Source organism: Pseudomonas sp. UBA3153, assembly GCF_002364635.1.
Classification (GTDB): domain Bacteria; phylum Pseudomonadota; class Gammaproteobacteria; order Pseudomonadales; family Pseudomonadaceae; genus Pseudomonas_O; species Pseudomonas_O kuykendallii.
This window is the reverse complement of the sequence record NZ_DEYR01000003.1, coordinates 1-55397: the sequence shown is the minus strand read 5'-3', so window position 1 is coordinate 55397 and position 55397 is coordinate 1. Positions and strand designations below refer to the sequence as shown.

Genomic DNA, 55397 nt, shown 5'->3' with positions numbered 1-55397 from the left:
CTCAGATCGGGTTGGGGCAATCGATGAACAGGTGTTCGAGGGCGAATCGGCGCGCCAGATAATCGCCGAGCGCCTGCACGCCGTAGCGCTCCGTGGCGTGGTGGCCGGCGGCGATGAAGCTAACGCCATTCTCCCGCGCGCTGTGGAAGGTCTGCTCCGACGCCTCGCCGGTGAGGTACAGGTCGACGCCGGCGGCGATCGCCTGATCGATGTAGCCCTGCGCCCCGCCCGTGCACCAGGCGACCCGCTGGATCGGCGTATCGCCCTCGATCAGCAGCGGTTCGCGCAGCAGAACGTTCTGCACGCGCCGGGCGAAATCCCGCGCCGCCATGGGTTCGGCGAGCGACCCCACCAGCGCCACGTTGCGCGGATTGTCCGGCTCCAGCGGGCCCTCGACGATCAGGTCGAGCTGGCGCGCCAGCTGCACGTTGTTGCCGACCTCGGCATGCACGTCCAGCGGCAGGTGATAGGCCAGCAGGCTCATGTCGTGGGCCAGCAGGGTCTTCAGGCGGCGGCGCTTCATGCCGACCACGCAGGGATCTTCGCTCTTCCAGAAGTAACCGTGATGGACCAGCACCACGTCCGCCTCGACCTCGGCCGCGGCGTCCAGCAGGGCCTGGCTCGCGGTCACGCCGCTGACGATCCGCTGCACCTGCGGTCGCCCTTCGACCTGCAGGCCATTGGGGCAGTAATCCTGGATGCGTGCGGCATTCAGGTAACGGTCGGCCTCTTCGACCAGGGCACTCAGGGCGACGGCCATGGGCTTCTCCACTCAAGGGGTCGGGACCAGAAGCCGGCCCGGAGGCAGACTTCGGCAAGGGCTGTCCATACTACGGAAAAGCGCGGCAGCAGGTGAAACCGCTGCCCCTCGTTTTTACCAGGACAGCCCTTATAATGCCGCCACTTCGGGCGCCGCGCGGGGACCGATCCGCGCCGCACCGCTGCCAGTACGACCCGCGACGCCGATACGGCGCGCTCCATTTCCCGACGAGACTTTCCTGCGATGCTCAAGGCTCTGCGCTTCTTCGCCTGGCCCCTGGTGGTGGGTTTGCTGCTGGCGATGCTGATCATTCAGCGCTATCCCGAATGGGTCGGCATGCCCAGCCACGAGGTCAACCTGCAGCAGGCGCCGATCTCGATCCTGCCGCAGCGGCAGGGCCCGGTGTCCTACGCCAGCGCGGTGGTCGCCGCGGCGCCGGCGGTGGCCAACCTGTACACCACCAAGGTGATCAACAAGGCCAGCAACCCATTGCTCGATGACCCGCTGTTCCGCCGTTTCTTCGGTGACAACATGCCCCGCCAGCGGCGCATGGAATCGAGCCTCGGCTCCGCGGTGATCATGAGCCACGAAGGCTACCTGCTGACCAACAACCACGTTACCGCCGGCGCCGACCAGATCATCGTGGCCCTCAAGGACGGCCGCGACGCCCTCGCCCGGGTGGTCGGCAGCGACCCGGAAACCGATCTCGCGGTACTCAAGATCGACCTGCCGAAGCTGCCCGCGATCACCCTCGGCCGCTCCGACGACATCGCCGTCGGCGACGTCGTACTGGCCATCGGCAACCCCTTCGGCGTCGGCCAGACGGTGACCATGGGCATCATCAGCGCCACCGGCCGCTACCAGGACCAGAAGCTGAACACCTACGCCGACTTCATCCAGACCGACGCCGCGATCAACCCCGGCAACTCCGGCGGGGCGCTAGTCGACGTGCAGGGCAATCTGATCGGCATCAACACCGCGATCTTCTCCAACAGCACCAGCGGCGGCTCGCTGGGCATCGGCTTCGCCATCCCGGTGAAGCTGGCTCAGGAAGTGATGGAGGCGATCATCGAGCACGGCCAGGTGATCCGCGGCTGGCTGGGGATCGAGGTGCAGCAGTTGACGCCCGAACTGGCGACCTCGTTCAAGCTGGACAGCGGCGTGCTGGTGGCTGGCGTCTATAACGGAGGCCCCGCGCAGAAGGCCGGCCTGCAACCCGGCGACGTAATCGTCAGCATCGACGGCGTGACCGCGCGGGACGGTCGCGCGGCGATGAACCAGGTCGCCCGCGTGCACCCCGGCGAGAACGTCACCATCGACGTGCTGCGCAACGGCAAGCCGCTGAGTTTCAAGGCTCCGGTCGGCGTGCGCCCGCCCCCGGCGCCCCCTGCCCCGGCCGCGACGCCGAACAAGAAGTAGGCCCGCCGCAACGAAAAAGGCCGGGACGCACGACGCGCCCCGGCCTTTTCTTACCCGTGCTTCGCTCAGGCCTGCGGCAGGCCCAGCCCGGACAGCGCCTCGATCAACGCCGCGTTCTGCTCCGGCGTACCGATGCTGATGCGCAGGAACTGGGCGATGCGCGGCGCCGTGAAGTGTCGCACGATGACGCCCTGCTCGCGCACCCCGGCCGCCAGCTGCGCCGCATCGCGCTGCGGATGCCGGGCGAAGACGAAGTTCGCCGCCGACGGCAACACCTCGAACCCCAGCCCCTTCAGCTCGCCCACCAGCTTCTCGCGGCTGTCGATCACCGCCGCGCAGGTCTGCTCGAAATACGCCCGGTCCTCGAACGCCGCCGCCGCGCCGGCGATGGCGATGCGATCCAGCGGGTAGGAGTTGAAGCTGTTCTTGACGCGTTCCAGCGCTTCGATCAGCTGCGGGTGACCGATCGCCAGGCCGACGCGCAACCCGGCCAGCGAGCGCGACTTCGACAAGGTCTGGCAGACCAGCAGGTTCGGGTAGCGATCCACCAGGCTCACCGCGCTGACACCGCCGAAGTCGATGTACGCCTCGTCGACCAGCACCACCGAGTCGGGGTTGGCGCCGAGCAGTCGCTCGATGGCGTCGAGACCGAGCAGGCAGCCGGTCGGCGCGTTCGGGTTGGGGAAGACGATGCCGCCGTTGGGTTGCGCGTAATCCTCGATGCGGATCTGGAAGGCGTCATCCAGCGGTACGGTGCGGTAATCGATGCCGTAGAGGCCGCAATAGACCGGATAGAAGCTGTAGCTGATGTCCGGGAACAGCAGCGGCTGGTCGTGCTGGAACAGCCCGTAGAACGCGTGGGCCAGGACCTCGTCGGAACCGTTGCCGACGAAGACCTGCTCCGCGCGCACGCCATGGAACGCGGCAACCGCCTGCTTGAGGCGCTCGCCGTTCGGGTCCGGGTACAGGCGCAGGGCGTCGCCCAGCTCGGCCTGCATGGCGGCGATCGCTTTCGGCGACGGGCCATAGGGGTTCTCGTTGGTGTTCAGCTTGACCAGTTTGGTCAGCTTCGGCTGCTCGCCCGGCACGTAGGGCACCAGGTTCTTGACGAAGGGGCTCCAGAATTTGCTCATCTGCCCTTCTCTCCTCGAATACGTTGCATTAGGGGTGACGGGTATCGCTTCGCTCGATGCACGAAGCTACGATCCCATAGGGTGCGCCGTGCGCACCGGAACACTCACAAGGTGCGCACGGCGCACCCTACTCACTTGATCCGGTACTCGGCACTACGCGCGTGAGCGGTCAGAGACTCGCCGCGAGCGAGCACAGAGGCCACCTTGCCCAGCTCGGAGGCACCGGCGGCCGAGCAGTGGATGATCGACGAGCGCTTCTGGAAGTCGTACACGCCCAGCGGCGAGGAGAACCGCGCGGTGCCGGAGGTCGGCAGCACGTGGTTCGGCCCGGCGCAGTAGTCGCCCAGCGCTTCGGCGGTGTAACGCCCCATGAAGATCGCTCCGGCGTGGCGGATCTGCGGCAGCCACTGCTCCGGCTCGGCCACCGACAGCTCGAGGTGCTCGGGCGCGATACGGTTGGCGACTTCAATGGCCTGGGCCGTGTCGGCGACGTGGATCAGTGCGCCGCGGCCTTCGATGGAGGCGCGGATGATCGCCTCGCGCTCCATCGTCGGCAGCAGCCGGGCGATGCTTTCGGCGACGCGATCGAGGAAGGCGGCGTCCGCGCTGACCAGGATCGACTGCGCGTCCTCGTCGTGCTCGGCCTGGGAGAATAGGTCCATGGCGATCCAGTCCGGATCGGTCTTGCCGTCGCAGACGACGAGGATTTCCGAGGGACCGGCGATCATGTCGATGCCGACCTTGCCGAACACGTGGCGCTTGGCGGTGGCGACGTAGATGTTGCCCGGCCCGACGATCTTGTCCACTGGCGGCACGCTCTGCGTGCCGTAGGCCAGCGCGGCGACGGCCTGGGCGCCGCCGATGGTGAACACCCGGTCGACACCGGAAATGGCGGCGGCGGCGAGGACGATCTCGTTGATCTCGCCGCGTGGCGTCGGCACCACCATCACCACCTCCGGCACCCCGGCCACCTTGGCGGGAATCGCATTCATCAGCACCGACGACGGATACGAGGCCTTGCCGCCCGGCACGTAGAGCCCGGCGCGGTCCAGCGGCGTGACCTTCTGCCCGAGCACCGTGCCGTCGGCCTCGGTGTACGTCCAGGAGTCCTGTTTCTGTTTCTCGTGGTAGCTGCGCACCCGCTCCGCGGCCTTCTCCAGCGCCTCGCGCTGTGCCGGGGTGATGCGCTGCAGCGCCAGCTCCAGGCGCTCGCGGGGCAGGATCAGGTCGGCCATGCTGGCGACGTCGAGGCCGTCGAACTGGCGGGTGTAGTCGACCAGCGCCGCGTCGCCGCGCTCGCGCACGGCGCGGATGATGTCCAGCACGCGCTGGTTGACGCCCTCGTCGGACACGCTCTCCCAGCTCAGCAGATGATCCAGATGCGTGGCGAAATCCGGATCGGTGGCGTCGAGTCGGCGGATGGCGATGGGAGCGGTCATGGCGAGCCTCTTGATTGGCGATTCGATGAGCTGTCGGGATCATCGCGCACGCAGAGGAGGCGGGGCAAAAGCGGCACGGAGCGGTTCATGAAGCCACCCCGGATACGCTTTCGACACGGCCCGATCGGCGCGGCGGATCGTGGACAGGTCTCAGGCGCCGCTAGACTACCAAGCCGTCCGCGCGGGCACCTGAGAATATGGCTATGACGCGGATAGGCGGATGCGGCCGGGCCGCACGGTGGTCAGTGATGGTGTCGTTCGACGGCCGCGCGCAGGGTGTCGATCAGCGCCTGGATGCGCGCATGCTGCATCTTCATCGAAGCCTTGTTGACGATCAGCCGGGAGCTGATGGTGGCGATCAGCTCCTGCGCTTCGAGGCCGTTGGCCTTCAGAGTGTTGCCGGTGTCGACCACGTCGATGATCTTGTCGGCCAGGCCCACCAGCGGCGCCAGCTCCATCGAACCGTAGAGCTTGATGATGTCGACCTGGCGACCCTGCTCGGCGTAGTAGCGCTTGGCGACGTTGACGAACTTGGTCGCCACGCGCAGCCGGCCCTTGGGCATCGGCGCGCCGATGGCGCCGGCGGTCATCAGCTTGCACTTGGCGATGCGCAGATCGAGCGGCTCGTAGAGGCCCTGCCCGCCGTACTCCATCAGCACGTCCTTGCCGGCTACGCCGAGGTCGGCGGCACCGTGCTCGACGTAGGTCGGCACGTCGGTGGCGCGAACGATCAGCAGGCGCACGTCATCCTGAGTGGTGGGGATGATCAGCTTGCGGCTCTTGTCCGGATTCTCGGTCGGCACGATGCCGGCCTCGGCCAGCAGCGGCAGGGTGTCGTCGAGAATGCGTCCCTTGGACAGCGCGATGGTGAGCATTGCGGTTCCTTACTAGCCCGGCACGCGACGGATCTTCGCGCCCAGCAACTGCAGTTTTTCCTCGATGCACTCGTAGCCACGGTCGATGTGGTAGATGCGGTCGATCAGCGTGTCGCCCTCGGCCACCAGGCCGGCGATCACCAGACTGGCGGAGGCGCGCAGGTCGGTGGCCATGACGGGAGCGCCCTTAAGCTTCGGCACGCCGGTGACGATGGCGGTGTTGCCTTCGACGAGGATTTGCGCGCCCATGCGGTTCATCTCGTAGACGTGCATGAAGCGGTTCTCGAACACCGTCTCGATCACCGCGCCAGTGCCTTCGGCGATGGCGTTGAGGGAGATGAACTGCGCCTGCATGTCGGTCGGGAACGCCGGGTACGGCGCGGTACGGATGTTCACTGCCTTCGGCCGATTGCCCTTCATGTCGAGGGCGATCCAGTTGTCGCCGGTATCGATCGAAGCGCCGGCTTCCTGGAGTTTGAGCAGCACGGCTTCGAGGATGGTCGGATCGGTGTCCTTGAGCTTCACCCGGCCACCGGTGGCGGCGGCAGCGGCGAGGTAGGTGCCGGTCTCGATGCGGTCGGGCATCACGCTGTAGCGTCCGCCGCCGAGGCGCTTGACGCCGTCGATGACGATGGTGTCGGTGCCGGCACCGCTGATCTGCGCGCCCATGGCGATCAGGAAGTTGGCCAGGTCAACCACTTCGGGCTCGCGCGCGGCGTTTTCCAGCACGCTGCGGCCGTTGGCCAGGGCCGCGGCCATCATGATGTTCTCGGTGCCGGTCACGCTGACCGTATCGAAGAAGAACTTGGCGCCGCGCAGGCCGCCCGCCGGCGCGCGAGCCTTGATGTAGCCGCCTTCGACATCGATCTGCGCGCCCATCGCCTCGAGACCGCGAATGTGCAGGTCGACCGGACGCGAACCGATCGCGCAACCGCCAGGCAGCGCCACTTCGGCCTCGCCGAAACGGGCGACCATCGGGCCGAGCACGAGGATCGAGGCACGCATGGTCTTGACCAGCTCGTAGGGCGCGACCAGCGTCTTGATGCTGCTGGCATCGACTTCGACGCTGAGCTTCTCGTCGATCACCGGCTCCACGCCCATGCGGCCGAACAGCTCGATCATGGTGGTGATGTCGTGCAGGTGCGGCAGGTTGCACACGGTGACCGGGGTGTCGGCCAGCAGGGTCGCGGCGAGGATCGGCAGCGCCGAGTTCTTCGCCCCGGAGATGCGGATTTCACCCTTCAGGGGAATGCCGCCGGTAATGATCAGTTTGTCCATGGGAATCTCGTCGCCAGCAGGCTCGCGGGCCGCGTTGGATGAATCGGGCGCCGCGGCGAAGGGGTGCGCGGCTGCCTGGTGAATGGGGTGTCGAGGTGAACGGCGCGCCTCAGCCGCGCTCAGCCCAAGCGCTCTGGCTGTAGAACTTCATGGTCACCGCATGGATGCTGCCGTCGGCGATCCAGGGATTGAGATGGCTGTAGACCTGCTGCTGGCGCTTGACCGGGCCGAGCGCGGCCAACTCGTCGCTGATCAGGTTCAACTGGAAATTGCAGCCTTCGCCTTCGACTTCCACCACGGCTCCCGGCAGTTTCTCTTCCAGGAATTGTTTCACTTGTGTGGCCTGCATGTTGAACCTCGATCGACGCACGAATACTTGACGGCAGAGCCTGGGCTCGCGGGCCGGCAATGATACAAAAAAAGCCTTGCGCCTGCGAATCCGCAGATCGGACGCGGTCAGGCTTCCAGCGGCAGAACCTCGAGCACCTCGCTCACCTGCGCGATCTGCCGCATGTCGCAGGGCAGATTGCGCACCACCAGCGACTTGCCGGCCTGCCTGGCATCGCGCATGAACGACAGCAGCAGGGAAACGCCGACGCTGCTGGATTTCTCCACGTCGGCGCAGTCGATGACCAGACGATTGACGCTGCTCGCCGCGATCAGCTCGCGACCGGCTTCGCGCAAGGCCGGCCCCGAGCCGTAGTCGATCACGCCGACCAGGGCCAGTTCACCCGGCGCATCCTCGCGAATGCTGGCAAGGCTGACGTCGCTCATTGCGCGGCCGCCGCCTTCTTGCCGGCGTCGGTTTCCTTGGCCTTCTCGACCACCTGGGCCCAGCCGTCGATGGTCTTGTCCAGGTCGTTGCCGTTCTTCTGCATGGCGTCGGCGAACTGGTCGCGGAACAGCTTGCCGATGTTGATGCCGTTGATGATCACGTTGCGCAGCATCCACTGATCGTTCAGCTTCACCAGGGTGTAGGAAATCGGGTAGACGGTGCCCTTGCTGTCGGTGACGTTCATGCCGACCGTAGCGCGCTCGCCGTCTTCCTTGGCGGACTGCACCCTGATGTCCTGGTTGTCGTACTCGAGCAGCGCGTTGCCGTAGAACTGCATCAGGCTGCGCTTGAAGTTTTCCTCGAAGCGGCTGATCTGCTCGGGCGACGCTTTGCGCGAGTACTTCACGGTCATGATGCTGCGCGAAATGCCCTGGGAGTCGACCACCGGCCCAAGGATGTCGTTGAGCGCCTTGTAGAAGGCTTCGCGGTCGGTGCTGTACTGCTGCTTGTTGGCCTGCAGGTCGGAAAGCAGCTCGTCCACGGTCTTTTGCACGACCTGCTGCGCAGAGGGCGCGGCGTTGGCGAAGAGCGGCAGAGCGGCAAGCAGGATCAGCAGGCCGTGGCGCAAGGCAGTCATCATGGTGCACATCCTCATTTGGCTTCTTTATTCACCGAATTCATCAGGAACTTGCCGATGAGGTCTTCCAGCACCAGCGACGATTGCGTGTCGCGAATGGTACCGCCCTCCTTCAGCACTTCCTCCTCGCCGCCGACGCTGATGCCGATGTATTTCTCGCCCAGCAGGCCAGCCGTGAGGATCGACGCGGTCGAATCGGTCGGCAGGTTGTTCACCGACTCGTCTATCGCCATGGTCACGCGACCGGTGTAGGTATCGCGGTCCAGGTCGATAGCGGTGATCTTGCCGATGTTGACACCGGCCATGGTCACCTTCGCCCTTACGGTAAGACCCGCAATGTTGTCGAAGTGCGCATACAGCGTGTAGGTATTGGTATCCGCCGTCGGCGACAGACCGCTGACGCGCAGGGCGAGCAGCAGCAGTGCCAGCAGCCCGGCCAGAAGAAACAGGCCGACACCAATTTCGAGGGTGCGGATTTGCATCAGAAATCTCCAAACATCAAAGCGGTCAGAATAAAGTCCAGCCCGAGCACGGCCAGAGAGGCGTAGACCACGGTTCGGGTCGTCGCGCGGCCGATTCCTTCGGAGGTCGGCTCGCAGTCGTAGCCCTGGAACACGGCGATCCAGGTCACCACGAAGGCGAAAACGACGCTCTTGATCACCCCGTTGAGCACGTCCGAGGTGAAGGTGACGCTGCCCTGCATGTTCGACCAGAAGGAGCCTTCGTAGACTCCCAACCAGTCCACGGCGACCATCGCCCCGCCCCAGATGCCGACCACGCTGAAGATCATCGCCAGCAGCGGCATGGAAATGAAACCGGCCCACAGGCGCGGCGCGATGATGTACTTGAGCGGATCGACACCGATCATTTCCAGGCTGGAAAGCTGCTCGGTGGACTTCATGTTGCCGATCTCGGCCGTCAGGGCCGACCCGGCGCGGCCGGCGAACAGCAATGCGGTGACCACCGGGCCGAGCTCGCGCAGCAGGGTCAGCGCGACCATCTGGCCGACCGCCTGGTCCGAGCCGTACTTGCTGAGGATGTTGTAGCCCTGCAGCGCCAGAACCATGCCGATGAACATGCCGGAGACCACGATGATCGCCAGCGACATCACGCCGACCGAATACAGCTGGCGAACCAGAAGCTGCATGCCGCCGCCCAGCTCGCTACGCCCAAAAAGGGCACGCGACAGGAACAGCGTGGAACGCCCCAATGCGGCGAGCGTGTCGATGCCGGCCTTGCCGAGCAGACGCACCCGTTCGAGGAAAGACTTCTTGCGCATCAGCGCCCCCCCAGGAGTTCGTCGCGGAAGTCCGCCGCCGGGTAGTGGAACGGCACCGGACCGTCCGGAGTGCCTTTCATGAACTGGCGGATGCGCGGGTTATCCGACTCGCGCAGGGACTGCGGCGTACCGTGGCCAAGGACCTGGGAATCGCCCACCACATAGATATAGTCGGCGATGCTGGCGGTTTCGGCGAGGTCATGGGAAACCACGATGCTGGTGATGCCGAGGGCATCGTTGAGCAGCCGGATCAGGCGCACCAGGACGCCCATGGCGATCGGATCCTGGCCTACGAAGGGCTCGTCGTACATGAGGATCTGCGGGTCCAGCGCGATGGCCCGGGCCAGCGCGACGCGGCGCTTCATGCCGCCGGAGAGTTCGTCGGGCATCAGCTCGACGGCACCGCGCAGGCCGACCGCCTGCAGCTTCATCAGGACGATGTCACGGATCATTTCTTCGGGCAGCTTGGTGTGAACGCGCAGCGGAAACGCGACGTTCTCGAACACGTCGAGGTCGGTGAACAGCGCGCCGCTCTGGAACAGGACGCCCATCTGCTTGCGCATGTCGAACAGTTCGTGGCGCGACAGGCACGGCAGGTTGTACCCGTTGACCCACACCTCGCCACTGGAAGGCTTCAGCTGGGCGGCGATGAGCCGAAGAAGGGTGGTCTTGCCACTGCCAGACGGACCCATGATCCCGGTGACCTTGCCACGCGGGATGCGGATGTCGACATTGTTCATGATGCTACGCGTGCCGCGCATGAAGGTGACGCCCTTCAGCTCGACCGCATAACCGTTATCGCCGCTCATTGATACTCCTTGCCACACAGCCTATGCAGCAGACGCCGTGCGCTCTAGGGAGGGCACAGGCGTTTTGCGGCCAGCCGGTTTGGGCGCGCACTATAGCACCGCCGCGACAGCGCCCAAAGGCGGCGACGCATGCGGTTGCATGTTTTGCCTGCGTGCCACGGGCGAAGGCAGGTGAGCGTCAACGGCCTTTGCCGGTATAATCGTTCCCTTTTGATCGAACCGTCGCCGCCCATGACTCCATCGAACGACCTGATCCAATCGGCCCAACGCACGATCCGCCTGGAAATCGAAGCGATCGAGGGCCTGCTGCCCCGCCTAGACGGCGAGTTCACCCGAGCCTGCGAGTTGATCCTCGCCAGCAAGGGTCGCGTGGTGGTGCTCGGCATGGGCAAGTCCGGCCACATTGGCCGCAAGATCGCCGCCACCCTGGCGAGCACCGGCACCACATCGTTCTTCGTCCACCCCGCCGAGGCCAGCCATGGCGACATGGGAATGATCACCGGCGATGACGTGGTGCTGGCGCTGTCGAACTCCGGCACCGCCGCCGAAATCGTCACCTTGCTGCCGCTGATCAAGCGCCTCGGGATCAAGCTGATCGGTATGACCGGCAATCCGCAATCGCTGCTCGCGCTCGCCTCCGACGTGCACCTGGACGCCGGCGTCGACAAGGAAGCCTGCCCGCTGAGCCTGGCGCCAACCTCCTCCACCACCGCCGCGCTGGTCCTCGGCGATGCGCTGGCAATCGCCTTGATGGAAGCGCGCGGCTTCACCGCCGAACAATTCGCCTTCTCCCATCCCGGCGGCGCGCTGGGCCGGCGACTGCTGCTCAAGGTCGAGAACGTGATGCACAGCGGCGCGGCGCTGCCGCAGGTGGCCAAGGGCACGTCGCTGCGCCAGGCGCTGCTGGAAATGAGCCAGAAGGGACTGGGCATGACGGCGGTGACCGATACGGAGGGTCACCTCGCCGGAATCTTCACCGACGGCGACCTGCGCCGCGCGCTGGACCGTGACCTGGACATTCGCCAGGCGCTGATCGACGAGGTCATGACCGTGCATGGCAAGACCGCGCGCCCCGACATGCTCGCCGCCGAGGCGCTTAAGATCATGGAAGACAACAAGATCAGCGCGCTGGTGGTGGTCGACGAGGCCGACAAGCCGATTGGCGCGTTCAACCTGGGCGATCTGCTGCGCGCGGGGGTGATGTGATGGGCGATGCCGACCTGCTGCAACGCGCCCGAGCGATCAAGCTGGCGATCTTCGATGTCGATGGCGTGCTCACCGACGGCAAGCTGTACTTCCTCACCGATGGCAGCGAATTCAAGACGTTCAACACGCTGGACGGCCACGGCATCAAGATGCTGATCGGCTCCGGCGTGAGTACCGCAATCATCAGCGGACGCAAGACGCCGGTGGTCGAGCGCCGCGCGCAGAACCTGGGCATCCAGCACCTTTATCAGGGTCGCGAAGACAAACTGGTGGTGCTCGACGAACTGCTCGGCCAACTCGGCCTGGACTACGCGCAGGTTGCCTACCTAGGTGACGACCTCCCCGACCTGCCGGTGATTCGCCGGGTGGGTCTGGGCATGGCGGTGGCCAGCGCCGACAGCTTCGTTCGCCAGCATGCCCACGGCGTCACCCGCGCCCGCGGTGGCGAAGGGGCGGCGCGCGAATTCTGCGAGTTCATCATGGCCGCCCAGGGCACGCTCGACGCCGCCCAGTCGGCCTACCTCTGAGGTCCTGCGATGCTCCGTAAACTGCGCACCTTCGGCCCCCTGGCCCTATTCGCCGCACTGCTCGTGGCGCTCGGCTACTGGAACATCCGCCCGGAGACCTTCCTCGACCGGCCAGGTGCCAAGGTCGACGAGGCCGAGATCGATTTCTACGCGGACAACGCCCGCACCCTGCAGTACCAGCCCGACGGCAAGTTGCAGTACGAGATGACCGCGACCAAGCTGGAACACGTCAAGGCCAGTGACATCACCTTGGTCAGCGCGCCGGACCTGATGCTCTATCGCGGCACGGACCTGCCCTGGCATGTACGCAGCGACCGCGCGGAAGTCGCGTCCGGCGGCACCCAGGCCGAGCTGATCGACGCCGTTCGCGTCGAGCGAACCGACGTCAAGGGCCGCCCGACGGTCCTCACCACCAGCCGCCTGACCGTATTCCCCAAGCAGCAATATGCGCAGACCGAGCAAGCCGTTAGAATCGACGCCGCCAACGGGGTGACCACGGCAAATGGAATGAAAGCGTATCTGAATGACAACAGGATGACCCTGAAGTCCAACGTAAGAGGCCAGTATGAGGCTCGTTAACAGTTTCTCCCTCCGTGCTCTTCCCCTGTTGATCAGCCTGGGCGGCGCGCTAGGAAGCGCAGGCGCATGGGCCCTCCCCTCCGACCGCGACCAGCCGATCCGCGTCCAGGCGGACAGCGCCGAGCTCGACGACAAGCAGGGCGTCGCCGTGTACCGCGGCGGCGTGGTGATCACCCAGGGCACCCTGAAGATCACCGGCGATACGGTCACCATCACCCAGGACAAGAACGGCGACATCAAGGTCTTCACCTCGGTCGGCCGGCCCGCCTACTACGAGCAGAAGCCGGCGCCCGACAAGCCGCTGGTCAAGGCCTATGGCCTGACCATCCAGTACTTCGCCGACAACGAACGTATCGTCCTGATCGACCAGGCCAAGGTCGTGCAGCAGGGCAATACCTTCCAGGGCGAGAAGATCGTCTATGACACCCAGCGGCAGATCGTGAATGCCGGTCGCGCGACCGGCAACAACGTCACCGCGCCGCGTCCGCGGGTGGACATGGTGATCCAGCCGAAGAAAAAAGAGCAGCAGGGGCAACCCCAGTAATGGCCACACTGAAAGCCCAACACCTGGCGAAGAGCTACAAGGGGCGCCAGGTCGTCCGTGACGTCAGCCTGTCGATCGAAAGCGGCCAGGTGGTCGGCCTGCTCGGCCCCAACGGCGCCGGCAAGACCACCTGCTTCTACATGATCGTAGGCCTGGTGCAGGCCGATCAGGGCCGCGTGCTGATCGATGATCAGGACGTCAGCCATCAGCCTATGCACGGCCGCGCCCGCGCCGGCATCGGCTATCTGCCGCAGGAAGCCTCGATCTTTCGCAAGCTCAGCGTCGCCGACAACATCATGGCGATCCTCGAGACCCGCAAGGACCTCGACGGCGCCGGCCGGCGCAACGCGCTGGAAGACCTGCTGCAGGAGTTTCATATCAGCCACATCCGCGACAACCGCGGCATGAGCCTGTCCGGTGGCGAGCGTCGCCGCGTCGAGATCGCCCGCGCCCTGGCGACCTCGCCGAAGTTCATTCTCCTCGATGAGCCCTTCGCCGGCGTCGACCCGATCTCCGTGGGCGACATCAAGCAGATCATCCATCACCTGAAGAACAAGGGCATCGGCGTCCTGATCACCGATCACAACGTCCGCGAGACCCTCGACATCTGCGAGACCGCCTACATCGTCAATGACGGCCGGCTAATCGCCGAAGGCGACGCCGAAACGATCCTGGCCAACCAGATCGTCAAAGAGGTGTATCTGGGCCACGAGTTTCGTCTGTAGCGAAGGCTTTTCGCTACGGAAAGGTTCCCCATCTCTGGAAAATCATTCTAAAATCGGGCATATAATTTGCTTCCGGCAGCGCTCCGGCGCTCAGCAGTGCACAGGCGTTAGACGCCGGTAATCAAGGTCTGCCATGAAACCATCGCTCGTTCTCAAGATGGGCCAGCAGCTGACGATGACTCCTCAGCTGCAACAGGCCATTCGCTTGCTCCAACTGTCCACCCTGGACCTGCAACAGGAAATCCAGGAGGCACTGGAGTCCAACCCGATGCTCGAGCGTCAGGAGGAAGGCGAGGACTTCGACAACACCGACCCTCTTGCCGACGGCGATGCCCTGCCCAATCCCGGCACCCAGGAAGTGGCATTCCAGGAGTCCACCGTACCCACCGTGGAGAACCTCGAAGAGGGCGACTGGCACGACAGCGAACGCATCCCCAGCGAACTCCCCGTCGACACCGCTTGGGAAGACGTCTACCAGACCAGCGCCAGCAGCCTGCCGAGCAATGACGACGATGAGTGGGATTTCACCTCGCGCACGTCCAGCGGCGAGAGCCTGCAGAGCCACCTGCTCTGGCAACTCAATCTGGCGCCGATGTCGGACACCGACCGGCTGATCGCCGTGACGCTGATCGACTGCATCAACGACCAGGGTTACCTGGAAGAATCCCTGGCGGACATCACCGAAGGCTTCGATCCGGAGCTCGACATCGAGCTCGACGAAGTCGAGGCCGTTCTGCACCGCATCCAGCAGTTCGAGCCGGCCGGCATCGCCGCCCGCGACCTCAGTGAATGCCTGCTCCTGCAACTGCGCCAGCTACCGCCGAAGACCCCGTGGCTGAGCGAGGCGCAACGCCTGGTCGGCGACTACCTGGAGCTGCTTGGCAGCCGCGACTACAGCCAGCTGATGCGGCGCATGAAGCTCAAGGAAGACGAGCTTCGGCAGATCATCGAACTGATCCAGAGCCTCAACCCGCGGCCCGGCTCGCAGATCGAAGCCAGCGAACCCGAATACGTAGTGCCCGACGTCATCGTGCGCAAGCACAACGAGCGCTGGCTGGTCGAGCTGAACCAGGAAGCGGTGCCGCGCCTGCGGGTCAACCCCCACTACGCCGGCTTCGTTCGCCGCGCCGACTCCAGTGCCGACAACACCTTCATGCGCAATCAGCTGCAGGAAGCGCGCTGGTTCATCAAGAGCCTGCAGAGCCGCAACGAAACGCTGATGAAGGTCGCGACACAGATCGTCGAACACCAGCGCGGCTTCCTTGAGTACGGCGAGGAAGCGATGAAGCCGCTGGTTCTGCACGACATCGCCGAAGCCGTGGGCATGCACGAATCGACGATTTCCCGCGTCACCACGCAGAAGTTCATGCACACCCCGCGTGGCATCTACGAGCTGAAATACTTTTTCTCCAGCCACGTCAGCACCTCGGAAGGGGGCGAATGCTCGTCCACCGCGATCCGCGCGATCATCAAGAAACTGGTCGCCGCGGAAAACGCGAAAAAGCCGTTGAGCGACAGCAAGATCGCTGGTTTACTGGAAGCACAGGGCATTCAGGTGGCACGTCGCACAGTCGCCAAGTACCGCGAATCGCTGGGCATAGCGCCGTCGAGCGAACGCAAGCGACTGATGTAGTCAGCCCCGTAACGAAGGCACCCGCCTTCCCCTGCTCCGGATAGCCGGAGAGCGGCAAAAGAGCCTCAAACGCCAGATTTTCGGTGGCAGGCCCGTCAGCCTGTCTCTTCTAAGCGGCAACAAGGAGAAGCGGTATGCAAGTCAACATCAGTGGCCATCAACTGGATGTGACCGACGCCCTACGCGACTATATCGAGGAGAAATTCAGTCGCCTTGAGCGACACTTCGACAAGATCACCAACGTCCAGGTGATCATGGAAGTCGAAAAGCTGAAACAGAAAATCGAAGCCACCCTGCGCATCGCCGGGGGCGAAGTGGTCGCCAATGCGGAGCATGACGACATGTACGCGGCCATCGACTTGCTGGTCGACAAACTGGATCGCCAGCTGATCAAGCACAAGGAAAAGCAACTGAACCGCCAGCAAGGTGCTGCGGCTCGCTGACCCTCCCCTATGATCCGACTTGAAAATATCCTGACCCCCGGTCGCGCCCTCGTCGGCGTGCCGGGCGGCAGCAAGAAACGTATACTCGAGCAGATCGCCCAACTGATCGCCCGCGAGTTACCGACCCTGGAAACCCAGGACATCTTCGAAAGCCTGGTTGCCCGCGAAAAGCTCGGTTCCACCGGCTTCGGCAACGGTATCGCCATCCCCCACTGCCGCCTCGCCGGCTGCGAATCGCCGATCAGCGCGATCATGCACCTGGAAACGGCGGTAGACTTCGACGCCATCGACGGTGCACCGGTGGACCTGCTGTTCGTCCTGCTGGTGCCGCAGGCGGCCACCGATGAACACCTCGAATTGCTCCGCCAGATAGCCAGCATGCTCGACCGTGCCGAGGTGCGCGAGCGCCTGCGTGCGGCGGATAGCAGCGAGGCCCTGTATCAGGTCGTGGTGGACGTACAGAGCGGGCACTAAGGCCAACCTATGCGTCTGATCATCGTCAGCGGCAGATCCGGATCGGGCAAGAGCACCGCGCTCGACGTGCTGGAAGACAGCGGCTTCTATTGCATCGACAACCTCCCAGCCGGCCTGCTGCCAGAGCTCGCCGAGCGGGCGCTGATCCACACCGAACTCGCCCAGCCGCTGGTCGCCGTGTCCATCGATGCGCGTAACCTGCCGAGCCACCTGCAGCGCTTTCCCGAGCTGCTCGCCGAAGTCCGCGCCCGGCACATCCAGTCCGACGTGCTGTTCCTCGACGCGGAGCCGGAGACGCTGCTCAAGCGCTTTTCCGAGACCCGTCGGCGCCATCCGCTGACCAGCGCCACCCGCTCGCTGGCCGAAGCCATCGACGATGAAAGCCAGCTGCTCGGCCCGATCGCCGACCTCGCCGACCTGAAGATCGACACCACCCACCTCAACCTGTACCAGCTGCGCGACACCATCAAGTTGCGCCTGCTGAACAAGCCCGAACCCGGCACGGCCTTTCTCATCGAATCCTTCGGCTTCAAGCGCGGGATGCCGGTGGATGCCGACCTGGTGTTCGACGTGCGCTGCCTGCCCAATCCCTACTGGAAACCGGAGCTGCGCGAACATTCGGGCCTGGAGCAACCGGTGATCGACTACCTTTCGGCGCAGCCGGACGTGCAGGAGATGTATCAGGACATCAGTACCTATCTGCAAAAATGGCTGCCGCGCTTCGCCGCCAGCAACCGCGCCTATGTCACCGTCGCCATCGGCTGCACCGGCGGGCACCATCGCTCGGTCTACCTTGCGGAACGCCTCGGCGCCGCCCTCAAAGAACAATTGAAGAACGTCCAGGTTCGCCACCGCGACCTTCATTAAGGAACCCGCGATGCCTGCGTGTGAAATCACCATCATCAACAAACTCGGCCTGCATGCACGCGCCGCCGCCAAGTTCGTCGGCGTTGCCGGCCGCTTTCCCTGCGCCGTTCGCGTGGGGCGTGGGCCGGAAAGCCTGGTCGATGGCAAGAGCATCATGGCGGTCATGATGCTGGCCGCCGGGATGGGCACTGCAATCCACCTGCATACCGAGGGCGAGCAGTGCGACGAGGCGCTGGACGCGCTGGTCGAACTGATCAACAACCGCTTCGACGAAGGCGAGTGAGGCGCCGGCTCAGGCCAGCGCCGTATCCAGCACCCTCATCAGGCAGAACCCCAGCACCAGGCAGATGCTCGCCTCGACTTCGAAGTCATTCCGATGCGATTCGGGAATCATCTCGTGAGCGACGGCGAACAGCATCGCCCCCGCCGCCATCGCCAGCCCCCAGGGCAATAGCAGCGTCGAAACGCCCACCAGCCAGGCACAGATCACCGCGAACAGCGGCTCGACCGGCCCGCAAGCCGCACCGATCAGCAGCGCCCGCCCTCTTCCCATCCCAACCCACCAGCACCAGCACCAGCACCAGCGAGATGATCAGCCTTCCGGCAGATCCTGCAGCGCGATGCCCCACGCCAGGCAGTCCGCTCCGGCCGGTCTCGCGCCGGCCGAAACGCCCGCCGCCGTGCCATCGAGGATGTGCAGGGACAACGGCGATGACGAACAGCAGCACCTGCGGCGACAGCGGCCAACGACCGAGCGCGTCCGCTTCCAGGTTCGGCTGCGGCGGCAGGTGACCCAGGCCGAACAAACGCGCGGATACCGATGATCACTTGCAGGGCTTTTGAGGACGAACGGAAACGGTCGCCTGCGCGAAAGGAGCCGGCGATCGCAAAGAAGGGAGTGGTGCTACACGTGGCTGTCGTGCTGACAGCCGGGGAAGCAAGGAGCGCGACGGAGGCTCAGGCGAGCCCCATCTCCTTGGCTTCCTGCTCGCGCTTGAGTTGCTCGTCGAGCCAGGCAACGAGGTTTTCCGGCTGCTGCAGCTGCTTGATGTCCTCGCCCAGGTACACGTTGTCTTCCTCGAGGAAAGCGCTCTGCTGGCGCGACAGCCGCCGCACGATCTTCGGGTTCACCGCCTGCTGCGGATCCAGGTCGAAGCAGTCGCGGAACAACTGCTCCTCGTTTGCCACCTCGTCGCGCACTTCCTCCAACTGATCGGTGAGCACGCGGTTGAAGTGCTTGAGCTTCTCGTCGGCCAAGTCGGCGAGGTTGCTCGGCCGGATCTGCTCGATCTCCAGCTGCAATTGCAGCAGGCTCAGCAGGTTGCTGCGCTCGTAGGCCTGGTTGACCTGCTGCATCAACGCCGTCTTGCGCTCGCGTTCGGCGCTGTCGGTCTCGCGGTCCGGATGCAGGCTGCTGGCGAGCTGCCGGTAGACCTCGCGCACGCTGCGACTGGCCTGACGCCGCGCCTCTTCGTCATGCCGCCCACGCAGCAGCCGCGGGCGCTCCGCCGTGGGCGGCGGCTCTGCGCTCGACAGCCCACGCGACTCGCCCCCTTCTCCGCCCTCCACGGCACCGGCGGAATCCACCGTTTCACCCGCCAATGCGTCCTGCAGGGCCTGCGCCTGCTGCACCAGGGTGTCGAAATCCAGGCGGCTGTGGCGCTCGACCAGCCCGCGCAGGATGTCGTCCTTCTCGCCGCTCTCGATCAGCGGAAGCACCGAATCGAGAATGATCTCGTCGACCAGCTGACGGTGCGCGGCGCTCAGCTCCACGCCGGTGGAAGCCCGATCGAGTGCCTCGGCGAGTTGTCGGTTGAGCGCCCAGTGCGCGTCCAGCAGCGGCAGGTAGGTCTCGCCGAAGAAGCGCTCGTAGTCGTCGATCACGCCCTGCCAGGCCTCCAGACGCTCGCGTTCGCCTTCGAGCGTTTCCACCAGGCCGTTGAACTTGCGCTGGGTCCCGGATATCGCCTGCCCCGGCGCCGGCTTGGCGCGCAGCAGTGTTTTTTTCTTCGCCATGTCAGCTACCCGCCACCGTCATCTTCTCGATCAGCACCGAGCCGGTGCGGATATTGCTGCGCAGTTCGAGGTCACTGCCGACGGCGACGATCTGGCGGAACATGTCGCGCAGGTTGCCGGCGATGGTGACTTCCTGCACCGGGAACTGGATCTCGCCGTTCTCCACCCAGTAACCGCCGGCGCCGCGCGAATAGTCGCCGGTCACCAGGTTGAGCCCCTGGCCCATCAGTTCGGTGACCAGCAGCCCGCGGTCCATGCGCTTGAGCAGGGCCTTCTGGTCTTCCTCGCCGTGGGTGACGAACAGGTTGTGCACGCCTCCGGCGTTCGCCGTGCTCGGAATACCAAGCTTGCGCCCGGAATAGGTGCCAAGCACGTAGGAGACCAGCTCGCCATTGGCCACGAAAGGCTTGGCGTAGGTCGCCAGGCCGTCGCCGTCGAAAGAGGCGCTGGCCATGGCGCGGGGAATGTGCGGACGCTCGTCGAGCGTCAGCCACTCGGGGAACAGCCGCTCGCCCAGCGCGCCTTCGAGAAACGAGGATTTGCGGTAGAGGTTGCCGCCGGACACCGCGGCGAGGAAATGACTGAACAGCCCGGTCGCCAGCTCGGCGGCGAACAGCACCGGCACTTCGCAGGTCGGCACCGGGCGCGCACCAAGGCGGCTCACCGCGCGCTCGGCGGCGCGACGGCCGATGTAGGCCGGCGCGCCGAGCAGTTCGCCCTGGCGGTTGACGTCGTACCAATAGTCGCGCTGCATCTGCCCGTCGGCCTCGGCGATCATCACGCAGCTGAGACTGTGGCGGGTGCTGGCGTAACCGCCGACGAAACCGTGGCTGTTGCCGTAGACGCGGCAGCCCTGGTGGGTGCTGACGCTGGTTCCATCGGCGTTGCGAATCCGCGTATCGGTATCGAAGGCGTGCCCCTCGCAGTCCAGTGCCAGCTCGATGGCGCGCTCCGGGGTGATCGCCCAGGGATGGTAGAGGTCGAGCTCGGGCAGCTCGCGGGCCATCAGCGCGGCGTCGGCGAGGCCGGCGGCCTCGTCCTCGGAGGCATGCCGGGCGATCGCCAGGGCCGCCGCGACGGTTTCCTGGATCGCCGCGTCGCCACTTGCCGAGGTGCTCGCCGAACCCTTGCGCTGTCCCAGGTAGAGGGTGATGCCGAAGCCTTCGTCGCGGTTGAACTCGACGGTTTCGACCTCGCGCTGACGCACCGAGGTGGACAGCCCCTGCTCCACCGACACCGACACCTCGCTGGCGGTGGCGCCCTGGCGCCGGGCTTCGGCGATGATGCGTTCGACCTTCGCCTGCAATTCCGGCAGGGCCTGCGGCCCGACGATGTCTGTAGAACTCATGGCGACTCCTCAATCTGTTCGTTGGCAGCGCCGCAAGGACGGGCTGCGAGCTCCCGCCGTGGGGCTGCTGTTATCATGGCGGCGTTTTCCACTGGATCGCCCCCATGTCTGAATCTATCGACGATGCCTTCTCCGAGGAGAAGAGCAAAACCCAGGTAAAGCGCGAGCTGCATGCGTTGCAGGAGCTCGGTCAGCGTCTGACCCAGTTCAAGCCCGACGTGCTCGAACGCATGCCGCTGTCCGATGCCCTGCGCCGGGCGCTGGCCGAAGCGCCGAAGCACACCGCCAACGTCGCCCGCAAACGCCACGTCCAGTTCATCGGCAAGCTGATGCGCGATCAGGACGTCGAGGCGATTCTCGCCCTGGTCGACCAGCTCGACTCCTCCACCCGCCAGTACAACGAGCGTTTTCACGCCCTGGAGCGCTGGCGCGACCGGCTGATCGGCGGCGACGACACCACGCTGGAAAACTTCGTTGCCGAATACCCGGAAACCGACCGCCAGCACCTGCGCAGCCTGGTCCGTCATGCCCAGCACGAGGCGGCCCACAACAAACCGCCGTCCGCGGCGCGGAAGGTCTTCAAGTACATCCGCGAACTCGACGAAACCCTGCGCGGGCTTCGTTGATCCGCCGCTCCGGCGCCCTCAGGCGCCGGTTCCACCCACGGTGATCCCGTCGATCTTCAGCGTCGGCTGACCGACGCCCACCGGCACCGACTGGCCGTCCTTGCCGCAGGTGCCGACGCCGCTGTCCAGCGCCAGGTCGTTGCCGACCATCGACACCTTGTTCATCACTTCCGGACCGTTGCCGATCAGCGTCGCGCCTTTCACCGGGGCGCCGAGCTTGCCGTCCTCGATCAGGTAGGCCTCGCTGGTGGAGAAGACGAACTTGCCGCTGGTGATGTCCACCTGGCCGCCGCCGAGGCTGGCGCAGTAGATGCCCTTCTTCACCGAGCGGATGATTTCTTCCGGGTCGCTTTCACCGGCCAGCATGTAGGTGTTGGTCATCCGCGGCATCGGCAGGTGCGCGTAGGACTCGCGGCGGCCGTTGCCGGTCGGCGCCACCCCCATCAGGCGCGCGTTCAGCTTGTCCTGCATGTAGCCCTTGAGCACGCCGTTCTCGATCAGCGTGGTGCAATGGGTCGGCGTGCCTTCGTCGTCGATGCTCAGCGAACCGCGGCGGTCGGCCAGGGTGCCGTCGTCGACGATGGTGCACAGGCTCGACGCCACGCGCTCGCCCATGCGGCCGCTGTAGGCCGAGCTGCCCTTGCGGTTGAAGTCGCCTTCCAGGCCGTGCCCGACCGCTTCGTGCAGGAGCACGCCGGACCAGCCGGACCCGAGCACCACCGGCAGCGTGCCGGCCGGCGCGGGGATCGCCTCGAGGTTCACCAACGCCTGGCGCAGCGCCTCGCGGGCGTAGCCGGTGGCGCGGTCTTCGAGGCCCACGCTGTCGAGGAAGAAACGGTAGTCGGTACGCCCGCCGCCGCCGTGGCTGCCGCGCTCGCGACGGCCGTTCTGCTCGACGATCACGCTGACGTTGAAGCGCACCAGCGGGCGGATGTCCGCGCCCAGGCTGCCGTCCAGCGCGGCGACGAGGATGCGTTCCCAGACGCCGGCGAGGCTGACGGTGACCTGCTTGATGCGCGGATCGAGCGCGCGGGTGGCGACGTCGATGCGCTTGAGCAGCTCGACCTTCTGCGCGCGGTCGAGCACGTCCAGCGGGTTGTCCAGGGCATACAGGCGCGGCACGTCCGGGCTGGAGAAGGCCTGCACGCGGCCTTCCTGTCCGGCGCGGGCGATGGAGCGCGCGGCACGGGCAGCGGCACCCAGCGCGGCGCCGGTGATCGCGTTGCTGTAGGCGAAGCCGGTCTTCTCGCCGGACAGCGCTCGCACGCCGACGCCCTGGTCCAGGTTGAAACTACCGTCCTTGACGATGCCGTCCTCGAGGACCCAGGACTCGGAAATCTGGTCGTGGAAATACAGGTCGGCGGCGTCGATACCCGGCCCGGCGAGTTCACCGAGCAACGCCGGCAGGGCGTCCAGGCTCAGGCCGCCGGGGCTCAACAGGTGTTCGCTTACGCGGTGCAGCATGGTCGTCATAGTCACTCCAGGGTGATCGGCCGCGGGGCGGTCGACACGGAAAATCGCCGGTGGCCAGTGACCGGCATGCGCTGGCGGATGCTCGCCTGTTCCTCGGCGTCGCGCTGACCGAACAGCACGCCCTCGCCGACCGCCCGCTCGGCGACGATGCCCCCCCAGGGGTCAACCAGCAGCGAATGGCCGTAGGTCTCGCGCGGGCCGGGGTGCATGCCGCCCTGCGCCGCCGCCAGCAGGTAGCACTGGGTTTCGATGGCGCGGGCACGCACCAGCACTTCCCAATGCGCGGCGCCGGTCACTGCGGTGAACGCCGAGGGCGCGCTGATCAGCTCGGCGCCGGCCTCGCGCAATCGCGTGTACAGCTCCGCAAAGCGCAAATCGTAACAGACGCTCAGCCCCAGCCGGCCGACCGGCGTATCCGCCAGCACCAGCCGTCCGCCGTGCCGGTAATCATCGGACTCCCGGTAACGACCGCGGCTGTCGCTCACGTCGACATCGAACAGGTGCAGCTTGTCGTAACGCGCCGCGCGCTCGCCGTCCTCGTCGATCAGCAGCGAGCAGGCATTGGGTTTGCCGTGCGGCTCGTCGTCGGCCGGCAGCGGCACGGTGCCCGCCACTACCCATAACCTGAGGTCGCGGGCAGTGCGTTTCAACCACGGCAGGATCGGTCCCCGCCCGGCGGCTTCCTCGTGGCCGATGCGCAAGGCGTCACGACGGCCCATCGCGGCGAAGTTCTCCGGCAGCACGGCGAGCCGCGCGCCGCCGTCCGCGGCTTGTCGCAACAGCCGCTGGGCGGCCGAGAGATTGGCCAGGACATCGTCCTGGCTGACCATCTGGATCAGCGCAATGCTCATGGGCGCTCCGCGCGGACAAGGAGGGCAGCGGGTTCGCACAGGCCGCTCACTTCGGCTTCTCGAAAGGCTTGTCGAAGCTGATCTTCGGGTCCTGCAGCGAGCCTTCTACGTCGTACTGTACGCTGGCCAGCCGCGCCACCTTGTCGCCGAACAGCTTGTCGGCGACGAACAGCGCACCGCCGATGGCCGGCGCACCGACGATCAGCGCGGCGATCGGCAGGTTGTTGCTCACCGGCAAGGTCACCAGCAGCTTGGCGTCGATCTGGTCGTTGAGCATGTCCAGCGTGCCATTCAGCTCGAGGTTGCTCGAGGGCCCGGTCAGGGTGATCGGTTCGCGGGTGGTGAACACGCCGTCGCTGCCGAGCAGGCGTCCCTTGACCCGGTCGTAGCTGAGGCCTTTGCCGAGCAGGTCGGAGAAGTCCAGGCGCAGGCGCCGGCCGATGGAGTTGAAGTTGAGCAGGCCGAACACACGCAGCGCCGAGGCGGAGCCCTGGGCCTCGACGAACTGGCCCTTGTGCAGGCTGGCGTCGATGTCACCGGAGAAACGCTTGAGGCTGAACCAGGCCGGCGAGCCCGGCCAGCGCCCGTCGACATCCAGGCTGAACTTCTCGCTGGTCACGCTCGGTGCGAAATCCCAGGCCAGCAACACGTTGGAGAGATCGCCGCCGCCGAGCTTCCCCTTGAACCAGCTGGCGGGCGCGGCCTGGCCTTCCCAGCCACCCTCGCCGCTGATCTGCAGGCCCTTGAGGCCCAGCTTCACGTCGCTGAAACGCGCGCCGGTGGCGGTCGGCCGCGACTTGAACGACCAGGCGCCGAGCAGCACGTCGCCCTGGTACACCTGGTCCACATGCAGGTTGAGCGCCGGTATCGAACGCGGATCGACATCGGCCAGCGGATCGGGCTTCTCCACCACCGGCGCCTGCGGATCCAGCGGCACGGGGTCGGCGGCCGGCAGGCGCAGGCGACGCAGGTCGACGTAGACCGGGCCGTCATCGTCCGGCAGGTCGATGCGCCCGGACAGCGGGTCGCTGTCGATGATCGCCTGCCAGGTGTGCTGGCCACGCTGGATCTGCGCGCTGACGTCGTTCACCTCGCGACCGAACCCCTTGAAGGTACCGATGCGCACGTCGATGGCGCGCAGCAGTTGCTGCGCGTCCTTCGGCTGCACCGGCGCCTTGCTCTGCTCCAGCGCGGCTTTCCAGGCATCCAGGTCGAACTCGGCGAGGCTCCCGCGCACCCTAAGGCCGCGGTCGACCGGCGCCACCGCGGCGCCTGCGCCGAGGCGCAGCTCGCCACGCAGCTGCTTCTGGTCGTTCGCCGGCATCGCCAGCGCCAGGCTGCCGGCGTCCTGCAGGTCGGCCCACATGCGCCGCTCTGGACCGCTCAGGTTCATCCGCCAGGTGGCGTTGCGGGTCTCGTCGACGCCCTTGCCGAAGGGCGCGGGCAGTTCGATGCCGACGCCCTTGAGGTCGGAGTCGACGCGCAGCTGGCTGTCGTCGGAAATCGACACGCCGAGGCGATAGGGAATGCTGCCGGTCACGGGCAGCGTCTGGGTCACGCCGAGCCATTCGGCGAGCGTCTTCACCGCCACCTGGCCGCTGGCCTCGATGCGTGTCAGCGGCCGGGCGCTGCCTTCGGCGAACACCTTGCCCTGCACCGGCCTGCCGAACAGTTGCGCACGCACGTCCGGCGCGCTGAGGCCCTTGGCGCTGTCGAAGCGGAACGCCCCGGACACCTGGCTCAGTTCAAGCAGTGGCTTGTCGATGCGCAGCGCCGCGCCCTGGGTGGCGAAGTCGACCACGACCAGCGGCTGCCCGCCCTTGTTCAGCGGGATGTCGAGCTGCAGACGGCCATCCAGCGGCCCCTCGCCACGCCAGCCGGCGAAGGATTCGGCGGCGCTCTTAAGCGGGGTTTCCTGGAGGATCTTCAAGCCGTCGGCCACGCTGCTGGCGACCTTGCCGTCGATCAGCAGGCGCGACACCTGCCCCGCCGGCACGTGCGGCACCCGCGCCTTGACGTCGGTCACGCGGCTGTCCAGCAGCAGCCCTTCGGAGACGTCGACCCGCACGCCGCTGTCCTCGACGAACACTTCGCCCCGCGCACCGCGCACCGACGGCCAGCCGGGCTGAAAGGCCAGTTCGGCGTCGTGCACCTTGAAGAACAGGTCGATGGACCGGGCGCCGTCCTGCGCGCCGTGCATCAGCGAGCCCTGGTACTGGAACCAGCCTTCGTCGATGCGCCCGCCGCGGATCGCCGTCTTCAGCCAGTCGGCCAGCGCAGGGCTGAGGGCCGGCGTCACCGTCGGCAGGTACTTCTCGGTGTAGCGCGCGTCGCCGTCGTGCAGTGTCACGCGCAGGTCCATGTAGCTTTCCCGCGACGGGTCGCGCTGCAGGCGGATCAGCATGTCGCCGGCGAGCTCGCCCTCGTCGCCGCTGACCTTCATGTAGCGGCTGGCGAGGGTGAAGGCTTCCTGATCGAGGCTCCAGGTCAGGCGCGCGTTGGCCTGGCGGTATTTCCACGGCTGCGGGAAGAAATGGTCGAGGTGCAGCACGAAATCCGGGGCATCCAGGCGCAGCTCGCCCTGGCCGAGGTCACCGGAGATGGCGCCACTGACGTTCTCCGCGGCGGGCGCCCCATGCACGGCGTTGAAGGCGATGCGCTCGAGGTTGGCGGCGAACTGGACGCGCTTGTCGCCTTCGGCCTGGGGTTGCCAGGCCAGTTGCACGTTGTGCAGGGAACCGCGCGGTTGCAGGCCTTCGATGATCTCGGCGAGCTTGTCCGGCAACGGCGCCAGGGCCTCGACGGCGGGCGCCAGCGGGGTCAGGTCGAGCCGGTCGGCGGCGAGCTTCCAGACTTCGTCGGCCGCGCCACGCCGCTGCTGTCCCAGCGCCAGCTTGACCTCGCCCCAGCGGGTTTCGCCGAGGCTCACGGCCAGCGAATCGACCAGCAGGTCGAAGCCATCGTCGCGGCGGTCGTAGTAGGCGTTGAAGGCCAGGTCGTCCATCGTCACCGGCTTGCGCTCGGCATAACCGGCGGACACCTTAGGCGCATGCAGGCGGGCCACCGCACGGGCGACACCACCGTTGGCCCAGGTGGCCCAGACTTCGCCACCGGCCTGCAACGCACCGATGTGCCAGTCGCGGGTGAGCCGCGCCGGCAGCCACTGCGCCCAGTCGCTCTGCGGCAGGCTCAGGTAGAACTCGGCCTCGGTGTCCTGCCAGCCGCTGGCGCTCAGCCGGCTGTTGAGGTCGAACATCAGCGGCTGGCCGTCCGGCAGCATCAGCCGACCGTCGAGGCGCTGGCGGGCGCCGCTGCGCAGGGTCAGGCCGACCGAACTGATGCCGATCGGCTCGGACCCGGAAGGCTTGAGGATCAACTGGCTGTCCAGCACGGACAGCGTCGCAACCTTGCGCAGTTGCTCGAGTATCTGCGCCGGCTGCACGGCAGGCTGGCCGGGACGCTGCGGCAGGCCCTGCAGCGCCCACTTGCCCTCCTCGTCCTGGACCAGGCTGAGTTGCACGCCGCTCAGTTCCAGATGGGCGATGCGTACCTGCCGCGCCAGCAGGCTGGCGAGCAGGTCGGGCTTGATCCGCACCTGCTCCAGGCGCAGGTGCGCATTGGCATCGCCGACCAGCACGTCGTGGGCGAACAGCACCGGTGCGAAACCCTGCCAGCGACCTTCCAGGCTGCCGATGCTGACCGGTATCTGCAGCGCCTCGCCGGCCTTGGCCTGCACCTCGGCGCGGTACTCCGCCAGCAGCGGCACCAGTTGCCGGCCGAGGCTCACATACAGCGCCGCGAGGACCAGGAACAGCGCGCAGGCCCACAGCCCGCCACGCACTAAGGCGCTGAGCAAACGGGCCACACGGCCCTCGCCGGCCGGCGCGCTCAGAGCAGCACCACGTCGTACTGCTCCTGGGAGTACATGGTTTCGACCTGAAACTTGATGGTGCGCCCGATGAACGCCTCGAGATCGGCGACGTTGCCGGATTCCTCGTCGAGCAGCCGGTCGACCACCTTTTGGTTGGCCAGCACCCGGTAACCCTCGGCCTGGTAGGCACGCGCCTCGCGGAGAATTTCACGGAAGATTTCGTAGCAGGTGGTTTCCGGGGTCTTCAGCTTGCCGCGGCCGTGGCAATGGCCGCAGGGCTCGCAGAGGATCTGCTCGAGGCTTTCGCGGGTGCGCTTGCGGGTCATCTGCACCAGGCCGAGTTCGGTGATGCCGATGATGTTGGTCTTCGCATGGTCGCGTTCGAGCTGTTTTTCCAGCGTGCGCAGGACCTGGCGCTGATGCTCCTCGTCCTCCATGTCGATGAAATCGATGATGATGATGCCGCCGATGTTGCGCAGGCGCAGCTGCCGGGCAATGGCCGTGGCCGCCTCGAGGTTGGTCTTGAAGATCGTTTCTTCCAGCGTGCGATGACCGACGAACGCCCCGGTGTTGACGTCGATGGTGGTCATCGCCTCGGCCGGGTCGACCACCAGGTAGCCGCCGGACTTGAGCAGCACCTTGCGCTCCAGCGCCTTCTGGATTTCGTCCTCGACCCCATAGAGGTCGAAGATCGGCCGTTCGCCCGGATAGTGCTCCAGGCGGTCGGCGACTTCCGGCATCAGTTCGGCGACGAACTGGGTGACCTTCTGGAAGGTTTCCCGGGAGTCGATGCGAATCTTCTCGGTGCGCGGGCTGACCAGGTCGCGCAGCGTCCGCAGGGCTAGCGAAAGGTCCTCGTAGATCACCGTCGGCGCCCTGGCCTCCTGCATCTGCGCGGCGATCTGGTCCCACAGCCGGCGCAAGTAGCGGATGTCGGCGAGGATCTCCTCGGCGCGCGCGCCGTCGGCAGCGGTGCGCAGGATGAAGCCACCGTTCTCCTGGATGCCTTCGGCCGCAACGCAGTCGGCGACCACCTTCTTCAGGCGTTCGCGCTCGGATTCGTCCTCGATCTTCAGCGAGATGCCGACGTGCGCGGTGCGCGGCATGTACACCAGGTAGCGCGACGGGATCGACAGGTGAGTGGTCAACCGCGCGCCCTTGCTGCCGATCGGGTCCTTGGTCACCTGCACCACCAGCGCCTGGCCGTCGTGGACCAGCGCGCTGATGCTTTCCACCGCGCTGCCTTCGCGGGTGGAGATTTCCGAGGCATGGATGAACGCTGCGCGCTCCAGGCCGATGTCGACGAACGCCGCCTGCATGCCCGGCAGTACGCGGACCACCTTGCCCTTGTAGATGTTGCCGACGATGCCACGCCGCTGGGTGCGCTCGACGTGCACTTCCTGCAGCACACCGTTTTCCACCACGGCCACGCGCGATTCCATCGGCGTGATGTTGATCAGGATCTCTTCGCTCATATTGTTCTCGTTGGCGCAAAGCCGAAGGGCAGTGGCTGAGTTGTACAGCTTTCCCGCGCTGGCTTCCAACTCAGCACCCCGGGACAACGTCCGTGCCCCAGCAACGGATGCCAAAGCTCGCCAACAGTTCCGCCGTTTCGCACAGCGGCAGCCCTACCACGGCCGAGTAGCTGCCCTGCAGCCCGCTGATGAAGACCGCGGCCAACCCCTGGATGCCATAGCTGCCCGCCTTGTCGCAGGGCTCGCCGGTCTCCCAGTAGGCTTCGATCTCCGCGCGTTCCAGGGCGCGGAAACGCACCCGACTGGCGACCACGCGCGTGGCGTGGCGCTGCGCGTCGACCAGAGCGACGGCGGTGAGCACTTCATGCTCGCGTGCGGACAACGCGGCCAGCGTCGTCAGGGCCTCGTCACGGTCGCGCGGCTTGCCGAGGATGCGCCCGTCGAGCACCACGGCGGTATCGGCACCGAGCACCACGGCGCCGGCCGGCTGCTCGAGGGTCGCCTGCGCGGCCCGCGCCTTGGCCAGCGCGAGGCGCTCGACATAGGCCGCCGCGGCCTCACCAGGCAACGGCGTTTCATCGATCGGCACGACCAGGCTGACGAAACGCACGCCGATCTGTGTCAGCAGTTCCTGGCGGCGTGGCGAAGCGGAGGCAAGGTGGAGGACGGGTGTGGTCATAGGATCCTTCCTGTCGTGCGGAAGGCACGCCGACCCGCCGCTCAATTGACGTTCAGACGCAGGTGCAGGCCGCGCAGGGCCGCGCAGACCCAGGGCCAGAGCAAGGCGCTGACCAGGGCGGGGAGGACGAAGGCAAGCGTCGGCGGACGGTTGCCAGTGAGCGCGTTGAGCCACAGCTGGACCAGTTGCGCCAGGCCGAAGACCACCAGCAGCACCAGGCTCTGCTGCCACATCGGGAACATCCGCAGGCGCTGGTGCAGCGCCAGCACGAGGAAAACGATGAGCGTCAGGACCAGCGCGTTCTGCCCCAGCAGCGTGCCGTTGAGCACGTCCTGGGCGATGCCGATGACCCAGGCGGTGGTCATCCCGACCTTCTGCGGCAACGCCAGCGTCCAGTAGGTCAGCACCAGCGCCGGCCACAGCGGCCGGCCGATTTCCATGAATGCCGGCATCGGCGCCACGCTGAGCAGCATCGCCAGGATGAAGGTCAGCCAGACCAGCCAGCCATTGTTGGAGCGCCGCGCGACCATCAGCGATCTTCCTGATCGGCGTTGGGCGGAACCTGCCCGGGCGGCGCCTGGGTCGGCGGTGCGGCCGGAGCCGGCGTGCCAGGCGGCGTGGCGGGGTTCTGCCCATCGTCGCCGACGGCCTTCTGGTCAGCCGCCACCTGCGCCTCGGCGGCGGCATTGGCGCGCTCTTCCGGCGAACGGGTGTCGGTGAACACCAGCAAGACGTAGCGACTGCGGTTCAACGCCGCGGTGGGCACCGCGCGGACGATGGCGAACGGCTGGCCGGAATCGTGGATGACTTCCTTCACCGTCGCTACCGGATAACCGGCCGGGAAGCGCTGACCGAGGCCGGAACTGACCAGCAGATCGCCTTCCTTTATGTCGGCGGTATCGGCGACGTGGCGCAGCTCCAGGCGCTCGGGGTTGCCGGTGCCGCTGGCGATGGCGCGCAGGCCGTTGCGATTTACCTGCACGGGGATGCTGTGGGTGGTATCGGTGAGCAGCAGCACCCGCGAGGTGTAGGGCATCACTTCGACGACCTGGCCCATCAGGCCACGCGCATCGAGCACCGGCTGGCCGAGGAACACGCCATCCTGGCCGCCCTTGTCGATGATGATGCGATGGGTGAAGGGGTTCGGATCGACGCCGATCAGTTCTCCGACCAGCACCTTGTCATCCACCAGCGCGGACGAGTTCAGCAGTTCGCGCAGGCGCACGTTCTGCTCGGTCAGCGTGGCGAGCTTCTGCAGGCGACGCTGCATGAGCAGCGCCTCAGCCTTGAGCTTCTCGTTCTCGGCGACCAGCTCGCCCCGGCTGGCGACCTGCTGGGTGAGGCCTTCCCAGGTGCGCACCGGCAGCTCGGTGAGCCAGTAGAACGGGGTCAGCACGAGCCCCATCTGGCCGCGCGCCGGCTTGAGGAAATCGAACCGCGCGTCCACCACCATCAAGGCAGCCGAAAGCACGACGAACACCAGCAGGCGTACACCGAGCAAAGGTCCTTTGGCGAATAACGGTTTGATGGTCGGCACCTCGCAGCCGCAAGCTTCAAGCGCTTTGCCGCGGGGCGGATACCGGACCGGCCGGAGTTCCGCCCGCAGCGAGTGGCCTGCAGTTCGCCGCTTACTCCGTAGACAGCAGATCCATGGCGTGGCGATCCATCATTTCCAGGGCACGGCCGCCGCCACGGGCCACGCAGGTCAGCGGGTCCTCGGCGACGATCACCGGCAGGCCGGTTTCCTGGGATAGTAGCTTGTCCAGATCGCGCAGCAGCGCGCCGCCGCCGGTCAGCACCAGGCCACGCTCGGCGATGTCCGAGGCCAGCTCGGGCGGCGACTGCTCCAGGCAGCTCTTCACCGCCTGGACGATGGTCGCCAGGGACTCCTGCAGCGCCTCGAGCACCTCGGCGGAGCTGAGGGTGAAACTGCGCGGCACGCCTTCGGCCAGGTTGCGGCCGCGGACGTCGATCTCGCGGATTTCGGTGCTCGGGTAGGCGGTGCCGATTTCCTGCTTGATGCGCTCGGCGGTGGATTCGCCGATCAGCGAACCGTAGTTGCGGCGCACGTAGGTGACGATGGCCTCGTCGAAGCGGTCGCCGCCGACGCGCACGGATTCGGCGTAGACCACGCCGTTGAGGGAGATCAGTGCGATTTCGGTGGTACCACCGCCGATATCGACGACCATCGAGCCACGCGCTTCCTCGACCGGCAGCCCGGCGCCGATGGCAGCGGCCATCGGCTCTTCGATGAGGAACACTTCACGCGCGCCGGCACCGAGGGCGGACTCGCGGATCGCCCGGCGCTCGACCTGGGTCGACTTGCACGGCACGCAGATCAGCACGCGCGGCGAAGGCTGCAGGAAGCTGTTCTCGTGAACCTTGTTGATGAAGTACTGGAGCATCTTTTCGCAGACGCTGAAGTCGGCGATGACGCCATCCTTCATCGGACGAATGGCCGAAATGTTGCCCGGCGTACGGCCGAGCATGCGCTTGGCTTCGGTGCCGACGGCAACCACACTCTTCTGATTATTGGCGCTGGTACGAATGGCGACGACAGAGGGCTCGTTCAGGACGATGCCCCGTTCACGCACGTAAATAAGGGTGTTGGCAGTTCCCAGGTCGATCGACAGATCGCTGGAAAACATGCCACGTAATTTCTTGAACATGAGGAGAGAGACCCTGGGGGCGACGCGTGGGTAAAAAAGTGCGCAGACTCTAACAACGACAGGGATTTTGGGCAACCCGCGCGCTGTGGTAGATTGGCCGTTTTCCCGGGCCCTACGGACCCGCAACGCAGGCGCGTCGAACGCGTTTCGGCAGGCCCGCGCAGCCGGAAAACGCGGCTTTCGACCGCCCCTCCGGGATTCGGTTCCTCCGCCTTTTCCGGATACCTCTCCACGTCATCCGCCCGCCCTCAGGAGACGCCCATGGCGCTTGAACGCTCCGATGTGGAAAAGATCGCTCACCTCGCCCGCCTGGGCCTGGATGAAGCCGACATTCCGCGCACCACCGACACCCTCAACAGCATTCTCGGCCTGGTCGACCGCATGCAGGCGGTCGACACCGACGGCATCGAGCCGCTGGCGCACCCGCTGGAAGCCACCCAGCGCCTGCGCGCGGACGTGGTCGGCGAAAGCAATCGCCGCGACGCCTACCAGGCGATCGCCCCGGCCGTGGCCGAGGGCCTCTACCTCGTGCCGAAAGTGATCGAGTAAGGAACCACGATGCATTCATTGACGCTTGCCGAAATCGGCCGCGCCCTGGCCGCCAAGCAGTTCTCCGCCGAAGAACTGACCCGCCACCTGCTGGACCGTATCGCCCGGCTCGACCCGCAACTCAACGCCTTCATCAGCATCACCGAGGAGTTGGCGCTGAGCCAGGCGCAAGCCGCCGATACGCGCCGCGCCGCGGGCGAGAACGGTGCCCTGCTCGGCGCGCCGATCGGCCACAAGGACCTGTTCTGCACCCAGGGCGTTCTCACCAGCTGCGGCTCGAAGATCCTCGGCAACTTCACCGCGCCCTACGATGCGACCGTGGTGGCGAAGCTCGCCAGCGCCGGCACCGTGACCCTCGGCAAGCTGAACATGGACGAGTTCGCCATGGGCTCGGCCAACGAATCCAGCCATTACGGCCCGGTGAAGAACCCCTGGGACGCCAACCGCGTGCCCGGCGGCTCCTCCGGGGGTTCCGCGGCCGCCGTGGCCGCGCGCCTGCTGCCGGCCGCCACCGGCACCGATACCGGCGGCTCGATTCGCCAGCCGGCGGCCTTCACCAACCTCACCGGGATCAAGCCGACCTACGGCCGCGTTTCGCGCTGGGGCATGATCGCCTACGCCTCCAGCCTCGATCAGGGCGGCCCGCTGGCGCGCACCGCCGAGGACTGCGCGCTGATGCTCGGCGCCATGGCCGGTTTCGACGCCAAGGACTCGACCAGCGTCGATCAGCCGCTGGACGACTACCTCGCCGCCCTCCGCCAGCCGCTCGCCGGGCTGCGCATCGGCCTGCCGGTGGAGTACTTCAGCGCCGGCCTCGATGCACGCATCGCCGACGCGGTGCTGGCCTGCGTCGAGGAACTGAAGAAGCTCGGCGCCACGGTCAAGGACATCAGCCTGCCGAACATGCAGCATGCAATTCCGGCGTACTACGTGATCGCCCCGGCCGAAGCGTCCTCCAACCTGTCGCGTTTCGACGGCGTCCGCTTCGGCTATCGCTGCGAGAACCCTGCGGACCTCACCGACCTGTACATGCGCTCGCGCGCCGAAGGCTTCGGTGCCGAGGTCAAGCGGCGGATCATGGTCGGCACCTACGCCCTCTCCGCCGGCTACTACGACGCCTACTACCTGAAGGCGCAGAAGATCCGCCGGCTGATCAAGAACGACTTCGTCAAGGCCTTCGAGGAAGTCGACCTGATCCTCGGCCCGACCACGCCCAGCGCGGCCTGGAAGCTCGGCGAGAACAGCAACGACCCGGTCGCCGAGTACCTGCAGGACATCTACACCATCACCGCCAACCTGGCGGGAATTCCCGGCCTGTCGATGCCCGCGGGCTTCGTCGATGGCCTGCCGGTGGGCGTGCAGCTGCTGGCTCCGTACTTCCAGGAAGGTCGCCTGCTCAACGTCGCGCACCAGTACCAGCAGGTCAGCGACTGGCACAAGGCAACGCCCGCCGGGTTCTGAACCAGCCCCTCCCCTCTCTCATTCGTGGGAGAGGGGCCGGGGGAGAGGGTACGGCCCGCCACCCTCTCCCCAACCCTCTCCCGCAAACGGGAGAGGGGGCAGACCGCAAAACATTTGAGGGATATTGAACATGCAATGGGAAACCGTGATCGGGCTGGAAATCCACGCACAGCTCGCCACCCAATCGAAGATATTCTCCGCCAGCGCCACCACCTTCGGCGCCGAGCCGAACACCCAGGCCAGCCTGGTCGACCTCGGCATGCCCGGCGTTCTGCCGGTGCTCAACGAGGAAGCGGTGCGCATGGCCTGCAAGTTCGGCCTGGCGATCGACGCCGAGATCGGCGCGCGCAACGTCTTCGCGCGCAAGAACTACTTCTATCCCGACCTGCCCAAGGGCTACCAGATCAGCCAGATGGAGCTGCCGATCGTCGGCAAGGGCTTCCTCGACATCACCCTCGAGGACGGCACCCTCAAGCGCGTCGGCATCACCCGCGCGCACCTCGAGGAAGACGCCGGCAAGAGCCTGCACGAAGACTTCCACGGCATGAGCGGGATCGACCTCAACCGCGCCGGCACGCCGCTGCTGGAAATCGTCTCCGAGCCCGACATCCGCTCGGCCAAGGAAGCCGTGGCCTACGCCAAAGCGATCCACGCGCTGGTGCGCTACCTGGGCATCTGCGACGGCAACATGGCCGAAGGTTCGCTGCGCTGCGATTGCAACGTCTCGGTGCGGCCCAAGGGCCAGGCCGAGTTCGGCACCCGCGCCGAGATCAAGAACGTCAACTCGTTCCGCTTCATCGAGAAGGCGATCAATCACGAGGTGCAGCGCCAGATCGAGCTGATCGAGGACGGCGGCAAGGTGGTCCAGGAAACCCGCCTGTACGACCCGAACAAGGATCAGACCCGCTCCATGCGCAGCAAGGAGGAAGCCAACGACTACCGTTACTTCCCCGATCCGGACCTCCTGCCGGTGGTCATCGAACCAAGCTTCCTCGCTACCGTACGGGCCACCCTGCCGGAATTGCCGACGCAGAAGCGCGAGCGCTTCCAGGCCGCCTTCGGCCTCTCCGTGTACGACGCCAGCGTGCTCTCCGCCAGCCGTGAACTGGCCGACTACTTCGAGCAGGTGCAGCAGGTCAGCGGCGACGCCAAGCTGGCCGCCAACTGGGTGATGGGCGAGCTCTCCAGCCTGCTCAACAAGGATGGCCTGGAGATCGAGCAGTCGCCGGTTTCGGCCGAGCAACTGGGCGGGATGATCCTGCGGATCAAGGACAACACCCTCTCCGGCAAGCTCGCCAAGATGGTCTTCGAGGCCCTGGCGGCCGGCGAAGGCGCGACGGCCGATGAGGTCATCGAGAAGAAGGGGCTCAAGCAGGTCACCGATTCCGGCGCCATCGAGAAGATGCTCGACGAAGTGCTGGCCGCCAACGCCGAACAGGTCGAGCAGTACCGCGCCAGCGACGAGGCCAAGCGCGGCAAGATGTTCGGCTTCTTCGTCGGCCAGGCGATGAAGGCGAGCAAGGGCAAGGCCAATCCCGGCCAGGTCAACGAGCTGCTGAAGAAGAAGCTGGACGGCTGAAACGTTGCCTCTCCGGGCGAGTCGCTGCACCCGGAGAGGTTTCGTGGAATTTGTCTCATCGCGCAGCGGTCATAGTGCGAAGCCCGGCGCGCCGTCGGGTATCCCTAAGGATCGCGGGCAGCGCCCGCCGCATGGAGCGACCGATGCGCCGAACCGCCTGCCTGATGATCTCCGCACTGCTGCTCGCCGGCTGCTCCAGCCTCGATCGCGGTGTCACTCGCCCCGGATCATCCGCCACCAGCGCCACCGGCTACAGCGAAACCGGCCAGGCCTCCTACTACGGCGCGCGCCACCACGGCAAACGCACGGCCAGCGGCGACGCCTTCGACCAGAACGCCCTCACCGCCGCACACCGCAGCCTGCCGTTCGGCACACAGGTGCGGGTAACCAACCTGGCCAACCAGCGCCAGGTGGTGGTGACCATCAACGACCGCGGCCCGGTTTCCCGGCGGCGCCTGATCGACCTCTCGAAGAAAGCCGCCGAAGCCCTCGGCATGCTCGACAGCGGCGTCGCCAAGGTCCGCGTGGAAGCCCTAGACTGAGCGCTTCATCGAGCCAACCGGAGACCCACATGAACGAACGGGACAATGGCGAACGCATTCGCCGCGAAGTGATGGGCGACGCCTACGTCGATCGCGCACTGAACAACGCCACCGAGTTCAGCCAGCCGTTGCAGGACTTCGTCAACCAGAACGCCTGGGGTTCGGTCTGGGCTCGCGACGGCCTGTCGCGGCAGACGCGAAGCCTGATCACCCTGGCCACGCTCACCGCCCTGAAATGTCCGCAGGAGCTGAAAGGCCACGTGCGCGGCGCGCTGAACAACGGCTGTACGGTGGAAGAAATCCGCGAAGCGCTGCTGCACTGCGCGGTCTACGCCGGCGTCCCGGCGGCCATCGACGCTTTCCGCGCCGCCCAGGAAGTCATCGACGACTACGTGCCCAAGGCCTGATCCGTCTCAGATCACTCCCGCCGACTGCAGGACCAGCAGCCCGACGTTGGTGGTCACCACCGCCGCCAGCGTGGTGATGACGATGATCGCCGCGGCGAGTTCATGGTTGCCGCCCATGGCCCGAGCCATGACGAAACTGGCCGCCGCGGTGGGACTGGCGAAGTAGAGGAACAGCACGCCCAGATCGGCGCCGCGGAAGCCGCACAGGTAGGCGCCCAGGGTGCTGAAGAACGGCACCCAGATCATCTTCAGCGAACTCGAACCGATCGCCAGGCGGCTGCTTGCGCGCAGCGAGTCCAGCGACAGCGTGCCGCCGATGCAGATCAGCGCCAGCGGCATGGTCATCTGCGCGAAGTAGTGCCCGGACGTCATCGCCCAGGCCGGCAGGCGGATATGGAAGTAGGCGAACGGGATCGCGGCCAGCACGCCGATGATCAGCGGGTTGCGCAGGATGCTCTTGGTCAGGCTCCAGACATCGGCCTTGGCCACGGGGCTGTAGACCGCCAGCACCACCGACGAGAGGCTGTTGTAGAACAGGATCACCGCGCCAGCGAGTACGCCGCCCAGCGACAGACCGTAGTCGCCGTACATGCTGGTGGCGAGCGCCAGGCCGATGATGCCGTTGTTGCCGCGAAACGCGCCTTGCGTATACACGCCGCGATCCTCGCGCGGACAGCGCAGGATCGCCCAGCCCCAGGCCAGCAGGAACCCGCCCAGCGTGGCGGCGGCGAAATAGCCGAGCAGCTTGGGTTGCATCGCCTGGCTCAGGTCGGCTTCGACGATGCCGAGGAACAGCAGGGTCGGCATCGTCGCGTTGAACACCAGTGAGGACGCAGTGTTGACGAACGCGGCATCGATCAGTTGCACGCGCCGCAGCAACACGCCGACGAAGAGCATCGCGAACACCGGTGCGGTGATGTTCAGGGTTTCATGGAGGAGTGCGAACATGTCGGCTCACGCAAGTACTTAGGCGGCTAATGATACATGCCCGCACCCTTCCCTAGCGTTTCCCGTGCGTCGTTTCATCTCGGCCAGGCGTACAAATGAAAAGAGCGCCTCGCGGCGCTCTTCGGTGTTGCAGGGTATTCAGCGTCGAACCGGACGCTTCTGCAGCTTGCGCTGCAGGGTGCGCCGGTGCATGCCCAGCGCCCGCGCGGTGGCGGAGATGTTGTTGTCGTGCTCGGCGAGCACACGCTGGATGTGCTCCCACTGCAGGCGGTCGACCGACATCGGGTTTTCCGGCACCAGGTTTTCCAGGTCGGCATGCTCGGAGAGCATCGCGGTGAGCACGTCGTCGGCATCCGCGGGTTTGCACAGGTAGTTGCTGGCGCCGCGCTTGATCGCCTCGACGGCGGTGGCGATGCTCGAGTAGCCGGTGAGGATCAGCACCTTCATTTCCGGGTCCAGCTCGAGCATCTTCGGCAGCAGCACCAGGCCGGATTCGCCCTCCATCTTCAGGTCGAGCACCGCGTAGTCGGGCAGGTCCTGCTTGGCGATGGCCAGGCCTTCCTCGGCGGAGCCTGCAACGCTGACGCGCAGGCCGCGTCGTGTCATGGCACGCGCCATCACACGGGTGAAGGTGGCGTCATCGTCCACCAACAGCAGGTGGGGCTGCTCCTCGCCGTCGAACAGGGATTCCTCGCTCATCTTCCACTCCTCAAATGCTGGCGCCCGTTCGTCACAGGCTGTAGCGGCGCGGCAGGCGCAGCTCGGTGAGCGTGCCGCCGTCTTCATGGTTGTAAAGTTTAACCGTGCCGCCGGCACGGGTGACGCTGGCCTGGCTGAGGAACAATCCGAGGCCGAAGCCCCTGCCCTTGGTGGTGAAGAAGGGCTTGCCCAGTTGCTCGGCGATGGCCAGTGGCACGCCGGCACCATGATCGCGAATGCTCAGCTCGATCCATTGGATGTCCCAGCCAAGCTGGATATCCAGGTCGTCCGGGCAGGCATCCGCGGCGTTGTTCAACAGGTTGAGCAGCGCCTGGGTCAGATCCGGCGGCGGCAGCACCCGCGGCGCGGCGCCCTGGCCGATGCACTGGAAGCGATAGCTGGCCTCCGGGCGCATCAGGTGCCAACGACGCAGCACCGCTTCGAGCCATTCAAGCGCAGTCTGCTCCTGGACGGCTTGACGGCGGTCAGCTTCGGCGGCGCGAACCAGTTGCTGCAGGGTGTCCTTGCACAGCTGGACCTGCTCCTGCAGAACCGCCAGGTCTTCCTGCAGCAGCGGGTTCTTGTGCTCAATGCGCAGCTCCTTGATCAGCACGCTCATGGTCGCCAGCGGCGTGCCCAGCTCGTGGGCCGCGCCGGCGGCCTGGGTGGCGACGGCCAGCAGCTGCTCGTCGCGCATGCCCTCCTCGCGCCGTTCGGCCTGCAACTGGTCCTGACGACGCAGCGCCCCTGCCATCTTGACCACGAAGAAGGTGATGAACGCCGCCGACAGCGCGAAGTTCAACCACATGCCGAACAGGTGCAGGCTGATGATCATCGCCTCGTGCTCGACATTCAGGTGCAGCGGTTCGTACCAGATCAGCAGGACCGTGTAGCAACTGAGCGCCAGCCCGCTGAGCACCATCGAGTAGGCCCACGGCAGGATCGCCGCGGCGATGGTCAGGGGCACCAGGTAATAGGACACGAAGGGATTGGTCGAGCCGCCCGAATAGAACAGCAGCAGGCTGTGGATGATCATGTCGCAGGCCAGCTGGACGGCGTACTCCAGCTCCGTCACCGGCCAGGGCGCGCGCAGGCGCAGGGCGGCCAGAACGCAGAACGCCGCGGAAATCATCAGCGTGACGCTGAGCTCGACCCAGGGCAGCGGAAGGATGTCGGTGGCGTAGGCGAAACCCACGGAGCCGGCCTGGGCCGCCAGCACGAGGACCCGGATCAGGATCAGGCGCCAGAGGTTCTGGCGGCTGGCGGAGAGCAATTGGACAGGGGCTAGCATGGTCACTCCAGATGAGCGGCGGAGTATACCAAGCCCGACCTGGTGCCCACTGCGTGCGGCAACGCACCACAGATTCGTCGGAACCTGAGGCATTCGCTGAAACGAATCCCCCGGCGCCGCGGGTTGGAACCGACGCCTGCCTGCGGCATGCTGGCGCAACCGCCGCTGCGTACAGCTAGCCAGAACATGGCGGCGCATCGATGGTCTGAACCGTCGTCAAGGCGCCGCTTGCGCCCCCCCATCAAGGAGTCATGCATGTCTGCCGTTTCCTCCCCCGTCGCGCTGTTCGCCCTGTTTGGTGCACTGGTGGCGCTGCCCGCGCACGCCGACGAACTGCACTACAACCAGGTTTCCCTGCATGCCGAGGTGAGCAGCGAAGTCGCCCACGACCGCATGCTGGTGACGCTCTACAGCGAAGCCCAGGACAGCGACCCGGCCAAGCTGGCCGCCGGCATCACCACCTCGATCAACGCCTCGCTGGCCGAGGCACGCAAGGTGAAGGCCGTGGAAACCAGCCTGGGCAGCCGCAACAGCTACCCGATCTACGACGACAAGGGTCAGCAGATCACCGGCTGGCGCGAACGTGCCGAACTGCGCCTGGAAAGCTCGGATTTCGCCGCCCTGTCCAAGCTCACCGGTGAGCTGCTGAAAGACCTGAAGATGGCCGGAATGAACTTCAGCATCTCCGATCCGTTGCGCAAGAAGAACGAAGACGCGCTGCTCAAGGAATCGGTCGCCGCCTTCCGCGAGCGCGCCCAACTGACCAGCGAAGCGCTGGGCGGCTCCTCCTACAAGATCGTCAGCCTTAACCTGAGCAGCAACGGCTTCCAGGCGCCGCGGCCGATGTACGCGATGGCGATGAAAGGCGCGATGCGCGATGCCGCGCCGACGCCTGAAATCGAAGCCGGCACCAGCCAGGTGACCGTCAGCGCCGACGGCGTCATCGAAGTGCAGATGCCCTGATCCGGCATCGTCCGGCGGCCGGTTGCAGCGTCGATACGGACACGCCACTCGGCACGCCGCATGATTGCGACGCAATGGGCGTCGCCAGGTAGAGTGGCCGTATGTACAGCGCTCCGGAGAGAATCGTCCATGTCCCCACGCCGCCGCTCCCGCGCCGCCCTGTTCGTGGTTTGCCTGCTCGGTGCGGCGGTTGGGGCGGCGGCCAGTGCGGCGCCGAGCAGCCTGGTGGTGTGCAGCGAAGCCAGCCCGGAAGGCTTCGACATCGTCCAGTACACCGCCGCGGTGACCGCCGATGCCTCGGCGGAAACCCTATTCGACCGGCTGATCCGCTTCGCGCCGGGCAGCACCGAGCTGCAACCGGGGCTTGCGCAGAGCTGGCAGGTCTCCGACGACGGCCTGAGCTACACCCTGCAGCTACGCCGCGGGGTGAAGTTCCACCGCAGCAAGACCTTCACCCCGAGCCGCGACTTCAATGCCGACGACGTGCTCTGGAGCTTCCAGCGCCAGCTCGACCCGCAGCATCCGTGGCACGCGCTGTCGCCACGCGGCTTCCCGTATTTCGAATCGATGGCCTTCGGCGACCTGATCGAGCGCATCGAAAAGCTCGACGACTACCAGGTGCGCTTCGTCCTGCGCCACCCCGAAGCGCCCTTCCTCGCCGACCTGGCGATGGGCTTCGCCTCGATCTACTCGGCCGAGTATGCCGCGCAACTGCTCGCCGCCGGCACGCCGGAGAAGCTCAACAGCGAGCCGATCGGCACCGGACCGTTCATCTTCGAGCGCTACGCCAAGGACGCGCAGATCCGCTTTCGCGGCAACCCGGACTACTGGGACGGCGCGCCGCCGATGGACCGGCTGATCTTCGCCATCACGCCTGATCCGAACGTGCGCCAGCAGAAGCTCAAGGCCGGCGACTGCCAGATCGCCGTGTACCCGCGGCCCACCGACATCGCCCAGTTGAGGAGCGAGCCGGAACTGAAAGTGCTCGAGCTGGATTCGCTGATGGTCGCCTACATCGCCCTCAACGTGCGCCATCCGCCGCTCGACGATCCGCGCGTGCGCCAGGCGATCAACCTGGCCTTCGACAAACCGGCCTACCTGCGCGCGCAGTTCGGCGAGGGCAATGCCAGCCCGGCGGTGGCGCCGTATCCGCCGACGCTCTGGGGCCAGGACCAAACGCTCGCCGGCTGGCCGTACGATCCGCAGCGCGCACGGCAGCTGCTGGCGGAAGCCGGACATGCCGACGGCTTCAGGCTGAGCATCTGGACCCGTCCCGGCGGCGGCCCGACCAACCCCAATCCGGGCATCGGCGCGCAGATGCTGCAGGCCGACCTGGCCGCCATCGGCGTGCAGGCCGAGGTGCGGGTGTTCGAGTGGGGCGAGCTGATCAAGCGCGCGAAGAGCGGCGAGCACGACCTGGTGTTCATGGGCTGGAGCGGCGACAACGGCGACCCGGACAATTTCCTCACGCCGAACCTGTCGTGCGCCGCGGCGAAGTCCGGGGAGAACCAGGCCGGCTGGTGCAACGCCGAATTCGACGCGCTGATCGCTCGCGCCCGCGGCCTGAGCGACCAGGCCCAGCGCGCCGCGCTGTACCGCCAGGCGCTGGAGATCTTCACCCAGCAGGCGCCCTGGCTGCCGCTGGCCTACCCCAAACAGTTCGCCGTGCAGCGCCGGGATTTGCAAGGCTTCGTCCTCAGCCCGCTGGGCTCGAACAATTACGCCAGGGTGCGCTATGCACCTTAGGCAGCGCTCCCGCGTCATCACCGCGATTGCAACCGGAGCGCCTGACCGATGCCCGACCTGATGAGAGCGCCTACCTAGCATGCTGTCCTTCATCGCCCGCCGGCTGGGCTTGCTGATCCCGACGTTCTTCGGCGTCACCCTGCTGACCTTCGCGCTGATCCGCCTGATCCCCGGCGATCCGGTGGAAGTGATGATGGGCGAACGCCGCATCGACCCGCAGATGCATGCCGAAGCCATGCACCGCCTCGGCCTGGACAAGCCGCTCTACGCGCAATACCTCGATTACATCGGCGATCTCGCGCACGGCGATCTTGGCCAGTCGCTGCGCAACCAGGAGAGCGTCTGGCACGAGTTCCTCGCGCTGTTCCCGGCGACCCTGGAGCTGTCGCTCGCCGCGCTGATCTTCGCCAGCGTGCTCGGCCTGCTCGCCGGGATGATCGCCGCGCTCAAGCGCGGATCGGCGTTCGATCACGGGGTGATGGGCCTGGCGCTCACCGGCTATTCGATGCCGATCTTCTGGTGGGGGCTGGTCCTGATCATGTTCTTCTCGGTGTACCTGGGCTGGACGCCGGTGTCGGACCGCCTCGACCTGCTCTTCGACGTCCCGCCGGTCACCGGCTTCATGCTCATCGACACCCTGCTCAGCGACGAGGACGGTGCGTTCCTCGACGCGCTGCGCCACCTGATCCTGCCGGCCATCGTGCTCGGCACCATCCCACTGGCGGTGATCGCGCGGATGACCCGCTCGGCGATGCTCGAGGTGCTGCGCGAGGATTACGTGCGCACCGCGCGCGCCAAGGGCCTGTCGCCGACCCGCGTGGTGGTCGTGCATGCGCTGCGTAACGCGCTGATCCCGGTGCTCACGGTGTTCGGCCTGCAGGTCGGCGCATTGCTCGCCGGCGCGGTGCTCACCGAAACCATCTTTTCCTGGCCGGGTATCGGCAAGTGGCTGATCGAGGCGATCGGCGCGCGCGACTACCCGGTGGTGCAAAACGGCATACTGCTGATCGCCTGCCTGGTGATCCTGGTGAACTTCGTGGTGGATATCCTCTACGGGCTGGTCAATCCGCGGATAAGGCATCAACGATGAACAGTGTTAAACACGCAGGGCGGATGCCACCTTCTTCGTCCACCCTCGAAACGCCGCAACGGTGGAGGGATGAAGCCTCATCCACCCTACGATGGGCCAGCCCTGCCGAGCGGTTGGCGAACGGGTTCGCCTCGACGGCTGAAAACGCAGGTTGGATGACGCTCTATTTATCCGCCAACGAAACTCCGCAACGGTGGATGGGTGAAGCGTCATCCACCCTACGGGACGGGCGCTTGGCGACCTCGTTCGTCCAGGCACAAGCACTTCGCGAGGTCGCGCATGGCTGAATCCACGCCGCTGGCGGCCACCGACTCGAGCCTGCTCTACCCCTCGCCGTTCCGCGAGTTCTGCAAGGCGTTCGCCAGCAACCGGGGCGCGCTGGGGGGGCTGGCGTTCCTCTTGCTGATCGTCTTCTGCGCGCTGTTCGCGCCCTGGGTCGCGCCCCACGACCCCAGCGAGCAGTACCGTGACTTCCTGCTCACCCCGCCGGCCTGGCTGGACGCCGGCCAGGCGCAGTTCCTCCTCGGCACCGACGAGCTGGGCCGCGACCTGCTTTCGCGGCTGATACACGGCGCACGCCTGTCGTTGCTGATCGGCCTGGCCTCGGTGGTGATGTCGCTGATCCCCGGCGTGCTGCTCGGCCTGCTCGCCGGCTTCTCCCCGCGCCTGCTCGGCCCGTCGATCATGCGTTTGATGGACATCATGCTGGCGCTGCCGTCGCTGCTGCTGGCGGTGGCCATCGTCGCCATCCTCGGCGCCGGACTGATCAACACGGTGATCGCGATCGCCATCGTCTCGCTGCCCGCGTACGTGCGCCTGACCCGCGCCGCGGTGATGGTCGAGGTACAACGCGACTACGTCACCGCCGCGCGCCTGGCCGGGGCCGGGCTGCCGCGGCTGATGTTCGTCACCGTGCTGCCGAACTGCATGGCGCCGCTGATCGTGCAGGCAACGCTGAGTTTCTCCTCGGCGATCCTCGACGCCGCCGCGCTGGGCTTTCTCGGCCTCGGCGTGCAACCGCCGACGCCCGAGTGGGGCACCATGCTGGCGTCGGCGCGCGACTACATCGAACGCGCCTGGTGGGTGGTTTCGTTGCCGGGCCTGACCATCCTGCTCAGCGTGCTGGCGATCAACCTGATGGGCGACGGGCTGCGCGACGCGCTGGACCCGAAACTGAAGAACGCTGCCTGATGAGTGAATTCCTCTCCGGTGCGCACGGCGCACCCTACAGCGCCAGTATCCGTAGGGTGCGCCGCGCGCACCAACGCCCCTTCGCGGAGCACGTCGAATGAGCCTGCTGGAAATCCAGAACCTCTCCGTGCGCTTCGGCGCCGACGCGGCGCCGGTGGTCGATGCGCTGGACCTCACGGTGGAGGCCGGCGAGGTGCTGGCGATCGTCGGCGAGTCGGGCTCGGGCAAATCCGTGACCATGCTGGCGCTGATGGGCCTGGTCGATGCGCCTGGCATCGTCGGCGCGGATGTCCTGCGCTTCGACGGCACCGACATGCTGCGCCTCACGCCACGGCAGCGGCGGCGCATCGTCGGCAAGGACCTGGCGATGGTCTTCCAGGACCCGATGACCGCGCTCAACCCCAGCTACACGGTGGGGTTCCAGATCGAGGAAGTGCTGCGCCAGCACCTCGGCCTCAAGGGCCGCGCCGCCCGCCAACGCGCGCTGGAGTTGCTCGAACGGGTGGAAATCCCGGCCGCGGCGAGCCGCCTTGACGCCTATCCGCACCAGCTTTCCGGCGGCATGAGCCAGCGCGTGGCGATCGCCATGGCGATTGCCGGCGAACCCAAGCTGCTGATCGCCGACGAACCGACCACCGCCCTCGACGTGACCATCCAGGCGCAGATCATGCACCTGCTGCTGGACCTGCAGCGCGACCGCGGCATGGCGCTGATCCTAATCACCCACGACCTCGCGGTGGTCGCCGAAACCGCCCGGCGGGTGTGCGTGATGTACGCCGGCGAAGCGGTGGAAGTCGGCCACATCCCGACGCTGTTCGAGCGCCCGGCACACCCCTACAGCGAGGCGCTGCTGGCGGCGATTCCCGAGCACAGCCGGGGCGCGAGGCGGCTGGCGACGCTGCCGGGCATCGTCCCCGGCCGTTACGACCGCCCGCACGGCTGCCTGCTGTCGCCGCGCTGCCCCTACGTGCAGGACGATTGCCGGGCACGGCGCCCGCCGCTGGACGCCAAGGCGCAGAGCCTGGCGCGCTGCTTTCATCCGCGTAACCAGGAGGGGGTCGTATGAGCGTTCTGGTCGCCCGCGACCTGGCCCGCCATTACCAGGTATCGCACGGGCTGTTCAGGGAAAATGCGGTGGTCCGCGCGCTGGACGGCATCTCCTTCGCGCTGGAAGCCGGGCAGACCCTGGCGGTGGTCGGCGAATCCGGCTGCGGTAAGTCGACCCTGGCGCGCGCGCTGACGCTGATCGAGCAGCCCACCTCCGGCTCGCTGCAGATCGCCGGGCAGGAAGTCGCCGGCGCCAGCAGGGCGGCGCGCAAGCAACTGCGCCGCGACGTGCAGATGGTCTTCCAGAGTCCCTACGCCTCGCTCAATCCGCGACAGAAGATCGGCGACCAGCTGGCCGAACCGCTGCTGATCAACACCGGGCTGTCGCGCGCCGAACGCCAGGAACAGGTGCAGGCGATGATGCGCCAGGTGGGCCTGCGCCCCGAGCACTACCCGCGCTACCCGCACATGTTTTCCGGCGGGCAGCGCCAGCGCATCGCCATCGCCCGGGCAATGATGCTGAATCCCAAAGTGCTGGTGGCCGACGAGCCGACCTCGGCGCTGGACGTGTCGATCCAGGCGCAGGTGCTGAACCTGTTCATGGACCTGCAGGAAGCGTTCGGCACCGCCTACGTGTTCATCTCGCACAACCTCTCGGTGGTGCAGCACGTCGCCGATCGGGTGCTGGTGATGTACCTCGGCCGGCCGATGGAACTGGGCCCCAGCGAACGCGTTCACGGCCGACCGCTGCACCCCTACACCCAGGCGTTGCTGTCGGCCACACCGACCCTGCACCCGGACCCGAACAGGCCGAAGATTAGGATCAGCGGCGAGCTGCCCAACCCGCTCGATCCGCCGTCCGGCTGCGTGTTCCACCCGCGCTGCCCCTACGCGACAGAGCGCTGCCGCCAGGAAGTCCCGGCATTCCGCCCGCTGGACGAGCGCCTGGTCGCCTGCCATTACGCCGGAGAGGTTGGCGTCGCGTAACGGCGTATCGCCCCTGCACGCCGCCGTTCCGAGTTGTAGGGTGGGCTTCAGCCCACCGTTCACTCACCCACCCACCGTCACCCCAAACGCGCACGGTGGGCCGCCACCTCAATACACATCCCGCCGATAGCGCCCGGCTTCGGTGAAGTCGGCCAGGCCCTGCTCGCCGAGCGCCTCCAGCAGCAGCGCATCGACGCCACCGGCCATGCCCACCAGGCTGCCGCAGACGTAGATCGAAGCGCCCTGCTCCAGCCAGCGGCGCAGCTCGTCGAGGTTTTCCCCGAGCACATCCTGCACGTAGCGCTTGCGCTCCTGGTCGCGGGAGAACGCCAGGTCGAGCCGCTGCAGCTCGCCGCTCGCCAGCCAGGCCTGGATTTCCTCGGCGCAGTAGAAGTCGTGGGCGCGGTTGCGCTCGCCGAAGAGCAGCCAGTTGCGCCGCTGGCCGGCGGCGATGCGCGCCTTGAGCAGGCTGCGCAGGCCGGCCAGGCCGCTGCCATTGCCGATCAGGATCAGCGGACGGTCATCCTCCGGGACATGGAAGGCGCTGTTGCGGCGCACCCGTGCGCGCACCCCGGCGTGCAGCGGCGCATGTTCGCTGAGCCAGCCGGAGCCGAGGCCGAGGCTGCCGTCGGGGTGGAATTCCTGGCGCACGATCAGCTCGAGCACGCCGTCGGAGGGCAGCGAGGCAATGGAATATTCGCGCACGCCCAGCGGCACCAGCGCGTCCAGCAGCGCCTGCGGGTGCAGCCCGACCAGGTGGACGAAGCTGTCCGGCAGTTGCCGCGTGCACAACGCGTCGAGCAGCGGCATGGCCAGCCCGTCCAGCGTCACCGGCGCATCCGCGATCAGGCCGTGGCCGTCTAGCCAGCGCCGCACCCTCTCCGGCGGATGCCGCGGCAACACTTCGAGGATGTCGCCGGCGCACCAGTCCGCGCGTGGCGCCAGGCCGACGAGGAAGGTCTGCGCGCCCTGGCCGCCGGGGTTGAGGCAGACGCGGCGCTGCAGCGGCCAGCTGTCGAACGGCACCGGCGCGACCTCCAGCGGCCCACGGGTGCCGGTGACTTCGTTCAGGCGCAGCTGCCAATCGGCGATGGCCGCGCTGTCGCCGTCATCCACCTCCACCGCGTCGAACAGCGCGCGGGCGCCGGCGCCGCTCAGCCAGGCATCGACGCGGCGGGCGAACCCGCAGAACTGCTGGTACTGGCGATCGCCCAGCGCCAGCACCGCGTAATGCAGGCTGCCCAGGTCGAGGCGCTGACCGAGCATCTTGCGCTCGAAGCTACGGGCATTGTCCGGCGCCTCGCCGTCGCCGAAGGTGCTGACCACGAACAGTGCGTTGCGCGTCTGGCGCAGCGCCTGTTCGTCGATGCGCATCAGCGGTTGCACCTGCACCGGGACGCCGGCGGCCTGCAACTGCCCGGCGGCGCGCCAGGCCAGCTGTTCGGCGAGACCGCTCTGGCTGGCGAAACCGATCAGCCAGCCGTCCGCCGACGAATCGCCGGCCACGCCGACACGCGCCGCGCGAATTTCGCGTTTCTTGCGGCGGCGGTCGAGGTAGAGCAGCCAACCGGTGACGAAGAACAGCGGCATGCCCAGGCTGGCCAGCATCATCAGGATGCGGCCGGGCAGGCCGAAATACTCGCCGGTGTGCAGCGCGTAGATGCTGATCAGCAGCTGCGGGCCGAGGTTCTTGTCGGCATAGCGCTCGTGGCGCAGCACCTTGCCGGTCGCGGTATCCAGCTGAATCTGGTTCAGCGCGCGCGGGTGCGGCGAATCGTCGAGCAGGTAGAACACCGTGGCCGGCTGGCCTGCCGCCAGCGGCAGGCGCAGGTTGAAGCCCGCCAGGTGGTCGCCGGCGGTCTGCCGGATGCTGTTCCAGAGCAAGTCGTAGTCGACCACCGGGGCCGCTGTCGGCGCGCTCCCCCGCGCTTGCCCGCCCGGTCGGCCGCGGCCCTCACCGCGCTTGCCCTGCTGTCCGGCCAGTGCGTCGCCGAGCAGGCGGTTGGCGCCGTCGCGGAACCAGTCGTAGGACCAGGTGAGCCCGGTCAGCGCCGCGCAGAGGTAGAACACCAGGCACCAGGTGCCGGCCACGGCATGCAGGTCCCAGTTGAAGGCGCGGCCCTTCTTCGCCCAGTCCAGAGTCAGCCAGGCGCGCCAATTCAGCGCCTTGCGCGGCCAGCGCAGGTAGAGGCCGGAGAGGCAGAAGAACACCAGCGCCAGGGTGCTGGCGGCGGTGATCTGCTTGCCGACCTCGCCAGCCGCGAGGAAGCGGTGCAGCTGCAGCACGAAGGCGAAGAAGCCCATGCCGCGCGGCTCGCCCATCGCATCGCCGGTGTAGGGATCGAGAAAACGCATGGCGCCACGCCGTTCGCCCGGCGGCGGGGTGAAGAACACCCGCGCCGGATCGCCGTCGCCGAGGATCAGGTAGACACCCGACACCGTCTTGCCTTCCAGCGCCTGTGCCCTGGCTGCCAGCTCGCCCAGCGGCAGCACCTGCGCATCGCGGCGCTCGACCTGCATCTGGGGATTGATCAGCCCGAGAATCTCGTCCTGGAACTCGTAGATCGCCCCGGTCAGCCCCATCAGCGCCAGCACGAGGCCGGCGCTGATGCCGAAGAACCAGTGCAGCTGGAAGATCGTTTTCTTGAACACCTGGGTCACCTTCGCGCGGCTGGGCAGTGCGACGCGCGCATCCCTGCGTGGAATTGAATGATTCGTTTGGCAGCGTCAAACAGGAGTAAATTCTATTTGAGAAAAACTTTCAAAGGCGGGTTTTCTCGCGCTATTTACCTGTTGCTTACCTATCCCGGCAGCACCGCCCGGGTACGACAAAGCCCCGGTGCAGCGAACTGCAGCGGGGCTTGGCGTGGAGCTCTCTAGAAGCTGTAGTTGGCGGTCAGGATCGCGGCGCGGCCATCCCCCGGTGTTGCCCAGCCGTTGTTGCGGATGCGCGTGAGGTAGTGCTTGTCGAACAGGTTGTTGACGTTCAGCCGCAGGTCGAGATTGCGGTTGACCTTGTAGCCGAGCATCGCGCGGTGGACGGTATATCCGGAGGCCGTCGGAGCGTTGTCGGTGCTGGCCAGGTACTGCTTGCTCTGGGTGGTCAGACCGTAGCCGAGCTGCAGGTTGTACGGCAGATCGTAGGTCGTCCAGATGCTCGCGGCGTGCTTGGGGGTGAAGGTCAGCGGATTGCCTTTCTGGGCGTCGATGCCGGTGGTTTCCTGGGTGTAGTCGCTGACGCTCTGCAGCACTTCGGTGTCCAGGTAGGTGTAGTTGGCGAAGACTTTCCACTTCTCGGTGATCAAGCCCGATACGCCCAACGCGATGCCGTCGACGCGTGCCTGGCCATCGAGCGCCTGCTCGCCGGACAGGTTGCTCGGGTCGTTGCTGGCCACCTTGTAGTTGGTCCGATCGTTACGGAACACCGAGGCAGTCAGCGACAGCGCGTCCTGGAAGAAGTCCCACTTGGTGCCGATTTCGTAGCTGATGGATTTTTCCGGATCGGCGTCGCAGTTGTTGCTGGACGGGTTGGTGCCACGCCCGGCGCTGAAGCAACCGCCGTTGACCGAGGATTGCGACGGCGTCTTGGTGTTGCCGTAGGCCACGTAGATGCTGCCGTTTTCGGCAGGTTTGTAGACCAGGCCAAGACGATAGGAGGTCAGGTCGTCGCTGTTGTGGTAGCGAGTGCCCGGCGTGACAGCACCGGTGGTGGCATTGATGGCGTCCGACTTCGAACTGCCCTCGTTGCGCTCGTAGCGCACACCGCCGTTCAGCTCCCACTGCTCGTTGAACTTCAGCGTGTCGAAGGCATAGGCCGCGCGGTTGTCCAGCTCGCCGTCGATCTTCGCGGTGCGGGTGAAGTTGATCGGGCCGCCCCAGTAGGATTCGGGGTCGCTGATGCTGACGGGCGGGATAACGATTCCGGTCGAGCTGCCATCGGCGTTGCGCATCCAGTTGCCGGTTTTCGCGTCGTATTCCTCGCGGGTGAAGGCCACCCCGGTGACCAGGGTGTGTTCGATGAAGCCAGTGGAGAAGTTGCTGGTCACGTCCGTCTGGTTGGTGAAGATCCTGTTTTCGGTGTCTCGCGCGTTACCCAGCGAACCGCCGCTCGGCTGGAAGAACCCGGGCGCAAGCGTACCGGCGCAAGCGCCACCGGCAGGCGTCACGCCAGTGGCCAGACACGCCGTCGAGGCGCCTTCGGGGCCGGAAACCCAGGTTTCCTGACGAACGCGCGCCGCCCGGCTGAAGTTGCGAATCGACACCGCGTCGTTGAAGTCGTGCTCGAGCTTGAGGCTGAGGGCGTCGGTGCTGATTTCCTGCTTGTTGGCGTTGCGATAGCCGTAGTAGTTGTCCCAGTCGACGCCGGGAAGCAGCTTGCCGTTATAGATCGGCACACCGAACTGCGGGAGGTTGTCGTCTTTCTGGTGCTCGTAGCTGACCGTCACACGGGTGGGCGTGCCGAGCCCGAACGCGATGGACGGCGCGATGCCCCAGCGCTCGAAGTCCTCGTGGTCCCGCCCGGGGGCGTCGTTGGCATGCGCCATCAGGTTGAGGCGGAAGGCGGTGGTGTCGTTCAGGTGCTGGTTGGTATCGAGCGTGACACGCGTGTAGTTGTCGGTGCCCAGCCCGCCGCTGAGGGTGGTGAAGTCACGCTGCTGAGGCGACTTGGTGACGATGTTGATCGTGCCGCCCACCGAGCCGGAGCCGGAGTACACCGAGCTGGCGCCGTTGACGACTTCGATCTGTTCCAGGTTGAAGGGGTCGGTGCGGCTGTACTGGGCGCTGTCGCGCACGCCATCGACCTGAATGTCGTTGTTCGCCGAAAAGCCGCGCAGGTTGATGCTGTCACCGTATCCGCCGCCGCCCTCGCCCGCGCCGAAGGTGATGCCCGGCACGGTGCTGAGGATGTCGCGCATGGTCAGCAGGTTCTGATCCTCGATGAGCTGGTGGGGCACCACGGTGATCGTCTGCGGCGTGTCGCGCAGCGGAGCGGTGTACTTGGGCGAGGAGACCTCGTCGACCTTGTAGTTCTGCTCCTGGTCCTGCTCGCCTACGGCAGTGGCGCTTTCCAGCATGATCGCCTCGCCTTTCTTCGGCGCGTCGGCGGCGATTGCGTGGCCTCCCGACATGGCGGTGATGGCAACTCCGATCGCGGATGCGAGAACCCGCTGCGTTGAAACGTTCGCGTCATTGGCGCTTTGAGACTTCATGTCTACCCCCCCCCCGTTGTTGAAGGAGCGCAATTTATTTCAGAGCAGAAACGTTTTCAATTGAAATTCTTTTCCATTTAGCAAAAAATTACATCTGCCTTCCGTTCGCGTCTGGAGCACCATCAAAGCATGTCGACATGCGGCTCCGCCTTACTCAATTTTCTGGATCGGCCACCATGCTGCTGCACATTCCCCACGTCTTCACCCGTGACGAAGTCACCCGTATTCGCCAGGCACTGGAAGGCGCCCAATGGATCGACGGGCGTGTCACGGCCGGTTACCAGTCGGTCAAGGCGAAATCCAACGAACAGTTGGCCGAAGACGATCCGCTGGCCAGCGAAATCGGCTCGGCGATGCTGCAACGGCTCTGGCAGCACCCGCGGTTCTTCTCCGCGGCGCTGCCGAACAAGGCCTACCCGCCGATGTTCAACCGCTACCGCGACGGTGGCACCTTCGGTTTTCACATCGACAACGCCATTCGCAAGGTCCGCGGCAGCGCGGAACAGGTGCGCACCGACGTGTCCTCCACGCTGTTCTTCAGCGACCCCGACGAGTACGAGGGTGGCGAGTTGGTCATCGAGGACACCTACGGCGTGCGCCAGGTGAAGTTTGCCGCCGGCGACCTGGTGGTCTACCCCGGCACCAGCCGGCACAAGGTCATGCCGGTGACCCGCGGCACGCGCTACGCCTCGTTCTTCTGGACCCAGAGCATGATTCGCGAGGACAGCCAGCGCACCCTGCTGTTCGAGATGGACCAGGCGATCCAGCGGTTGACCGCGGACATGCCCGATCATCCGTCATTGCTGACCCTCACCGGCACCTACCACAACCTGCTGCGCCGCTGGGCCGAAGTATGAGTGCCGACCTGCGCCGCCGTGCACGGCTGCTGCTGTTGGCCGCCGAACAGGGCGATGCCGACGCGCAGGCGCACCTGGGGCAGATCCTTCTCGATGGCAGCGGCATCGCCCGTGACCAGAAGCTGGCACTGACCTGGTTCCGCATCGCCGCCGCGCAGAACAATCCGATGGCCCTGAACATGGTCGGCCGCTGCCTGGAAAACGGCTGGGGTTGCGATATCGACCTGGTCGAAGCGGCGCGGCACTTCCGGCGGGCCGCCGCGCTCGGCCTGGACTGGGGCCTCTACAACTACGCGCAGCTGTTGACCCGTGGCCGTGGCGTTGCGCAGGACATGGCGCAGGCCTTCCGTCTGTTCGTCCAGGCGGCGGAGATGGGCCACGCGAAGTCGATGAACCTCCTCGGGCGCTTCTACGCCGAAGGCGTCGTGGTGCCGGCCGACCAGGCCAAGGCGCGGGAACTGTACGAGCGTGCAGCCCTGGGCGGCGATTTCCGCGGCCAGTACAACCACGCCACCGCCCTGGCCGAGGACGGCAGGCTGGAGGAAGCCATCGGTTGGCTGCGCAAGGCGCTGACCACGGCCACGCCGGGGTTCATCGAGCGCGCGGGTCAGGTCCTCCTGGGCTCGACGCTGCCGCGCATCCGCGAAGTTGCCGGGGAATACCAGGCCATGCAGCGGCAGATGGAAAACGCCTGAAACGGCGTGGTTACGCAACGCCGGCCTGGAGACAGGCGGTGCGCGCGGCGCACCCTACGTAGGACGAGCGGCTTCCGTAGGGTGCGCCATGCGCACCGCACCCACGCCCAACAAAAAGCCCCGCCGAGGCGGGGCTTTCGAGCGAGCGCCAGCGCCTTACAGGTAGAAGGCTTTCAGCGGCGGGAAGCCGTTGAACTCCACCGCGCTGTAGCTGGTGGTGTAGGCCCCAGTGGACAGCCAGTACAGCCGATCGCCAATCGCCAGGTTCAGCGGCAGGCCGTACTTGTAGTGTTCGTACATGATGTCCGCGCTGTCGCAGGTCGGGCCGGCGATCACCACTTCCTCCATCTCGCCCTTCTTCTCGGTCCAGATGGGGAACTTGATGGCTTCGTCCATGGTTTCGATCAGGCCACTGAACTTGCCCACGTCGGTGTACACCCAGCGCTCCACGGCAGTGCGCGACTTGCGTGCCACCAGCACCACTTCGCTGACCAGGATGCCGGCGTTGGCGATCAGCGAACGGCCTGGCTCGAGGATGATTTCCGGCAACTCGTCGCCGAAATCTTCCTTGAGGAAGCGGATGATTTCCTCGGCGTAGGTTTCCAGGCTGTTGGTGCGGGTGATGTAGTTGGCCGGGAAGCCGCCACCCATGTTGATCATCTGCAGGGCGATGCCGTCCTCTTCCTTCAGGCGCTCGAAGATCACCTTCACCTTGGCGATGGCTGCATCCCAGACGTCGATGTCGCGCTGCTGGCTGCCGACGTGGAACGACAGGCCGTAGGGCACCAGGCCCAGTTGCTTGGCGAGAATCAGCAAATCCAGCGCCATGTCAGGGTTGCAGCCGAACTTGCGCGACAGCGGCCAGTCGGCCGAGGTCGAACCTTCGGTCAGGATGCGCACGTAGATCTTCGAGCCCGGCGCGGCCTTGGCGATGTTGCGCAGGTCGGCCTCGGAATCGGTGGCGAACAGGCGCACGCCCTTCTCGTAGAAGTAGCGCACGTCGCGGGCTTTCTTGATGGTGTTACCGTAGCTGATGCGGTCCGGCGAGACGCCGGTGGCCATCACCTTGTCCAGCTCGTAGATCGAGGCGATGTCGAAGTTCGAGCCCTTGTCGCGCAGCAGCTCGATGATCTCGACGGCCGGGTTGGCCTTGACGGCGTAGTAGACCTTGGCGAATTCGAAACCGGCGCGCAGGTCGTCGTAGGCCTTGCTGATGATCGCGGTGTCGATCACCACGAACGGGGTTTCCTGGCCGTCGGCGAACGCCTTCATCTTGTTGAAGGTTTCGCGCGGGTAATAGTCTTCGATCTGGATCGGCATGCGGAACTCCACTGGCAGAGCAACAAAAGTACGAAGGGATGGCTTCCTTAGAAGCCCGAACGCCTAATCCGTTTCCCCACTTTGGTTCGCCTACTTCCCAAGGCATGTCGCCGAGTATCGTCGGCCGGTGTTACCAGCCTGCAATCTCTCGTCGTCAGTACTTGAGCCGCATGGATCGTTTCCAGCATGGACGTTCGGGCGCGAACTTTAAGACCACGACCGGGGGAGATCAATCGGAAATTGCCCGTTTAAGAGGCCCGGCGGCAAACGTGTTTTATTCCGCACGCACCGCCCCGAAATGCTGCACGGCGCAGCACGAGAACGTGCGGCGGCGCCTGCACCGAAACGGGTCACGCGCCGCGCCCGCCGACGCCGCCACGGCTCGCCAGAGAGCGGCAGAGCGTC

The 55397-nt window shown here is 66.3% G+C and carries 53 protein-coding genes and 1 pseudogene; 26 read left to right on the top strand and 28 right to left on the bottom strand.

Going from position 1 to position 55397, the window contains the following annotated elements:
• Window position 1: 1 nt before the first annotated feature.
• Window positions 2–760, bottom strand: a complete 759-nt coding sequence (locus tag B2X67_RS01295; protein WP_282341975.1) for a Nif3-like dinuclear metal center hexameric protein — start codon at window positions 758–760, stop codon at window positions 2–4.
• Between the two features lie 243 nt (window positions 761–1003).
• Between B2X67_RS01295 and algW the strand changes: the two genes are divergently transcribed.
• Complete coding sequence (algW, locus tag B2X67_RS01290) at window positions 1004–2179, top strand: Do family serine endopeptidase AlgW (RefSeq protein ID WP_273232564.1); 1176 nt, start codon at window positions 1004–1006, stop codon at window positions 2177–2179.
• A 65-nt stretch (window positions 2180–2244) separates the two neighbouring features.
• Here the strand turns inward: algW and hisC are convergent, their stop codons facing one another.
• The 10 genes from hisC to B2X67_RS01240 all read right to left on the bottom strand — a co-directional run bounded on the left by hisC (window position 2245) and on the right by B2X67_RS01240 (window position 10404).
• A complete protein-coding gene (gene hisC / locus B2X67_RS01285) occupies window positions 2245–3312 on the bottom strand; it encodes a histidinol-phosphate transaminase (RefSeq protein ID WP_286784368.1) in 1068 nt (355 codons plus the stop codon).
• A 131-nt stretch (window positions 3313–3443) separates the two neighbouring features.
• Window positions 3444–4751, bottom strand: a complete 1308-nt coding sequence (gene hisD / locus B2X67_RS01280) for a histidinol dehydrogenase (RefSeq protein WP_286784367.1) — start codon at window positions 4749–4751, stop codon at window positions 3444–3446.
• A 242-nt stretch (window positions 4752–4993) separates the two neighbouring features.
• A complete protein-coding gene (gene hisG / locus B2X67_RS01275; RefSeq protein ID WP_090226474.1) occupies window positions 4994–5626 on the bottom strand; it encodes an ATP phosphoribosyltransferase in 633 nt (210 codons plus the stop codon).
• Between the two features lie 12 nt (window positions 5627–5638).
• A complete protein-coding gene (murA, locus tag B2X67_RS01270) occupies window positions 5639–6904 on the bottom strand; it encodes a UDP-N-acetylglucosamine 1-carboxyvinyltransferase (protein ID WP_090226472.1) in 1266 nt (421 codons plus the stop codon).
• A 109-nt stretch (window positions 6905–7013) separates the two neighbouring features.
• Window positions 7014–7253 (bottom strand): BolA family protein, encoded by a 240-nt coding sequence (locus B2X67_RS01265; RefSeq protein ID WP_282344290.1) that lies wholly within the window; start codon window positions 7251–7253, stop codon window positions 7014–7016.
• A gap of 107 nt (window positions 7254–7360) precedes the next feature.
• A complete protein-coding gene (locus B2X67_RS01260) occupies window positions 7361–7678 on the bottom strand; it encodes an STAS domain-containing protein (RefSeq protein WP_273232551.1) in 318 nt (105 codons plus the stop codon).
• Window positions 7675–8319 (bottom strand): MlaC/ttg2D family ABC transporter substrate-binding protein, encoded by a 645-nt coding sequence (locus B2X67_RS01255; RefSeq protein ID WP_286784366.1) that lies wholly within the window; start codon window positions 8317–8319, stop codon window positions 7675–7677. Before B2X67_RS01255 ends, B2X67_RS01260 begins: the two co-directional genes overlap by 4 nt.
• Window positions 8320–8330: 11 nt before the next feature.
• Window positions 8331–8798, bottom strand: coding sequence for an outer membrane lipid asymmetry maintenance protein MlaD (mlaD, locus tag B2X67_RS01250; protein WP_090226465.1), 468 nt, complete (start codon window positions 8796–8798; stop codon window positions 8331–8333).
• Window positions 8798–9595, bottom strand: a complete 798-nt coding sequence (mlaE, locus tag B2X67_RS01245) for a lipid asymmetry maintenance ABC transporter permease subunit MlaE (RefSeq protein ID WP_282344296.1) — start codon at window positions 9593–9595, stop codon at window positions 8798–8800. The genes mlaD and mlaE overlap by 1 nt, the downstream gene beginning before the upstream one ends.
• The gene (locus tag B2X67_RS01240; protein WP_090226460.1) at window positions 9595–10404 is read right to left on the bottom strand and encodes an ATP-binding cassette domain-containing protein; all 810 of its coding nucleotides are present in this window, start codon (window positions 10402–10404) and stop codon (window positions 9595–9597) included. The genes mlaE and B2X67_RS01240 overlap by 1 nt, the downstream gene beginning before the upstream one ends.
• Window positions 10405–10635: 231 nt before the next feature.
• On the opposite strand from B2X67_RS01240, the gene B2X67_RS01235 reads away from it, so the two are divergent.
• The 10 genes from B2X67_RS01235 (at window position 10636) to B2X67_RS01190 (ending at window position 17685) form a co-directional block, all read left to right on the top strand.
• Window positions 10636–11610 (top strand): KpsF/GutQ family sugar-phosphate isomerase, encoded by a 975-nt coding sequence (locus tag B2X67_RS01235; RefSeq protein ID WP_282344298.1) that lies wholly within the window; start codon window positions 10636–10638, stop codon window positions 11608–11610.
• A complete protein-coding gene (locus B2X67_RS01230; RefSeq protein WP_282344299.1) occupies window positions 11610–12137 on the top strand; it encodes a KdsC family phosphatase in 528 nt (175 codons plus the stop codon). The genes B2X67_RS01235 and B2X67_RS01230 overlap by 1 nt, the downstream gene beginning before the upstream one ends.
• 9 nt (window positions 12138–12146) lie before the next feature.
• Window positions 12147–12716 carry an LPS export ABC transporter periplasmic protein LptC gene (lptC, locus tag B2X67_RS01225; RefSeq protein ID WP_286784365.1) on the top strand — a complete coding sequence of 190 codons (570 nt, stop codon included), beginning with the start codon at window positions 12147–12149 and terminating at the stop codon, window positions 12714–12716.
• The gene (gene lptA, locus B2X67_RS01220) at window positions 12703–13260 is read left to right on the top strand and encodes a lipopolysaccharide transport periplasmic protein LptA (RefSeq protein ID WP_282344302.1); all 558 of its coding nucleotides are present in this window, start codon (window positions 12703–12705) and stop codon (window positions 13258–13260) included. Before lptC ends, lptA begins: the two co-directional genes overlap by 14 nt.
• The gene (gene lptB, locus B2X67_RS01215) at window positions 13260–13985 is read left to right on the top strand and encodes an LPS export ABC transporter ATP-binding protein (RefSeq protein ID WP_282344304.1); all 726 of its coding nucleotides are present in this window, start codon (window positions 13260–13262) and stop codon (window positions 13983–13985) included. The genes lptA and lptB overlap by 1 nt, the downstream gene beginning before the upstream one ends.
• 133 nt (window positions 13986–14118) lie before the next feature.
• The gene (locus B2X67_RS01210) at window positions 14119–15618 is read left to right on the top strand and encodes an RNA polymerase factor sigma-54 (RefSeq protein ID WP_273232531.1); all 1500 of its coding nucleotides are present in this window, start codon (window positions 14119–14121) and stop codon (window positions 15616–15618) included.
• Window positions 15619–15752: 134 nt separating this feature from the next.
• Window positions 15753–16061, top strand: a complete 309-nt coding sequence (gene hpf, locus B2X67_RS01205; RefSeq protein ID WP_090226441.1) for a ribosome hibernation-promoting factor, HPF/YfiA family — start codon at window positions 15753–15755, stop codon at window positions 16059–16061.
• A 9-nt stretch (window positions 16062–16070) separates the two neighbouring features.
• Complete coding sequence (gene ptsN, locus B2X67_RS01200) at window positions 16071–16535, top strand: PTS IIA-like nitrogen regulatory protein PtsN (protein ID WP_286784364.1); 465 nt, start codon at window positions 16071–16073, stop codon at window positions 16533–16535.
• A 9-nt stretch (window positions 16536–16544) separates the two neighbouring features.
• Window positions 16545–17402 (top strand): RNase adapter RapZ, encoded by an 858-nt coding sequence (gene rapZ, locus B2X67_RS01195; RefSeq protein WP_282344312.1) that lies wholly within the window; start codon window positions 16545–16547, stop codon window positions 17400–17402.
• Window positions 17403–17412: 10 nt separating this feature from the next.
• Window positions 17413–17685 carry an HPr family phosphocarrier protein gene (locus B2X67_RS01190; protein WP_273232525.1) on the top strand — a complete coding sequence of 91 codons (273 nt, stop codon included), beginning with the start codon at window positions 17413–17415 and terminating at the stop codon, window positions 17683–17685.
• Window positions 17686–17694: 9 nt separating this feature from the next.
• On the opposite strand, the pseudogene B2X67_RS20775 reads toward B2X67_RS01190, so the two are convergent.
• From B2X67_RS20775 to pmbA, 3 genes and pseudogenes are all read right to left on the bottom strand, one after another.
• Window positions 17695–18127, bottom strand: a pseudogene (locus B2X67_RS20775) (ZIP family metal transporter); the annotation flags it as partial.
• A gap of 232 nt (window positions 18128–18359) precedes the next feature.
• On the bottom strand, window positions 18360–19418 hold the full coding sequence (locus B2X67_RS01180) for a J domain-containing protein (RefSeq protein ID WP_286784362.1): 1059 nt from the start codon (window positions 19416–19418) through the stop codon (window positions 18360–18362).
• 1 nt (window position 19419) lies between these two features.
• Complete coding sequence (pmbA, locus tag B2X67_RS01175; RefSeq protein WP_286784361.1) at window positions 19420–20766, bottom strand: metalloprotease PmbA; 1347 nt, start codon at window positions 20764–20766, stop codon at window positions 19420–19422.
• 104 nt (window positions 20767–20870) lie between these two features.
• Between pmbA and yjgA the strand changes: the two genes are divergently transcribed.
• Window positions 20871–21392 carry a ribosome biogenesis factor YjgA gene (yjgA, locus tag B2X67_RS01170; protein WP_286784360.1) on the top strand — a complete coding sequence of 174 codons (522 nt, stop codon included), beginning with the start codon at window positions 20871–20873 and terminating at the stop codon, window positions 21390–21392.
• Between the two features lie 18 nt (window positions 21393–21410).
• Here the strand turns inward: yjgA and tldD are convergent, their stop codons facing one another.
• From tldD to mreB, 8 genes are all read right to left on the bottom strand, one after another.
• Window positions 21411–22865, bottom strand: a complete 1455-nt coding sequence (gene tldD, locus B2X67_RS01165) for a metalloprotease TldD (protein WP_286784359.1) — start codon at window positions 22863–22865, stop codon at window positions 21411–21413.
• 2 nt (window positions 22866–22867) lie between these two features.
• Entirely contained in the window at window positions 22868–23716 is an 849-nt protein-coding gene (locus B2X67_RS01160; protein WP_286784358.1) for a carbon-nitrogen hydrolase family protein, read from the bottom strand.
• A 46-nt stretch (window positions 23717–23762) separates the two neighbouring features.
• Window positions 23763–27581, bottom strand: a complete 3819-nt coding sequence (locus B2X67_RS01155; RefSeq protein WP_286784357.1) for a YhdP family protein — start codon at window positions 27579–27581, stop codon at window positions 23763–23765.
• A 23-nt stretch (window positions 27582–27604) separates the two neighbouring features.
• Window positions 27605–29062 carry a ribonuclease G gene (rng, locus tag B2X67_RS01150; protein WP_286784356.1) on the bottom strand — a complete coding sequence of 486 codons (1458 nt, stop codon included), beginning with the start codon at window positions 29060–29062 and terminating at the stop codon, window positions 27605–27607.
• 70 nt (window positions 29063–29132) lie between these two features.
• Window positions 29133–29741: a Maf family protein gene (locus tag B2X67_RS01145; protein ID WP_286784355.1), complete on the bottom strand. Its 609-nt coding sequence runs from the start codon at window positions 29739–29741 to the stop codon at window positions 29133–29135.
• A gap of 41 nt (window positions 29742–29782) precedes the next feature.
• On the bottom strand, window positions 29783–30271 hold the full coding sequence (mreD, locus tag B2X67_RS01140) for a rod shape-determining protein MreD (RefSeq protein ID WP_090226408.1): 489 nt from the start codon (window positions 30269–30271) through the stop codon (window positions 29783–29785).
• Complete coding sequence (gene mreC, locus B2X67_RS01135; RefSeq protein ID WP_286784428.1) at window positions 30271–31269, bottom strand: rod shape-determining protein MreC; 999 nt, start codon at window positions 31267–31269, stop codon at window positions 30271–30273. The genes mreD and mreC overlap by 1 nt, the downstream gene beginning before the upstream one ends.
• Before the next feature lie 100 nt (window positions 31270–31369).
• Window positions 31370–32410, bottom strand: a complete 1041-nt coding sequence (gene mreB / locus B2X67_RS01130; RefSeq protein WP_273232503.1) for a rod shape-determining protein MreB — start codon at window positions 32408–32410, stop codon at window positions 31370–31372.
• Window positions 32411–32671: 261 nt separating this feature from the next.
• Here mreB and gatC point away from each other — a divergent pair, with 261 nt between their 5' ends.
• The 5 genes from gatC (at window position 32672) to B2X67_RS01105 (ending at window position 36948) form a co-directional block, all read left to right on the top strand.
• Window positions 32672–32959, top strand: coding sequence for an Asp-tRNA(Asn)/Glu-tRNA(Gln) amidotransferase subunit GatC (gatC, locus tag B2X67_RS01125; protein ID WP_282344419.1), 288 nt, complete (start codon window positions 32672–32674; stop codon window positions 32957–32959).
• A gap of 9 nt (window positions 32960–32968) precedes the next feature.
• Window positions 32969–34420, top strand: a complete 1452-nt coding sequence (gatA, locus tag B2X67_RS01120) for an Asp-tRNA(Asn)/Glu-tRNA(Gln) amidotransferase subunit GatA (protein ID WP_286784354.1) — start codon at window positions 32969–32971, stop codon at window positions 34418–34420.
• A 130-nt stretch (window positions 34421–34550) separates the two neighbouring features.
• Window positions 34551–35999, top strand: a complete 1449-nt coding sequence (gatB, locus tag B2X67_RS01115) for an Asp-tRNA(Asn)/Glu-tRNA(Gln) amidotransferase subunit GatB (protein WP_286784353.1) — start codon at window positions 34551–34553, stop codon at window positions 35997–35999.
• A gap of 143 nt (window positions 36000–36142) precedes the next feature.
• Window positions 36143–36541 carry a septal ring lytic transglycosylase RlpA family protein gene (locus tag B2X67_RS01110; RefSeq protein ID WP_090226395.1) on the top strand — a complete coding sequence of 133 codons (399 nt, stop codon included), beginning with the start codon at window positions 36143–36145 and terminating at the stop codon, window positions 36539–36541.
• 29 nt (window positions 36542–36570) lie between these two features.
• A complete protein-coding gene (locus B2X67_RS01105) occupies window positions 36571–36948 on the top strand; it encodes a carboxymuconolactone decarboxylase family protein (protein ID WP_273232493.1) in 378 nt (125 codons plus the stop codon).
• A gap of 6 nt (window positions 36949–36954) precedes the next feature.
• On the opposite strand, the gene B2X67_RS01100 is transcribed toward B2X67_RS01105, so the two are convergent.
• The 3 genes from B2X67_RS01100 to B2X67_RS01090 form a co-directional block, all read right to left on the bottom strand.
• Complete coding sequence (locus B2X67_RS01100; RefSeq protein WP_282344660.1) at window positions 36955–37896, bottom strand: AEC family transporter; 942 nt, start codon at window positions 37894–37896, stop codon at window positions 36955–36957.
• A 138-nt stretch (window positions 37897–38034) separates the two neighbouring features.
• The gene (locus B2X67_RS01095) at window positions 38035–38595 is read right to left on the bottom strand and encodes a response regulator transcription factor (protein ID WP_090226390.1); all 561 of its coding nucleotides are present in this window, start codon (window positions 38593–38595) and stop codon (window positions 38035–38037) included.
• 31 nt (window positions 38596–38626) lie between these two features.
• Window positions 38627–39886, bottom strand: a complete 1260-nt coding sequence (locus B2X67_RS01090; RefSeq protein WP_286784352.1) for an ATP-binding protein — start codon at window positions 39884–39886, stop codon at window positions 38627–38629.
• Between the two features lie 255 nt (window positions 39887–40141).
• On the opposite strand from B2X67_RS01090, the gene B2X67_RS01085 reads away from it, so the two are divergent.
• The 6 genes from B2X67_RS01085 (at window position 40142) to B2X67_RS01060 (ending at window position 46910) form a co-directional block, all read left to right on the top strand.
• Entirely contained in the window at window positions 40142–40849 is a 708-nt protein-coding gene (locus tag B2X67_RS01085; RefSeq protein WP_282344664.1) for an SIMPL domain-containing protein, read from the top strand.
• A 129-nt stretch (window positions 40850–40978) separates the two neighbouring features.
• On the top strand, window positions 40979–42595 hold the full coding sequence (locus B2X67_RS01080) for an ABC transporter substrate-binding protein (RefSeq protein WP_286784351.1): 1617 nt from the start codon (window positions 40979–40981) through the stop codon (window positions 42593–42595).
• A 79-nt stretch (window positions 42596–42674) separates the two neighbouring features.
• Window positions 42675–43685, top strand: a complete 1011-nt coding sequence (locus tag B2X67_RS01075; protein WP_282344668.1) for an ABC transporter permease subunit — start codon at window positions 42675–42677, stop codon at window positions 43683–43685.
• Between the two features lie 279 nt (window positions 43686–43964).
• Window positions 43965–44876: an ABC transporter permease subunit gene (locus tag B2X67_RS01070; protein ID WP_286784350.1), complete on the top strand. Its 912-nt coding sequence runs from the start codon at window positions 43965–43967 to the stop codon at window positions 44874–44876.
• Between the two features lie 97 nt (window positions 44877–44973).
• A complete protein-coding gene (locus B2X67_RS01065; protein ID WP_286784349.1) occupies window positions 44974–45942 on the top strand; it encodes an ABC transporter ATP-binding protein in 969 nt (322 codons plus the stop codon).
• Complete coding sequence (locus tag B2X67_RS01060; RefSeq protein ID WP_286784348.1) at window positions 45939–46910, top strand: peptide ABC transporter ATP-binding protein; 972 nt, start codon at window positions 45939–45941, stop codon at window positions 46908–46910. The genes B2X67_RS01065 and B2X67_RS01060 overlap by 4 nt, the downstream gene beginning before the upstream one ends.
• 108 nt (window positions 46911–47018) lie before the next feature.
• Here B2X67_RS01060 and B2X67_RS01055 read toward each other — a convergent pair whose 3' ends face one another.
• Together B2X67_RS01055 and B2X67_RS01050 are read right to left on the bottom strand one after the other, a co-directional pair.
• Window positions 47019–49562 carry a sulfite reductase flavoprotein subunit alpha gene (locus B2X67_RS01055; protein ID WP_286784347.1) on the bottom strand — a complete coding sequence of 848 codons (2544 nt, stop codon included), beginning with the start codon at window positions 49560–49562 and terminating at the stop codon, window positions 47019–47021.
• Between the two features lie 224 nt (window positions 49563–49786).
• Window positions 49787–52039 (bottom strand): TonB-dependent receptor, encoded by a 2253-nt coding sequence (locus tag B2X67_RS01050; RefSeq protein ID WP_286784346.1) that lies wholly within the window; start codon window positions 52037–52039, stop codon window positions 49787–49789.
• A 257-nt stretch (window positions 52040–52296) separates the two neighbouring features.
• On the opposite strand from B2X67_RS01050, the gene B2X67_RS01045 reads away from it, so the two are divergent.
• Together B2X67_RS01045 and B2X67_RS01040 are read left to right on the top strand one after the other, a co-directional pair.
• Window positions 52297–52977, top strand: a complete 681-nt coding sequence (locus B2X67_RS01045) for a Fe2+-dependent dioxygenase (protein WP_286784345.1) — start codon at window positions 52297–52299, stop codon at window positions 52975–52977.
• Window positions 52974–53672 carry a tetratricopeptide repeat protein gene (locus B2X67_RS01040; protein ID WP_286784344.1) on the top strand — a complete coding sequence of 233 codons (699 nt, stop codon included), beginning with the start codon at window positions 52974–52976 and terminating at the stop codon, window positions 53670–53672. The genes B2X67_RS01045 and B2X67_RS01040 overlap by 4 nt, the downstream gene beginning before the upstream one ends.
• Before the next feature lie 156 nt (window positions 53673–53828).
• Here the strand turns inward: B2X67_RS01040 and B2X67_RS01035 are convergent, their stop codons facing one another.
• A complete protein-coding gene (locus tag B2X67_RS01035; RefSeq protein WP_286784343.1) occupies window positions 53829–54992 on the bottom strand; it encodes a type III PLP-dependent enzyme in 1164 nt (387 codons plus the stop codon).
• 170 nt (window positions 54993–55162) lie between these two features.
• Here B2X67_RS01035 and B2X67_RS01030 point away from each other — a divergent pair.
• Window positions 55163–55397, top strand: a 235-nt coding sequence (locus B2X67_RS01030; RefSeq protein ID WP_286784342.1) for a hypothetical protein, incomplete at its 3' end; no start/stop codon positions are given.

What these genes read in the sequence shown, in the direction of transcription:
- B2X67_RS01040 (WP_286784344.1), top strand. Translation starts at nt 52,974, where the DNA reads ATGAGTGCCGACCTGCGCCGCCGTGCACGGCTGCTGCTGTTGGCCGCC.
- mreD (WP_090226408.1), bottom strand. Translation starts at nt 30,271, where the DNA reads ATGGTCGCGCGGCGCTCCAACAATGGCTGGCTGGTCTGGCTGACCTTC.
- lptB (WP_282344304.1), top strand. Translation starts at nt 13,260, where the DNA reads ATGGCCACACTGAAAGCCCAACACCTGGCGAAGAGCTACAAGGGGCGC.
- hisC (WP_286784368.1), bottom strand. Translation starts at nt 3,312, where the DNA reads ATGAGCAAATTCTGGAGCCCCTTCGTCAAGAACCTGGTGCCCTACGTG.
- B2X67_RS01045 (WP_286784345.1), top strand. Translation starts at nt 52,297, where the DNA reads ATGCTGCTGCACATTCCCCACGTCTTCACCCGTGACGAAGTCACCCGT.
- B2X67_RS01035 (WP_286784343.1), bottom strand. Translation starts at nt 54,992, where the DNA reads ATGCCGATCCAGATCGAAGACTATTACCCGCGCGAAACCTTCAACAAG.
- B2X67_RS01090 (WP_286784352.1), bottom strand. Translation starts at nt 39,886, where the DNA reads ATGCTAGCCCCTGTCCAATTGCTCTCCGCCAGCCGCCAGAACCTCTGG.
- B2X67_RS01060 (WP_286784348.1), top strand. Translation starts at nt 45,939, where the DNA reads ATGAGCGTTCTGGTCGCCCGCGACCTGGCCCGCCATTACCAGGTATCG.
- B2X67_RS01240 (WP_090226460.1), bottom strand. Translation starts at nt 10,404, where the DNA reads ATGAGCGGCGATAACGGTTATGCGGTCGAGCTGAAGGGCGTCACCTTC.
- lptA (WP_282344302.1), top strand. Translation starts at nt 12,703, where the DNA reads ATGAGGCTCGTTAACAGTTTCTCCCTCCGTGCTCTTCCCCTGTTGATC.
- tldD (WP_286784359.1), bottom strand. Translation starts at nt 22,865, where the DNA reads ATGACGACCATGCTGCACCGCGTAAGCGAACACCTGTTGAGCCCCGGC.
- B2X67_RS01085 (WP_282344664.1), top strand. Translation starts at nt 40,142, where the DNA reads ATGTCTGCCGTTTCCTCCCCCGTCGCGCTGTTCGCCCTGTTTGGTGCA.
- B2X67_RS01065 (WP_286784349.1), top strand. Translation starts at nt 44,974, where the DNA reads ATGAGCCTGCTGGAAATCCAGAACCTCTCCGTGCGCTTCGGCGCCGAC.
- lptC (WP_286784365.1), top strand. Translation starts at nt 12,147, where the DNA reads ATGCTCCGTAAACTGCGCACCTTCGGCCCCCTGGCCCTATTCGCCGCA.
- gatA (WP_286784354.1), top strand. Translation starts at nt 32,969, where the DNA reads ATGCATTCATTGACGCTTGCCGAAATCGGCCGCGCCCTGGCCGCCAAG.
- B2X67_RS01295 (WP_282341975.1), bottom strand. Translation starts at nt 760, where the DNA reads ATGGCCGTCGCCCTGAGTGCCCTGGTCGAAGAGGCCGACCGTTACCTG.
- B2X67_RS01180 (WP_286784362.1), bottom strand. Translation starts at nt 19,418, where the DNA reads ATGGCGAAGAAAAAAACACTGCTGCGCGCCAAGCCGGCGCCGGGGCAG.
- rapZ (WP_282344312.1), top strand. Translation starts at nt 16,545, where the DNA reads ATGCGTCTGATCATCGTCAGCGGCAGATCCGGATCGGGCAAGAGCACC.
- gatB (WP_286784353.1), top strand. Translation starts at nt 34,551, where the DNA reads ATGCAATGGGAAACCGTGATCGGGCTGGAAATCCACGCACAGCTCGCC.
- gatC (WP_282344419.1), top strand. Translation starts at nt 32,672, where the DNA reads ATGGCGCTTGAACGCTCCGATGTGGAAAAGATCGCTCACCTCGCCCGC.
- B2X67_RS01070 (WP_286784350.1), top strand. Translation starts at nt 43,965, where the DNA reads ATGGCTGAATCCACGCCGCTGGCGGCCACCGACTCGAGCCTGCTCTAC.
- hisD (WP_286784367.1), bottom strand. Translation starts at nt 4,751, where the DNA reads ATGACCGCTCCCATCGCCATCCGCCGACTCGACGCCACCGATCCGGAT.
- B2X67_RS01110 (WP_090226395.1), top strand. Translation starts at nt 36,143, where the DNA reads ATGCGCCGAACCGCCTGCCTGATGATCTCCGCACTGCTGCTCGCCGGC.
- pmbA (WP_286784361.1), bottom strand. Translation starts at nt 20,766, where the DNA reads ATGAGTTCTACAGACATCGTCGGGCCGCAGGCCCTGCCGGAATTGCAG.
- B2X67_RS01160 (WP_286784358.1), bottom strand. Translation starts at nt 23,716, where the DNA reads ATGAGCATTGCGCTGATCCAGATGGTCAGCCAGGACGATGTCCTGGCC.
- algW (WP_273232564.1), top strand. Translation starts at nt 1,004, where the DNA reads ATGCTCAAGGCTCTGCGCTTCTTCGCCTGGCCCCTGGTGGTGGGTTTG.
- B2X67_RS01255 (WP_286784366.1), bottom strand. Translation starts at nt 8,319, where the DNA reads ATGATGACTGCCTTGCGCCACGGCCTGCTGATCCTGCTTGCCGCTCTG.
- B2X67_RS01190 (WP_273232525.1), top strand. Translation starts at nt 17,413, where the DNA reads ATGCCTGCGTGTGAAATCACCATCATCAACAAACTCGGCCTGCATGCA.
- B2X67_RS01235 (WP_282344298.1), top strand. Translation starts at nt 10,636, where the DNA reads ATGACTCCATCGAACGACCTGATCCAATCGGCCCAACGCACGATCCGC.
- B2X67_RS01100 (WP_282344660.1), bottom strand. Translation starts at nt 37,896, where the DNA reads ATGTTCGCACTCCTCCATGAAACCCTGAACATCACCGCACCGGTGTTC.
- hpf (WP_090226441.1), top strand. Translation starts at nt 15,753, where the DNA reads ATGCAAGTCAACATCAGTGGCCATCAACTGGATGTGACCGACGCCCTA.
- B2X67_RS01050 (WP_286784346.1), bottom strand. Translation starts at nt 52,039, where the DNA reads ATGTCGGGAGGCCACGCAATCGCCGCCGACGCGCCGAAGAAAGGCGAG.
- murA (WP_090226472.1), bottom strand. Translation starts at nt 6,904, where the DNA reads ATGGACAAACTGATCATTACCGGCGGCATTCCCCTGAAGGGTGAAATC.
- B2X67_RS01080 (WP_286784351.1), top strand. Translation starts at nt 40,979, where the DNA reads ATGTCCCCACGCCGCCGCTCCCGCGCCGCCCTGTTCGTGGTTTGCCTG.
- B2X67_RS01260 (WP_273232551.1), bottom strand. Translation starts at nt 7,678, where the DNA reads ATGAGCGACGTCAGCCTTGCCAGCATTCGCGAGGATGCGCCGGGTGAA.
- rng (WP_286784356.1), bottom strand. Translation starts at nt 29,062, where the DNA reads ATGAGCGAAGAGATCCTGATCAACATCACGCCGATGGAATCGCGCGTG.
- B2X67_RS01105 (WP_273232493.1), top strand. Translation starts at nt 36,571, where the DNA reads ATGAACGAACGGGACAATGGCGAACGCATTCGCCGCGAAGTGATGGGC.
- B2X67_RS01075 (WP_282344668.1), top strand. Translation starts at nt 42,675, where the DNA reads ATGCTGTCCTTCATCGCCCGCCGGCTGGGCTTGCTGATCCCGACGTTC.
- B2X67_RS01145 (WP_286784355.1), bottom strand. Translation starts at nt 29,741, where the DNA reads ATGACCACACCCGTCCTCCACCTTGCCTCCGCTTCGCCACGCCGCCAG.
- hisG (WP_090226474.1), bottom strand. Translation starts at nt 5,626, where the DNA reads ATGCTCACCATCGCGCTGTCCAAGGGACGCATTCTCGACGACACCCTG.
- mlaE (WP_282344296.1), bottom strand. Translation starts at nt 9,595, where the DNA reads ATGCGCAAGAAGTCTTTCCTCGAACGGGTGCGTCTGCTCGGCAAGGCC.
- ptsN (WP_286784364.1), top strand. Translation starts at nt 16,071, where the DNA reads ATGATCCGACTTGAAAATATCCTGACCCCCGGTCGCGCCCTCGTCGGC.
- B2X67_RS01230 (WP_282344299.1), top strand. Translation starts at nt 11,610, where the DNA reads ATGGGCGATGCCGACCTGCTGCAACGCGCCCGAGCGATCAAGCTGGCG.
- B2X67_RS01095 (WP_090226390.1), bottom strand. Translation starts at nt 38,595, where the DNA reads ATGAGCGAGGAATCCCTGTTCGACGGCGAGGAGCAGCCCCACCTGCTG.
- B2X67_RS01265 (WP_282344290.1), bottom strand. Translation starts at nt 7,253, where the DNA reads ATGCAGGCCACACAAGTGAAACAATTCCTGGAAGAGAAACTGCCGGGA.
- mreB (WP_273232503.1), bottom strand. Translation starts at nt 32,410, where the DNA reads ATGTTCAAGAAATTACGTGGCATGTTTTCCAGCGATCTGTCGATCGAC.
- B2X67_RS01210 (WP_273232531.1), top strand. Translation starts at nt 14,119, where the DNA reads ATGAAACCATCGCTCGTTCTCAAGATGGGCCAGCAGCTGACGATGACT.
- yjgA (WP_286784360.1), top strand. Translation starts at nt 20,871, where the DNA reads ATGTCTGAATCTATCGACGATGCCTTCTCCGAGGAGAAGAGCAAAACC.
- mlaD (WP_090226465.1), bottom strand. Translation starts at nt 8,798, where the DNA reads ATGCAAATCCGCACCCTCGAAATTGGTGTCGGCCTGTTTCTTCTGGCC.